The organism is Paenibacillus sp. 05T425 (assembly GCF_056396205.1).
Map to the genome: position 1 here is coordinate 1 of NZ_JBFTLA010000022.1, position 57671 is coordinate 57671.

General features: G+C 45.5%; 44 protein-coding genes and 2 pseudogenes (1 of these 46 running past the window's edge). 7 read left to right on the forward strand and 39 right to left on the reverse strand.

Features of this window, described 5'->3' with window-relative positions:
* From AC1DF0_RS29830 to AC1DF0_RS29950, 25 genes and pseudogenes are all read right to left on the reverse strand, one after another.
* Positions 1–248 (reverse strand): hypothetical protein (locus AC1DF0_RS29830; protein ID WP_477577072.1); only part of this gene is annotated, 248 nt, incomplete at its 3' end.
* A 564-nt stretch (positions 249–812) separates the two neighbouring features.
* Complete coding sequence (locus tag AC1DF0_RS29835; RefSeq protein WP_477577074.1) at positions 813–5291, reverse strand: LamG-like jellyroll fold domain-containing protein; 4479 nt, start codon at positions 5289–5291, stop codon at positions 813–815.
* A gap of 205 nt (positions 5292–5496) precedes the next feature.
* A pseudogene (locus AC1DF0_RS29840) lies at positions 5497–6078 on the reverse strand (chitinase N-terminal domain-containing protein); the annotation flags it as partial.
* 744 nt (positions 6079–6822) lie between these two features.
* A pseudogene (locus AC1DF0_RS29845) lies at positions 6823–11829 on the reverse strand (LamG-like jellyroll fold domain-containing protein); the annotation flags it as partial.
* A gap of 558 nt (positions 11830–12387) precedes the next feature.
* Complete coding sequence (locus AC1DF0_RS29850; RefSeq protein WP_477577076.1) at positions 12388–14778, reverse strand: alpha-L-arabinofuranosidase C-terminal domain-containing protein; 2391 nt, start codon at positions 14776–14778, stop codon at positions 12388–12390.
* A 30-nt stretch (positions 14779–14808) separates the two neighbouring features.
* Positions 14809–16248: a glycosyl hydrolase family 28 protein gene (locus AC1DF0_RS29855; protein WP_477577078.1), complete on the reverse strand. Its 1440-nt coding sequence runs from the start codon at positions 16246–16248 to the stop codon at positions 14809–14811.
* A gap of 216 nt (positions 16249–16464) precedes the next feature.
* Positions 16465–17313 carry a response regulator transcription factor gene (locus tag AC1DF0_RS29860; RefSeq protein WP_477577080.1) on the reverse strand — a complete coding sequence of 283 codons (849 nt, stop codon included), beginning with the start codon at positions 17311–17313 and terminating at the stop codon, positions 16465–16467.
* The gene (locus tag AC1DF0_RS29865) at positions 17306–19087 is read right to left on the reverse strand and encodes a sensor histidine kinase (RefSeq protein WP_477577082.1); all 1782 of its coding nucleotides are present in this window, start codon (positions 19085–19087) and stop codon (positions 17306–17308) included. Before AC1DF0_RS29865 ends, AC1DF0_RS29860 begins: the two co-directional genes overlap by 8 nt.
* A gap of 151 nt (positions 19088–19238) precedes the next feature.
* Entirely contained in the window at positions 19239–20168 is a 930-nt protein-coding gene (locus AC1DF0_RS29870; protein WP_477577084.1) for a glycoside hydrolase family 43 protein, read from the reverse strand.
* A 33-nt stretch (positions 20169–20201) separates the two neighbouring features.
* A complete protein-coding gene (locus AC1DF0_RS29875) occupies positions 20202–21122 on the reverse strand; it encodes a glycosyl hydrolase (protein ID WP_477577086.1) in 921 nt (306 codons plus the stop codon).
* A gap of 18 nt (positions 21123–21140) precedes the next feature.
* Entirely contained in the window at positions 21141–22562 is a 1422-nt protein-coding gene (locus AC1DF0_RS29880; RefSeq protein ID WP_477577088.1) for a family 43 glycosylhydrolase, read from the reverse strand.
* Between the two features lie 145 nt (positions 22563–22707).
* Positions 22708–24270 carry an extracellular solute-binding protein gene (locus tag AC1DF0_RS29885; protein WP_477577090.1) on the reverse strand — a complete coding sequence of 521 codons (1563 nt, stop codon included), beginning with the start codon at positions 24268–24270 and terminating at the stop codon, positions 22708–22710.
* Between the two features lie 76 nt (positions 24271–24346).
* Positions 24347–25216, reverse strand: a complete 870-nt coding sequence (locus AC1DF0_RS29890; RefSeq protein ID WP_442053379.1) for a carbohydrate ABC transporter permease — start codon at positions 25214–25216, stop codon at positions 24347–24349.
* A 25-nt stretch (positions 25217–25241) separates the two neighbouring features.
* Positions 25242–25931, reverse strand: coding sequence for an ABC transporter permease (locus AC1DF0_RS29895; protein ID WP_477577093.1), 690 nt, complete (start codon positions 25929–25931; stop codon positions 25242–25244).
* A gap of 421 nt (positions 25932–26352) precedes the next feature.
* Positions 26353–27267, reverse strand: a complete 915-nt coding sequence (locus AC1DF0_RS29900; protein WP_442053377.1) for an AraC family transcriptional regulator — start codon at positions 27265–27267, stop codon at positions 26353–26355.
* A 269-nt stretch (positions 27268–27536) separates the two neighbouring features.
* A complete protein-coding gene (locus AC1DF0_RS29905; RefSeq protein ID WP_477577096.1) occupies positions 27537–29411 on the reverse strand; it encodes a hypothetical protein in 1875 nt (624 codons plus the stop codon).
* 260 nt (positions 29412–29671) lie between these two features.
* On the reverse strand, positions 29672–30478 hold the full coding sequence (locus AC1DF0_RS29910) for a response regulator transcription factor (RefSeq protein ID WP_442053185.1): 807 nt from the start codon (positions 30476–30478) through the stop codon (positions 29672–29674).
* Positions 30478–32274 (reverse strand): sensor histidine kinase, encoded by a 1797-nt coding sequence (locus AC1DF0_RS29915; RefSeq protein ID WP_477577098.1) that lies wholly within the window; start codon positions 32272–32274, stop codon positions 30478–30480. The genes AC1DF0_RS29910 and AC1DF0_RS29915 overlap by 1 nt, the downstream gene beginning before the upstream one ends.
* Positions 32275–32367: 93 nt before the next feature.
* Complete coding sequence (locus AC1DF0_RS29920; protein ID WP_477577100.1) at positions 32368–33927, reverse strand: extracellular solute-binding protein; 1560 nt, start codon at positions 33925–33927, stop codon at positions 32368–32370.
* Between the two features lie 57 nt (positions 33928–33984).
* Entirely contained in the window at positions 33985–34884 is a 900-nt protein-coding gene (locus AC1DF0_RS29925; RefSeq protein ID WP_442053188.1) for a carbohydrate ABC transporter permease, read from the reverse strand.
* Positions 34884–35864, reverse strand: a complete 981-nt coding sequence (locus AC1DF0_RS29930; RefSeq protein WP_477577103.1) for an ABC transporter permease — start codon at positions 35862–35864, stop codon at positions 34884–34886. Before AC1DF0_RS29930 ends, AC1DF0_RS29925 begins: the two co-directional genes overlap by 1 nt.
* Before the next feature lie 559 nt (positions 35865–36423).
* Positions 36424–36798, reverse strand: a complete 375-nt coding sequence (locus AC1DF0_RS29935; RefSeq protein WP_477577105.1) for a transposase — start codon at positions 36796–36798, stop codon at positions 36424–36426.
* A gap of 511 nt (positions 36799–37309) precedes the next feature.
* Complete coding sequence (locus AC1DF0_RS29940) at positions 37310–38179, reverse strand: carbohydrate ABC transporter permease (RefSeq protein WP_442053191.1); 870 nt, start codon at positions 38177–38179, stop codon at positions 37310–37312.
* Positions 38180–38191: 12 nt separating this feature from the next.
* A complete protein-coding gene (locus AC1DF0_RS29945; protein ID WP_477577107.1) occupies positions 38192–39100 on the reverse strand; it encodes an ABC transporter permease in 909 nt (302 codons plus the stop codon).
* Positions 39097–40725: an extracellular solute-binding protein gene (locus AC1DF0_RS29950; protein WP_477577109.1), complete on the reverse strand. Its 1629-nt coding sequence runs from the start codon at positions 40723–40725 to the stop codon at positions 39097–39099. The genes AC1DF0_RS29945 and AC1DF0_RS29950 overlap by 4 nt, the downstream gene beginning before the upstream one ends.
* 121 nt (positions 40726–40846) lie before the next feature.
* On the opposite strand from AC1DF0_RS29950, the gene AC1DF0_RS29955 reads away from it, so the two are divergent.
* A complete protein-coding gene (locus tag AC1DF0_RS29955) occupies positions 40847–41221 on the forward strand; it encodes a winged helix-turn-helix transcriptional regulator (protein WP_477577110.1) in 375 nt (124 codons plus the stop codon).
* On the opposite strand, the gene AC1DF0_RS29960 is transcribed toward AC1DF0_RS29955, so the two are convergent.
* The 6 genes from AC1DF0_RS29960 to AC1DF0_RS29985 all read right to left on the reverse strand — a co-directional run bounded on the left by AC1DF0_RS29960 (position 41211) and on the right by AC1DF0_RS29985 (position 47793).
* Positions 41211–42632, reverse strand: coding sequence for a hypothetical protein (locus tag AC1DF0_RS29960; RefSeq protein WP_477577112.1), 1422 nt, complete (start codon positions 42630–42632; stop codon positions 41211–41213). The two genes, AC1DF0_RS29955 and AC1DF0_RS29960, sit on opposite strands and share 11 nt — an antisense overlap.
* A 1437-nt stretch (positions 42633–44069) precedes the next feature.
* A complete protein-coding gene (hisB, locus tag AC1DF0_RS29965) occupies positions 44070–44657 on the reverse strand; it encodes an imidazoleglycerol-phosphate dehydratase HisB (protein ID WP_477577114.1) in 588 nt (195 codons plus the stop codon).
* A 276-nt stretch (positions 44658–44933) separates the two neighbouring features.
* The gene (locus AC1DF0_RS29970; RefSeq protein ID WP_477577116.1) at positions 44934–45407 is read right to left on the reverse strand and encodes a DinB family protein; all 474 of its coding nucleotides are present in this window, start codon (positions 45405–45407) and stop codon (positions 44934–44936) included.
* A gap of 73 nt (positions 45408–45480) precedes the next feature.
* A complete protein-coding gene (locus tag AC1DF0_RS29975) occupies positions 45481–46548 on the reverse strand; it encodes an NAD(P)H-dependent flavin oxidoreductase (RefSeq protein ID WP_477577118.1) in 1068 nt (355 codons plus the stop codon).
* A gap of 38 nt (positions 46549–46586) precedes the next feature.
* The gene (locus AC1DF0_RS29980) at positions 46587–47330 is read right to left on the reverse strand and encodes a YbfB/YjiJ family MFS transporter (protein ID WP_477577152.1); all 744 of its coding nucleotides are present in this window, start codon (positions 47328–47330) and stop codon (positions 46587–46589) included.
* Positions 47212–47793, reverse strand: a complete 582-nt coding sequence (locus AC1DF0_RS29985) for a YbfB/YjiJ family MFS transporter (protein WP_477577120.1) — start codon at positions 47791–47793, stop codon at positions 47212–47214. Before AC1DF0_RS29985 ends, AC1DF0_RS29980 begins: the two co-directional genes overlap by 119 nt.
* Positions 47794–47989: 196 nt before the next feature.
* Here AC1DF0_RS29985 and AC1DF0_RS29990 point away from each other — a divergent pair, with 196 nt between their 5' ends.
* Together AC1DF0_RS29990 and AC1DF0_RS29995 are read left to right on the forward strand one after the other, a co-directional pair.
* Positions 47990–48247: a hypothetical protein gene (locus tag AC1DF0_RS29990; RefSeq protein ID WP_477577154.1), complete on the forward strand. Its 258-nt coding sequence runs from the start codon at positions 47990–47992 to the stop codon at positions 48245–48247.
* Positions 48248–48288: 41 nt separating this feature from the next.
* Complete coding sequence (locus tag AC1DF0_RS29995) at positions 48289–48756, forward strand: LysR substrate-binding domain-containing protein (protein WP_477577122.1); 468 nt, start codon at positions 48289–48291, stop codon at positions 48754–48756.
* Between the two features lie 543 nt (positions 48757–49299).
* Here AC1DF0_RS29995 and rarD read toward each other — a convergent pair.
* The 7 genes from rarD to AC1DF0_RS30030 form a co-directional block, all read right to left on the reverse strand.
* Entirely contained in the window at positions 49300–50178 is an 879-nt protein-coding gene (gene rarD, locus AC1DF0_RS30000) for an EamA family transporter RarD (protein ID WP_477577124.1), read from the reverse strand.
* Positions 50179–50272: 94 nt separating this feature from the next.
* Positions 50273–50791: a spermidine/spermine N(1)-acetyltransferase gene (gene paiA / locus AC1DF0_RS30005; RefSeq protein ID WP_477577126.1), complete on the reverse strand. Its 519-nt coding sequence runs from the start codon at positions 50789–50791 to the stop codon at positions 50273–50275.
* 25 nt (positions 50792–50816) lie between these two features.
* Positions 50817–51269 carry a MarR family winged helix-turn-helix transcriptional regulator gene (locus AC1DF0_RS30010; protein ID WP_477577128.1) on the reverse strand — a complete coding sequence of 151 codons (453 nt, stop codon included), beginning with the start codon at positions 51267–51269 and terminating at the stop codon, positions 50817–50819.
* Between the two features lie 227 nt (positions 51270–51496).
* Positions 51497–51988, reverse strand: coding sequence for a hypothetical protein (locus AC1DF0_RS30015; protein ID WP_477577130.1), 492 nt, complete (start codon positions 51986–51988; stop codon positions 51497–51499).
* Between the two features lie 765 nt (positions 51989–52753).
* The gene (locus AC1DF0_RS30020; RefSeq protein WP_477577132.1) at positions 52754–53161 is read right to left on the reverse strand and encodes a DUF5412 family protein; all 408 of its coding nucleotides are present in this window, start codon (positions 53159–53161) and stop codon (positions 52754–52756) included.
* A gap of 321 nt (positions 53162–53482) precedes the next feature.
* Positions 53483–53749 (reverse strand): DoxX family protein, encoded by a 267-nt coding sequence (locus tag AC1DF0_RS30025; protein ID WP_477577134.1) that lies wholly within the window; start codon positions 53747–53749, stop codon positions 53483–53485.
* Between the two features lie 98 nt (positions 53750–53847).
* Positions 53848–54201 carry a hypothetical protein gene (locus tag AC1DF0_RS30030; protein ID WP_477577136.1) on the reverse strand — a complete coding sequence of 118 codons (354 nt, stop codon included), beginning with the start codon at positions 54199–54201 and terminating at the stop codon, positions 53848–53850.
* 334 nt (positions 54202–54535) lie between these two features.
* On the opposite strand from AC1DF0_RS30030, the gene AC1DF0_RS30035 reads away from it, so the two are divergent.
* Together AC1DF0_RS30035 and AC1DF0_RS30040 are read left to right on the forward strand one after the other, a co-directional pair.
* Positions 54536–54931 carry a MerR family transcriptional regulator gene (locus AC1DF0_RS30035; protein ID WP_477577138.1) on the forward strand — a complete coding sequence of 132 codons (396 nt, stop codon included), beginning with the start codon at positions 54536–54538 and terminating at the stop codon, positions 54929–54931.
* Between the two features lie 18 nt (positions 54932–54949).
* Positions 54950–55945 carry an arsenic resistance protein gene (locus AC1DF0_RS30040; protein ID WP_477577140.1) on the forward strand — a complete coding sequence of 332 codons (996 nt, stop codon included), beginning with the start codon at positions 54950–54952 and terminating at the stop codon, positions 55943–55945.
* Between the two features lie 86 nt (positions 55946–56031).
* Here AC1DF0_RS30040 and AC1DF0_RS30045 read toward each other — a convergent pair whose 3' ends face one another.
* Positions 56032–56763 carry an NADPH-dependent F420 reductase gene (locus AC1DF0_RS30045; RefSeq protein WP_477577142.1) on the reverse strand — a complete coding sequence of 244 codons (732 nt, stop codon included), beginning with the start codon at positions 56761–56763 and terminating at the stop codon, positions 56032–56034.
* A gap of 153 nt (positions 56764–56916) precedes the next feature.
* Here AC1DF0_RS30045 and AC1DF0_RS30050 point away from each other — a divergent pair, with 153 nt between their 5' ends.
* Positions 56917–57276, forward strand: coding sequence for a winged helix-turn-helix transcriptional regulator (locus tag AC1DF0_RS30050; RefSeq protein WP_442053550.1), 360 nt, complete (start codon positions 56917–56919; stop codon positions 57274–57276).
* A gap of 212 nt (positions 57277–57488) precedes the next feature.
* Positions 57489–57671: the start of an IS110 family RNA-guided transposase gene (locus AC1DF0_RS30055; RefSeq protein ID WP_477577144.1), read on the forward strand. It continues 1083 nt past the right edge of the window; only the first 183 of its 1266 coding nucleotides appear in the window; its start codon is at positions 57489–57491; its stop codon lies off the right edge, out of view.

Consider the following 57671-nt stretch of genomic DNA (forward strand, 5'->3'; position numbering starts at 1 on the left):
ACAGGCAACGGTTCGCCTTCAAGTTCTACCGTTCCTCTAAACAGTCGCTGTCCGTTCAGCGCTCGACGAAAGGTTCCTTCGATTTGTACGGTGGCAGATTCGGCCTCTAAGGCATTCTCTGTGCCTAAACGGTATTTTACCCCTTCTAGTCTTATATCCACTTCACGCGGTAAGTACAGCCAAATACCAGCAGTTAAAGCAATTAGAAAGAGTCCTAGTCCGAGAAGCCAAACAACCTTCTTCTTCAACAAACTTCATCCCCTTCCAGCATATAGCGTTGATTGTTTGAATAAGGGTCTCTCATTAAATAATCAAGTTATTTGATAAACGTTTATAAAGGCGTGGAAGTTGCGTTATACTGCCCGTTGGCTTAAGAAATCGTGCATTTTTCGGGGATCACGGGGCTGTAAAGAAGTTCTTGTCCTATTACGGCTTTGTATAGAAGTTCTTGTCTTGAACTCACGACAAGAACTTCTATATAAAAAAAATAAAATAGCCGCTGATTAAGCGACTTCCAATGTATATATGTTCTTGTCGACCGACAAATTTGAAGCCCCGTCGGAGGTTCAACAACATATATCGTTGTAGGACAAGAACTTATATCTTTTCCCCTTTGGGGTTGATATCCATAAAAATAACCGTAGTCGATATAAATTACCGACCACGTTTATATGCCTGCAAAATTAAATTAGAAACTGTCCGCCTCTTGTTGCCCGGTCGCACTGCCAAGGCACATGGGGCCAAGATTTCCTCCTTGGCCCCATTTTTTGCACTTCCGCGCCGTGCTAAATACCGAAGAGCTTCTTGAAAATTTACTGAGCAAGCGCTGCAATCTCACCCGCAGTAAGAACTTTGTTATAAATACGGAAGTCATCCACTCGCCCATTGAGGTATGGATCATTGTACTGGGAGCGGCCGATCCAATTTTGCGTGGTAGAACCCATGTGGGATGGTTTAAAAGTCATAGCGTTATTGCTCCCTACATTGACGCCGTCAACGTAGAGGGTGCCTGTTGCGCCATTTAATGTGACGGCAACATGATGCCAACCTCCTGCTGCTAACCCCGACGTACCATCGATAATTTGCTCATTCGAGCCATTGTTCTTTATTGTAAAGCGGATTTTACCATTAGCTGCGTTTTTCGGTGTGAGGAACATATAGGTAGACGTTCCGGAACCGAAATCAAAAATCCTCATCCAGTTGCTCACGGCATCCAGATAAACCCAAGCCGCAATAGTGGCATTGTCAGCACTGGAGACAACGCCGGCAGGAAGAGTGACATAGTTGTTTGTCCCGTCCAGATCTACTGCGTTGCCGCTTTTTCCGGCAGCCCATGACGAGCCGCCCACAAGAGTGCCGTTCCAACCGCTGCCAGTGGCATCGGCTGCCGTTGTTCCGCTTGCTTCGTCAAATTGAAGCTGCACGATAGGCAAAGTTGCACCCGTTTCGGTAGAATTCGCGCTTTCATGACCTGGATTAACGGCGCTTACGACGTAATAATACGAGGCACCGGCAGTCAAGCCTGAATCCGTATAGCTTGTTCCAAGTACGCCCGTAGCTATGGTAGTATATGGCCCGCCGCTGGCAGTTGCACGCTTGACGTTATAACTGGTGGCATTCGTAGAAGCCGTCCAGTTCAAATTCGTTGTCAAACCGCTAAACGCCTTGGCTGACACGTCTGTCGGCACTGTCGGTACGGCTAATGTTTTCCCGTTCATCACACTCGTAACTTCTGATGGGCTAATAGCACGGTTATAGATTCTAAAGTCATCAACCTGCCCCTTCAAATATTTATCTCCTGTCCATTCCGATTTCCCTATAAAGTTTCCGCTGGCGGTTGGCGCCAAATCGGAAGGTTTTATCGTCATCCCCGTATTGGTTGCCGCTTGTACCCCGTCTATATACAAAATACCCGTGCTGCCGGATAGTGTAACTGCAATGTGCTTCCAAGTGTTAGCGGTTACATTACCGCCCGCTGAAATACTCTGTTCCGCCGTATTGCCATTAGCGGTAATCGTAAATCGGCTTCCATTAAGCAGCATCATCATATATTTCGATGGAGTCGCGGCAGCTGCCGGCCCGGCAGTAAATAAGCTGATCGGATTAGCCGTATTACTGGACTTCACCCATGCGGAAAATGTCATATTGCTCAAATCATCCGTAATATTACCCGGCAGCTCCACATAGGCCGCATCGGTATTTGCTCCTCCGAGGGTAATGGCATTCCCGTATTTGCCTGCTGTCCACGTTGCAAGAGTCCCGCCATTGATCGTACCACTATTCCCATATCCGGATGCGTCTACCGCTGCGGTCCCGCTAGTTTCGTCAAATTTATACCAGGCTATTAAGCTTGAATCCGGCATGGCATTTGAAGTCGTTGCCGAAGCAATAACCGATATGCCGGATTCCCCCAGCGCATTTACCGAAGTTACTTTAAAATAGTATGTTTTATACGATTTTAATCCTTTGCCGGCAAAGGATGTTCCTGTAATCACATCCGTATTTACCTTTGTATAAACAGCATTAACGGCGGTAGAGTCAGACATGTAGACATTGTACCCCGTTGCTCCCGTTACTGCCGACCAGCTTAGGTTGATCGAGTTGTAATCCGCTGTTGCTGCCGTTACGCCTGGCGGCGCTGCCGGTACGGTTGCCAATGTTTGCCCATTCATCACGCTTGTAACTTCAGATGAACTTAAAGCACGGTTATAGATTCTAAAATCGTCAACCTGCCCTTTCAGATATTTGTCTCCCATCCATTCCGATTTTCCGATAAAGTTTCCACTGGTCGCCGGTGCCAAATCGGAAGGTTTAAACGTCATACCCGTATTGGTTGCTACCTGTACCCCGTCTATATACAAAATACCCGTACTGCCGGATAGCGTAACTGCAATATGCTTCCACGTGTTAGCGGTTACATTCCCGCCCGGTGAAATACTCTGCTCCGCCGTATTACCATTAGCGGTAATCGTAAATCTGCTTCCCTTAAGGAGCATCATCATGTATTTCGTTGGCGTTGGAGCAGCCGCCGGCCCGGCCGTAAATAAGCTAATCTGATCAGCCGTATTACTGCTGTTCACCCAAGCCGCAACGGTCATACTAGTTAAATTATCCACAATATTTCCTGGCAGCGCCACATAAGCGGCAGTTGTATTCGTTCCGCTAAAGGTAATCGCATTTCCATATTTACCTGTTGACCACGTTGCATTCGTACCGCCATTGATTGTCCCGTTATTCCCGTATCCGGACGAGTCTGCGGCCGTAGTTCCGCTAGTTTCGTCAAATTTATACCAAGTGTTTAAGCTAATATCTGCTACTGCTTTTACTATGGCATTGTAAGTCTGTCCGTTGTAGGTAGCTGTAATCGTAGCTGTACCTATACTTGCCCCCGTAACTACACCTGCTGCATTCACTGCTGCCACGGCCGGGTTAGATGAAGAATAACTCGCTTGAGTTGTAAGGTCCTGCATGCTCCTATCAGGATACATGACCGTTAATGCCGTATTATGCGTATCATTCACCATAATGGTATAACTGCTTGCATCCAAAGCCGGAACGCCTGTTCCTCCCGTTGCCGCGGATACGACAGCTGACGTCGATCCCCCGGCTACGCCAACCTGATAATAGTAAATCGTATTAGGTGTCAATCCGGTGTCGCTATAAGATACTGCCGTAATTGGCGCGCTGTTAATCTTTGTATAAGTCCCATCCGGCGTTGTGGATCGATACACGTTATAGCCCAGTGCTCCCGAAACAGCCGTCCAACTTAAGTTGATCGTATCCGAGCCTGCCATCGTTGCCGTTAACCCTGTTATTCCGCCCAAAATTTTCTGATTGCTCAAGCCGACCGTCTTAGCGGCATCAGGCGTGTACAACAAAGTAGCAAGCGGATAATCTTTGCCTGCAACTTCCGGCATTCTCGTCTCATAGGCATAGGCCAAATATTTATATTTCTCCCCAGTCATATCCCGTTGTTCGATATATTTATAATAGTTATATAAAACACTGAAGTAAGCATCGATTCTGCCTCTGTAGTCTGCGTTGATCGTATTATAATATTGAATCGTACTGCTTTGGTTTGCCCATGCAGGCGTCCATAACACATCATAACCCAGATGATACTTCAGAGCATAGGTGGTTCCTGCGAGCAACCGGTCATCCAGGAAGTTGAATGGATTCACCGCGTTAGCAGCAGTAGACATCGTTCCATTTACCGGATCAACCTTCGTGCCTTGGGCATAGATGGTTTGCGCCAATGTAGACAGTCCGGCGATATCGGCGTAAGTATGCCCCACGTCACGCCCCATTTCGATTGCCTGCACGTGATAATCCGATGGGTCCATTGTCGCTCCCGTTACCTCGTTTTGCGTCATCATGCGCATCTGATACTTGATCGAACCGTTTCTTCCGCCTTGATCGCCTGCGGAATTCACGGTCGCTGCTTCTACGGCCTCTGCATAAAGCTGCAAGTCATTGGTGAAGATGGCTCTACCCATCGTTCCCATAACCGTAAACTGATGCTGATTCATAAAAAAGGTATGGGCGTTATAAGTAACGGAAAGGAGGCTCATAGCATTGGTAAGATTGGCGGTATCCGCAGCGGTCCATTTCAGACTCTCAGTCGGCGTATCGGAATAGCGTAAAATTTCTGCAGCTGCCGCTAATAGATAAGTCACCGTTGCGAAACGAAAGCTCGTATGCGTAACGACAGACTCTATCGCAGAATAAGATCTTATAATATACATGGCATTGGAACGGTACGCTTCATCGCCGGTAATATACCACATAATCGCCTGCATGAAAGCGGTTTGAGAATCCGTATTGGCACGGGTCCCTACATAATCGCTGGGATTGGACCAATAGACGCCGTTGGCGTCAGTAAACGCCCAAGGACCAAGAATATTGACGAATAAATCGTTCCCGACTTGATAATAGATGGCTGGAGTCTTGCTGGCTTGGGAGTCGCTGGAAAATGCATGAAATGCCGTATTCCAAGGCTCGTCGCCAGCTCTTACATGATCGCGCATATTGTCGAGATCGGCCAGGGACATGGCAATGCCCGGATGATGGATGGTTGCCGATATCGTGTTCCCGGAAGAATCCGTATACGAAGCATTGACATCGGCATTTACGACCTGAGGTTTATAAGAAGTGATCAGCGGCGAGATAGCCGCATTCGCCGTCTCGCCGCTCCCCAAAACGAAGAAGCTTGTTACTGCCAAAATAAAACAAAGCATAACGAAAATAATCCGATGATAGAGTTTTCTTTCCTTAAAGTTAGGGAGAACCATATATTTTCCTCCTTGGTTAGATGGATTCGAGAGAACGGCACAACAACCCCTGTCTGACTTGGCATTCGTTTGATCCGGCTTTCTTTTATAAAAAAAGGGATGCCCGGAAGCAAAAATCGCAATCGGAGCATCCCTTGAAGCCGTCAAGACATTAGATGCTTGGACGGCAGCGGAAATGGTTTCTTCTACTAGGATGTCAAATTTCTTAATTCACGGTAACAGTAATCGTCTCGCTAGACGTCTCGCCCGCTGCATTAAGCAATACGGCGCGGTATTCGAACACCCCCGGCGCCTTGGCGGTGATATTCGTGATCGCCTTCTGGGCGTTCGGCGACGCTTTGCTCAGCGTCTGCGTGTCGATCAGTACGCCGTTCTCGTACAAGCGGTATTCGGAACCGTTCGTCCCCCACCACAGGTTCATCGTGACGCCGTAATTTCCGTCGCCGTCCCAATTGTCATGGGACAGCACCGGCTTACCCGGAGCAGCGTCGGTGACTTTGACGACACGCGGGTCGCATTTCGTCGTGCCGAAGCTGTTCGTCAGCTCACACGTATACGTGTAAGTTCCGTTCGTTTTGCCCGTAATATCCTTCTTCACGGTTTGCGCCTCCGGCGAGCTGTCCGTCAGCGACTGTGTATGGATCAGCACGCCGTTCTCGTACAGCTTGAATTCGGTACCGTTGTTCCCCCACCACAGATTCATCGTGACGGAATAGTTGCCATCCTTCAGGCCCATGTGATGCCCATTGTTGTCGGACAGAACCGGTTTCCCCGGAGCACTGCCGGCAAGCGGCGTTATGTCGTGCAGCCACTGTGCCCAGCGGACCAGCGCCGCTGCTTGTTCGGCCTTAAACACTTTGCCGCTTTGCTTGTTCATTTCCGCGATATACGTTTTCAGCAGTTGGCGGGCTTCCGCGCCTTTGCGCTGCTCGGCTTTCGCTTTGGCGTTAGCCAGCCACTGCTGAAGCGATGCTGCAACTTGATGAGACCCCGCAGCGTCGGTCTCGGCCGCGAACGTACTGGTCAACGCAGACAGGCTGTCGAATGTCGCTACTACGCTATACGAATGTACGGCTGATCCCAGGTTTCCGGCGGCATCTTCCGCTTCCACCGATAGGGTATGAACGCCAGGCTCAAGCGTATAAGCTTTAATATTCATTAGCGGTGCATCGCACGGCGAGTAAGTCACGCCGGATACAATGTCCAGCGCACTGCACGTGATGCTGACCGTCTGATCGATCGTGTAAGTCTGCTCCCCGGCAATAGTTGCCTGTGGTGCCGTCTGATCTAACTTGATCTCGAGCGAACCCATCTCTCCCGTATTAACGGAACGGCGGTACTGTACAAGATGCGTTCCCTCTTGATCAAAGACCAATGGCACATTGTAGGCAGTCCATGAGCTCCCGCCATTCAAACTGTATTCCGCAAAATCCGCAGGAGACAAAGTCACCGTTACTGGAGACGTATACCAACCGTTCTTGCCGCTCGGCTCGACCGGATCAATCGTTACAGCTATTTCCTTATTGATCGTGACGTTGTACAGATTCTCCGTTCCATCTTCTGCCGTTACTAAAATCTGAAGTACGGTGCTTTCACCGGCAAGCTCAACATTGTGCGAGCTTCCGCTTTCCACCACAATACCGTTAATCTGAACTGTGGCCGCATCTTGGCTTGCAACCGCCGTGACATTGATGGTTGATATGCTTGCATGCACACTGGCAGAGTAGCTTGTTACGCCTTGTTGAAATGCCGGGATCAGCGATACTTCGTCTAGTGCCAAGCTGGACAGCGTGGCATCAGATTCTACTTTTTTTCTAAAGACGGCCTTCAGATTCCAGTCTCTTGCGACATTGTAGGTCTTGCCTCCCCCCAAATAACCGCCGGCATAGGTAGTCAGATTGAATACGGGATATTTTGTCCACAAATAATCCGCTGCAAGCCCGTAGCTTTCTGTCTGTTCCACCCATTTCACAAATTCGTAGCCTTCGTTCGGAATCGCTACGACCGTGACGGATGTCGCATCATCGTACAAGGTCAACGAGGTACCAGCATCCGCAGGCGGCTCCGGTGCAGGCGGCAAACCGTTCGTATTAATATACGCCAAGGTCGTACCGGCTGCCGGATCATTAACCGATGTCGTGATCGTGTGCTCCGGCAGGTAGACCTCCAGATTATCTCCAGCTTCCCCGAATACGCGCAGCTCCGAAATATTGCCGAACCAGTTGCCTCCATAAATACGCACATAACGGAAGCCTGCATCCTTATATCGTTCCAATACGTTGATCGGCTGCCAAATGTTAAAGCTGTAGCCTTTCGAAACCTCGGAAATCACGCTCCATGTTATCCCGTCAACAGAAGCGCTTACGCTAACTGCTCCCGCTCTTCCAGGAAAGCCGGGACGACCCAGAATCTCGATTCGGTCCAGCTTCATCAATTTATCCGCTCCGAAATCCATCTCATAATATCCCCAACCTCCGTTACTAAACCTTACATCAGAGAAGGTAGATACTTTGCCGTCGAACAAATAACTGACTTCATTCGCATCCAGCGTATTGTCCGAGCCTTTTAAGAACGGCTTTATTTGCCCGGAAATTTCATTGGATGTGTTGGAAACTAATATTTTCTGCGAAACAACCGTATTGGTCATCGGATCCGTAACCAGTGTCTCCCGATAGGAATAAATCGTATCGGCTGCTTTACCATCCTCATAGGTATAATCCAGCGTAATGGCGACATAACCGGACTTCGATCCCTCATGGACCGTATACTCCGCAGTATAAGAACCCTCTCCGTTCGGTATGACAGCAACGGGCTCGCCCTGAATCGTCGCTTTGATATCGGAAACAGGCTCGGTTTCCTTGAATGTGAGAATGACCTTGTCCCCCGTAACCGCTCTTGGGGCAACAACAAGAGTATCCTGATCGGGAACGGCGTTCTCCACTTTCATAGCTATATCCTTCAGCTTAATAACCGTTTCATATCGTTCTCCAAAAATGTGAAGATCTGCGATGGAGAACGGCTGATCCTCCGTGTAGTCATCTTTGTTCAATACGCCTGAGGTAAGATCCTTCAATCGGTAAAAACGAAAGCCGGTATCCTTGTATTCGTCTTTGATCGAATACGTGAACCAGTCTGTCGTGTAAAGCGACATATCGTCAGAGATGCGCACCCAGTTCGTATAGTCATTGGATGCCAGAATGATTGCTCCCTCTGACCGATCCGGGAAACCGCCGTCTGCCAATATCTTCATTTCGTGCGGTTTAACCTTGAAGCCCTCGCCAAAATCGATCGTAAACATCTTACTGTCAACAATCCACCTGATCGGAACACCAGAAGCATGGCCGTCTACCAGCGAAGCCCCGCTGACATTGGCGCTGTCCGGCGCCCCGACCGCGATGCCCGACAAATCCAGCGCTCCGTCCTCTATCAACGGATTCAACAAACGGAGTCCGCTAACAGCTGCCTTCAGAGCAAGCAACGCTTCATTCCTGTCCGCTTCGTATCCGGATTCGATCAAGGCGAGCGCCGCATCAAGCGCTTGCTTGAATACAGTAAAGCTTGCCGTTTCGTACACTTGAGCGGAGTCGTAAGACTCGATCGTTTGATCGATAGCCTCTGCATAGTCGCCTGCTAGTGTAACGGTAACGGCAAGCACATTAATGGATGTGCCATTGGCAGCCGTCATATGGAAGGTATAATCGCCTGCTGGCAAGGATTCCGGAATCGTTCCGGACAGTATGCCCGCGGAACTTACTTGAATATTGGCTTCGCTTGCAAACCCTGCTTCCTCCACGACAGCGTACGTAATGCTTTGGCCTGTATTGCTTGCGGAATTGGATAGGTCATATTGCAGTTGCCCCGACTGGTAAGTGTCGAAATGCAGAACGTTTACGCCTCCGCTGAAGAGCGGGTTTTTAACCGTTGTGCTATTCACCAGCATATGATCAAACTCCACATATTCACCTATCTCGCCGATGACATTGAAATAAATGATGGAGTCGGCCTGGAAGTCGGTGCCTTTCACTGTACTCAAGTTGACGATCACATATTTCCATTCCTCTCCGGTATCCGGAAGGATGACCGAAGCGAACGCATCCTTGCCATGATTGGCATGGAATTTCAAGGTCATCATGGCATTGCTTTTGATTCGGAAAGCCAGATTGCCGTTTCGCCAGACGCCTGCACCGAAAACAGCGAACCTGGAATCCGCATCTATCGCCTCGACACGGATTGCATCGTTATTCGCATCTTTTGTCCTTGTAATACCGTCGTTAAAAGGAGTAAACCTTGTCTCGAACTGATAAGGAACCGTACTGCCGTTCTCCGCAGTTGCAACCGCCGGAACAGGTTGGCCTAAAGCAGCATCGGGAATATAGAGCCACATATCGTTTACGGTCAGACCAAAGATTTCCCAAGTCCGATACATTTGTTCAGCTACATACTTAAAACCCGGATCTTCATCGCTATAGCCTTTGCCGTACTTATAAATGTAATAGTAGTCCTCGCGTCCGCCTATACGTCCGCGTCTGTCCGAGCTGATCGGATTATTGTTGCCGTCGTTGAACGGCACCTTATAGCCCATATTATATTTATAGTAGAAATTGGTTCCTTTAAGCAGCCTATCATCCATAAAGGAATAAACATCGACTCCATCCGCGTTCGTCGTTGCTGTACCGTCAACCGGATCAAGCAAGGTGCCTTGTGCGGCAATGGTTTGAGCCAGAATGGCCATTCCTTCAATGTTATCATAGGAATGCGGCTGATCCCGCACCATCTCCTTGACAGCCACTACCGGTTCGTCCAAAGCATTCCCTTCGTGGTCGACGATAAACTCGAACATGCCGTTGGCAAAAGAGCCGTCATGATATTTTTGGTCTGCAGGAGTTGCGGCATTTACGGTTGCATACTCCAACGAACGCTCGTACTCGGCCTTGTTATCCATGAATATATGGGAAGATAATTGAGCCATTATGGTCGTTTGGTGCTGGTTCATCCAATTCGTATTTCGATTCATCCAAAGCCGAAGCGGCGGTTCCAGAAAGTTTGTGCTGTAATTTTCGGAATACTCGTCCTTCCATTGCAAATTCTCGCGATTGGTGCTCGTATAACGCAGCAATTCGGCAGCCGCATTCATATAATACATTGGCGGCCCGTTGTGAATATGCGCATCGGTTACATACTTCGCCTTAGCTGGATCCAGACTGCCCCATAACAGGACGATCCGCATCGCTTTCTCCCGATAGTCGGGATCCCCTGTCATGAAATACATAATTGACTGATAGTACGCTGCAGTCGCATCCTGCGTCATTGCGCCATTAAAGAGGCTGGTGCTGTAGTTGTCGTAGGTGTAGTTCGCCTCAAGTGCGTCAAAACCAGCGGACGGATTTTTATCGATTCTGATCCCGTACGATTTGGACGCGAACGAACTGGCCGCAAAGTTTTCGAAATATCCGTACCACGGCTGTTCTTTATTGCGGATATGCTCCCGTATGCGAATCAGATCCGCTGGCGCCACACTGACGGCAGGATGAACAAGCGCTGTGCCTGTATTGTTAACGAGGGTCGGCAAAGGCTCGGACAAACCTTGTATAGCTGCAAGCAATTCAGCAGCCATTGCGTCCAACTGCTCCTGCGTCGCTTCAGGGTCCACTTTCAAGGACTCCGCGCGATCGTTAACTTCTAGCAATACAGCCCAAGTTTCGTCCGAGTAGTACTGCTGGCCAACCGCAATGATTTTGCCAGCTTGATTCAGCGCGGAATCGAAATTGGACTCTTTGTAAACCCTTTCAATCTCTTCCGCGCTTAAGGAATAGTCATAAATACGGAATTCGTCAACCAAGCCGTTGAACAATGCATCGGAAGCGAATTGGCTTTTCCCGATATAGTTCAAATTCGGCGCAAAATCGCTTGGCTTGATCGTGACATTATTATTCGTTGCCTTCAATTGACCGTTTACATAAAGCTTAACCGCTCCGCCTCCCAGTGTCAGAGCCACATGTGTCCATTGCCCGATTTGCAACTGAGCCGTATCGACAACTTGCTCGGCACCGCCGTTTTTAATGGCGAACCGCATAAGGCTCCCTCTTTTCGGGGTCAGGAACATATAGTTGTTTGTGCCTTTACCGAAGTCGAAAAGTCTCTGCCAGTCGGCTCCGCCTTTCCAGTTCACCCATGTCGATATCGAAATGGCCTCGTAGCCTGACATCGGATGGTCGGCAGGCAGCGACACATAAGAGCCATTCAGGCTTATCGCTTGCCCGACGACCCCGTCCACGTATGAGGCGGTACCGGTCACCGTGCCGTTAGCCGATCCGTCTGTGCTGTCGGTGTTCCCTTCAAACTCGTAAACAATCGGCTTCGGAGTACTTTCGTAAGTAGACTTCGTTACAGTCTGCGCGTAAGTAGACTCCGTAACAGACTCACCCGAACTTGTGGACTCTTCAGCATGCACAGGCAATGCCAGAGAGAACAGCATAATCAGGGAGAGCATCAGCGCTATCATCCTGCGCGATTGCGTATTAACATTTATGAATGTCATCTCGTTCCTCCAGATATAATATTTCTTCAAATTACTCTCTTGCCCTAATCAATTACAGAGAAAACCTCTATTGAAGCCTTTCGAAGATGTACCACCACGTTTAGAGGTAGGTTTTATCACCAAGTAATATTTATTGTGAAAAGAGAACGCTTACATAATATTGCTGTAATATATCTTCTCCGTTGCAGACTATGGGTATCGCGCAAATCGCTTACAACTCCATGCCAAAACCTCACCTCCCTATCTATTGCATTCGATTTGAAGCGCTTTCACTTGTAGATGTAATTTACTCCTTTCTTAAACTAGTCGCATGCGGAGGACTACCGTGTCCGGTAATTCAGTTTCATTCTAATTGCATCCCCTATTCAATAGTGTTGAAACATTGCTTGAAAATGTTTGACTATTGGCATGTCATTGAGTCATGCAGTACCATTTCCTCACATACCCAGATTCCAGTATCACAGCATGAAAAGGATGCCGTACTGAACAGCATCCTTCTCACAATTATTTATTCATTCGAATTCCTATGCGGATTCTGTCGGATAACAGAGAGAACGGTCATCCTTTCCTAACACGGAACACAGTAACTGAATGCTTAAGGAACTCGTAGCTTACTTGATTACCTGACGTTAGCAAGCTCTTATACTTTGGAGCAATCTTCTTCGGCTCTTCAAAGCTGTTCGTCTCATCCAGCTCGTAACCCGACATCTCGTATATATCGATCGAAAAGCGGTCCGCATCCAAGTCTGCAAACTGAAGCTGCGACTGTACGTCCGCGCCCTGTACGTTCACGACTTTGACTATGATCTCCCCGGTTACCGCGTCTATACTCGAAGAGCAGTACAGCGGCTCGATAACTGGTGCAAGGTGCTCGGTGTCATTGATCAGAACACCATCAATATACGTACGTATTCTACGTCCGTCTACTCGCACTTCCAGATCATACTCCACGCCGGTCTCTGCCGAGAATAAACTTTGTGTCAGACAACCTCTGTACCCGTTCGAGCCGGCGTGAATCATCGATTCCTGGTTTGAATGGCTGCCCGCTTCCCACATCACATAATTGGCGTCATCCTGATAACCGAAGTACATAATAAATCCTCTCGAACCATTTGTCCTTGTTGCCTTCATCCTCAGCGAGTAGGTTTTCAAATCCGTCTCGCCGACTACCGCTTTTCGGCCTAATTCAGAGCTGAGACGCCGGTCAGCTTCCGTTTCCCCAATTACGACTTTATCCGTCAGCGACTTCACTTCGCCAGTCTCGTGGTTGATCAAGCGAATATCGCGATAAACCGCTTCACAAAGATTCGCCCCTACCAACAGCTTTCCATCTAGTCGGTCTAAGTTGGATGACGGCTGGGCTGGAGAAGCGAATCCTTCGGTTTCAATGCGCAGCAAATGGTCGCCTTGATGATGCATGAACAATTGCTGAACATAGTAGTTGGCCGTGCCGAACACGTGATGATTATTGAACCAAATCAAATCCGGCTTCCAGTCTACATAATCCACGTTGCACAGCAGCGGAGCATAACATGCCAAACCGACAGCATGAGCGTTTTTCTCTAGTCCGGTCATGAAAGCCGCTTCAACAAGTGCATTGTAGTACGTATTTCCCCAGGAAGCATATTCGCCTAGAAACACTTTAGGATCATCGGCGCTGAAGGAATCGTACCGATGATAGTGAGCCAGTAACCAGTCCGGAGACTGATAATAATGTTCGTCTACGAAATCCGAGCCGTTGTCCCGCGCGGAACGCCATCCGCGTTCATATTCTCCGCCGGCAGCGAACGGTCCACTTGAATTAATGATCTTAATGTCGGGATACTTTGCTTTTATAGCTTGATGGAAATAGGTATACCGCTCAAAGAACGGCTCACCGATCTCTTCATTACCTATGCCGATATACTCCAGATTGAAGGGCTCAGGATGGCCGAGCAGCGCGCGCAAGCTCCCCCACTCGGTAGAAACATCTCCGTTCGCGAATTCAATGAGATCGAGCGCATCGTCGATCCATGGGCCCAGCTCGTCAATCGGAACATAACGCTGGCTATGCGGATCGCTTCCAGCCGGCAGAATCGGAATCGGCTTTGCTCCGATATCTTGGCACAATTGAAAATATTCCAAATATCCTAAACCCAGCGTCTGATGATATCGCCAGTTGTTCTTCCTCGGCGGTCTTTGCTCGACAGGCCCGATCGTATTTTTCCATCTGTACATGGAGTCGCGGTCCTGGTGATTTAGCGATCCGTCGTGAATAAGGCAACCGCCAGGGAAACGCATAAATTTCGGCTTCAGGTCGGCAAGCAACGTCGCGATGTCCTCACGCATTCCACCCGGTCTATTCCGAAATGTCTTGGTTGGAAAAAGCGAGATCATGTCCAAATACAAGGTTCCCGTTCCCTTGGTTACAACGGCCAACCTACCGCTGAAATCAGTAGCCGAAGAAGCAACGGCGACCTCGTATTTCTTCCACTCCGAAGTGACCGCAACCTTCGTTTCGCCGTATACCTTACCATCGATCCCCTCCAGCCTTACCGTTACCGGCTCATCGAAGCTTGAACTCCGTCTGGCGTACATGGAGAACGTATACGTTTCATCTTCGCGATAAGGCAATCCCGAATTGAAGCCCAAATTTTTAATGCCTACGCCATCCCCAGACTCTATAATCTCGACCGCTACGTAATGAGGGTTACGGGGATGGATTGGATGCGCCTGCTCTATGCGTATGCTGCTCTTTCCTCCGCCCAGCTCGACCATCTCCCATGCCGATAAGCCGTCATAATCAGGCCGATCAATCGGATCGAATTCGAATGAACGGTTTCTGACCATCTCTGCATAAAGCCCTCCATCCGCCGCATGATTAATGTCCTCAAAAAATATGCCGAACAGATCGCCCAAAGCGGCCCCTTGCTCTTTTGTATATATCGAAATTGTTCCTGTTGTACTCATTATCCTCTTCCCTCATCTCGCATATTCTTCTTATTCCTTGACGAAAACGATGTTGCGTACATAATCGTTCATAACAAGAGTCCGATGACCGTTTCCTTCCACGCGTTCATTCCCGATCCGCAAGTTATCGAATAGGATGCCATCTACGACGCGTTCATCGTCAAAGCCGTGAATACGGGAAGGGTGAGGCGTTCCGCCTGCGTAATGAATGTCCCGAAATACGACCTTTTCGATTCGATTGCCTGGCAAGGGATTATAATCTTCATTCTGAACGACGCGGATATCGAACAATTGCCCCTGCTCGATCGCTTCGACGCGAATGTTCTCGAATACGACGTTCCGGATCGTATTCCCGTCTCCCGCATTAATCGCCATAGCTCCCCAATAATTAGGTTGAAGCTCGTGGTGCTCAAGAATATCTATATTTTCGAATCGAAGTCCTTCGATGATATCGCCGTTGCGTCCATGATCACCATGCGTGCCAATCATGATCGGATGCGCAACATCCGCCCAAAGAATGGAATTTCGCACCGATACCTCTCTTGTATCACCGTAGAAATCCCAACGCGAGCCGTAGACTGCTATGCAATCGTCCGAATTCCGCATGAATATATCATCGATGTCAATCTGTTCGCTTGACATGATATCGATTCCATCCGACCAGCCTCTCGTACTGAACGACTTGAAGTTCCGGATCGATATCCCGCGCGACTTACCGATAAATACGCTGTAATGCGGAGGGTCGATGACCGTAATGCCTTCGATTGCAATATTCTCGGAGAAAATAATCCGAACGCCCCGGAATGCCGAAAATCGATGGAAATCGGCGAGGTACACAAAACCCCTTCCGCGTATGGTAACGTCTCGCACATGCTCGCATACGATCGAGCCGACAAGGATCGCCCCGCCTGCGAGATAGACCGTCTTGCATGACGAAACGGGAAGCACCATCTCTTCGATATAGTGCATGCCCGGTGCGAAATACAAAATATCGGGAGCTTGGCGTTCGTTGTTGCTGTCATTGAACTGCCGCAATATATCCGACAAGCGATGAATCCCTGGCTGAATCGCGAGCACATTCGGATCATCAGGATTTGGAGCATCCGCCTCAACAGGATTCGCAAATAAATGCAAATTGCCGAATCGTTCGCCATTGCATTCGATAACAAGCTTTCTCGGCCCATCCAGCGTCAATCGAATCGTGTCCTCTTCTACTTCGTAACCGATAGAATAGGACAGAGGTCGAATAACCGCCTCTTTCAATTTCCCGCGCCGAAACGTAATTTCCGTTTCTACAGTCCCTTCCATATCGAAACTGGCCATGGAGGCTTCCCGCACATCGTGCATATCAACCTTCACCTTATAGACAGGCACATGCTGCCAATCCCCGCCGGAAACCCGAACCTTTACTTTAAAATCATCGAGTAAAACCGCCCCCCTCGGGGCATCATACGTTACCACGCTGTTCACTTGCTAAACACCTCGTCCATTCTTTTTATTGAAAGCGCTTTACAATTATCATATATAAATTGTTTCCGATAGAGTATTTAGCCCAGTTAGGGAAATATGGACAATTTACAGTTTGATGCGCGGATTATCGAATGGCGCTAACGATCGTCCATGTTCTTCTAATCTATATCGATAGAAACAAAAGAAAAAAATCCCGTCGATGACGGGATTCGAAAATCAAATATAGGTTGATGTCCGATAGCTGCTTGGGGTCGTTCCCTTCGCCCGCTTGAAAATCCGGCTAAAATAAAAATAGTCGCTATATCCCGACTGCTCCGCAACCTCATTGATCGGCAGATCCGTTTCCGACAATAGGCGGCATGCGTATTCCATTCGCAGCGCGGTTACATATTGCGTAAAGGTTGTATTCGTTTCCTTCTTAAACAATTGACTGATGTAATTGGCATTGACATTAAAATGCTCCGATAAGAATGAAATCGTAAGCTCTTCGCGATAATGCTCATCAACATATTCTAATATGCCTTTAAATGATCTGTTCCTTACTTGCTGCGTTCCCACATTGTTCCGAACAGCCTCTTGACTCTCTGGGATGATCCCAGCGGCAAGCAGCATTTTCTTCAGCCGCTCCGTATGTTCCAGAGCTCCCGTTTCCAGATACTCCAGGATATCCGCATCTTTGTTCTTTTCATTATCCTTAATGAGCTTTGAGGCTTTTTTGAGAAATCCGGATATTTCGAATTCGTCGAACGGCTTCAAGCAATAACCGAAAGCGCCATAGTTGATTGCTTTTTGGGCGAGCGCAAACTCTGCATATCCGCTGAGCACGATGACCAGCGCTCTAGAAGAAACATCCTTTAACTGCTTGATAAGCTCCAATCCGCTAATCCCTGGCATTCGAATATCGGTAAAAACAAGGTGAGGTTCGATTGCCTGGATCTCATCGAATGCTTCCGACCCGGTTAATGCGTAACCGGATACTTGGAAACCGTACGCCTCCCAATCGACGCTTGCGATCAAGCTTTTAATAACAAGTTCCTCGTCGTCAACCAGAAACACTTTATACATCGTCATCTCTCCCAAGCGGTAGGCTAATGGTTGCCATCGTTCCGGCGTCGCGTTTGCTTGAAATCGTTATACCGTACGCTTCGCCATAGTTCAATTTGATTCGGTTATTGACGTTGACCAGACCGATATTCGTCCGCTGATTATCCGTCATATCCAGAATAACCGACAATTTGTACTTCAGTATCCGAAGCTGTTCCTCATCTATGCCCGCACCATTGTCGGCAACGGAAAGGATAAGCATCTCCTCGGATTGCTCGACAATAATCTCAAGAAGTCCTCCGTTATCGGTACGCGGTTCAATTCCGTGAAAGATAGCGTTCTCAACCAGCGGCTGCAGGATCATCTTGGGAACTTTGCAGGATAACAAGTCCTCTGGAATGCGATATTGGACATTAAGTCGGTTGCCGAAGCGGATTTGCTGAATGTGTATATGGCTTTTAACCAATGTTAACTCTTCCTGAAGCGTTACGAAATCTGTGCCTTTGATGCTGTATCGAAAAACGAAAGCGAGGGCCTTCGCCATATGAAAGATTTTATCCGAGCCTTCTTCAACTGCCATGCCTTTGATCGATTCCAACGTATTATATAGAAAATGCGGATTGATCTGGCTCTGCAAAAATGCCAATTCGGACTGCTTCTTCACAAGTTCCGCTCGATAAAGCTTCGTATTGCTGTCAACCAGCTGCCTGGTCAACATATCAATCTCATCCAGCATACGATTGAAATCGCTTGCCATGCTGCTAATTTCGGCATACCCCTGCAGGCTGATGCGATTGTTCAAGTTGCGAAGATGTCCAAGCTTGAAGTCATTCATGAATCGCATCAATTTTTTCAGCGGCATCAGTATATTATTAACGACAAGCAAGAATGGGAGAGACAGCACCAGCAAGGATATGAACAGAATCAGCAATGATTGCTTGCGGATATCTTCCAGTCCACGCAGCAATTCACTTTTCGGCAAATTGAACACGAGCTCTCCCCCAATATCGGGAATCTCCCCCCTCTGCATATAAAAGCTAGAATCCGAATTAACGGAACTGATCTGTGTATAAGGCGTGCCGGTCTTTACGCCATCCACATTGGAATAAAACACATTTCCGTTGCGGTCGAGCGCGTAAAGCTTGCTCCCTCCCATCTTATCCATGCTGGGCGGCGATCCCAATATTACCTTAGCATCCAGAACAATCATAATAACGCCGAATTTCTTATCGTTCCCGAAATCAATCGTCGAGTAGATGGGGCTTCCCACAATAAAAACATCCCTGGTGATGTTATTAATTCGCATCTTTTGCACGCCGGTAAAGTTAAAAAATTGATTTATTGGTATTTCATCCATAAACGGCTTCAAATTATTGACGTCTCCGTTCAAATTGAACGTCGTGCCGTCGACGCCGATCAAAGCAATATCCAGTATACCGTCTTTCATGTTCCTCATGTCTGCCATATAACTCATCAATTGCGTATATTGCGTATACTTTTTGACGGGATCCTTCTCATTCAAATACGGCTGCACGATCTTAGGATTGTAGGCTATGCTTAGAAGGATCCGCTTGACTGCGTCGCTATTGGCAGCGATGGTCCGATTAATTTGGGCAATCATTTCCTTATGGTATTCGCTGTTTTTCTTCTCGACGACTTCAGCCGCTTTCATATAATTGGTATATACGATGACCAAGACAATAACGATTATAATGGCTACTAGAACGGAAAGTTGAAACCCGATCGGCAAGCTCTTCAAAGCTTTCCTGCTTCTCACGAACTGCATGCTGAACATCTCACCACAACTCCTTATCAGTCATACCCTCCATGATGGCATTATGGATCAATAATTGCAAAAGTAAAAGTTTATGTCGTCGTTCAGGAGCTAACCGACAAAAAACAGGAATAGGCAGCGTCGCTGTCCATCCCTGTTCTATTAATCATGTCTAATACTCCGAAGGCTTCTTATGGAAACACTTCAGTCTTTCGTATTCCTCCATCGTAATGGTCAGAATGGTACCGTGCTTGAAGCCATACGGGAATCTAAAGGATTGATCCGACCGTACGAATTGCCCGCTTGCCAGATTGTCCGCGATAAACGGTACATATCCTTGTCCCTCAGCCGAGGCGCCATAGAAGTCCAGGAACAAGCACCATCTTCCGTCTTCCAATTTAACCGCTGTTGGAGCCTCGTATAGTCCGGCTTCGACATTCTCCATACTCTTGTCAAACGCATCTACTCTCTTGAAAGGACCCGTTATATCGTCCGACGCCATTAAAATAATTTTGCCGGGATTTTGTTCGCTCTTTAAAAACATATAATAGCTTCCGACTTCCTCGTACATCGCGGAGTCGATGATACCGCTGTCTTCTTTTTGATACAATAATTCCGCTTGCGTGAAAGTTTTAAAATCTTTGGTCCGGGAATAATAAATGCCTTTGAATCCATAATTATTGCCGCTATGGGCTGAAGACCAATGTGTAACGTAATCATCACTCTTATTATCATATATAATATCCGGTGCCCACAAACATCCGAAATCTTCATTGCCGAGCTTGATCAGCCTTTGCTCCGACCAATGAATCAAATCGTCGGACTCCCATAGAGACAGACATTTGCTCCCGTTTCGGGCGGCTTCGGACCAAGAATGGTTATATTGATTCAGCATCCCGTATGACAAACTTAAATCCGTTGCCAGAATAACAAACTTACCTTCCTTTGTTCTCGTTATCGTGAAATCTCTGACTCCCTTGTCTCCGTAATAACTCCATAACACGGGATTCCCATCATTTACTTTCTCCCAGTTAAAGCCGTCCTTACTGACACCAAAATAAACCTGCTCGCCATCCGGTGTTCTCTTTTCTTTAAAATGCACAAATAAATACGCCTGCAAAGTTAGTACCCCCTCTTATTCCGGTAATAGCTTCAGATCAAACGGCTTGTTCCGATCACAAACAAGGACGCCATCCACGACTTCCAATTCGGCTGCCTGTATCGATGAGCGCCTTGTGCCATAACTACTTGACTCCTCGTTGCCGTTCGTCCTTTCGGGATGCGTAAAATAAAAGATATACGCTTGTTCGCCCTGAACGACAACATCCGCATGAAGGCCGATCGTGCCGTCGTCTTCCCGCGTACCGGGTTGGTCCAGAATGAGCCCGTTGCGTTCCCAATGAACAAGATCCTCGGAGCGATATACGCCTTGTCCCCTCCACTCGTCCACGATTAACCAATAATAGTTTTTGAAACGGAATACATTCGGCCCTTCGTGGAAACGCCCCTCAATAACGAGGCCGACGCGTGTCCAGTCGTACAAATCACTGCTTTCGGCGGCATACGTATGATTGTTTTCCTTAAACCACATTCTGAACTTTCCGCCTGGCATCTGGTAAATACATGCATCGATAATCTTCGAGTCGCTAATATTCAATTTGGATCGGAACGTCCATGCAATTAGGTCCCGACTCGTGTAATGGAGCATGTCCGCTTGATGCCCCCAACGGTCGGGTACTCCTTGTATATAAGAGACATACATATGATAAGTGCCCTCGTGCCAATATATTTCCGGCGCCCAAAATGTATTTCTGCCCCACTCCGTGTTAAGTCCCTCTATCGTGCCTCTGTATACCCACTCCTTGCCGTCGATGGATGAAGCTATCCCGATATCCGTTCCATGCACCCAGGCGACATTGCGATCCTCGGCTGTCGCCCTGCGATTCGTATATAACATCCACCATTCCTTGGCTTCTCTGTTCCATATAAGGACAGGATCAGCCGCACCGTCATATATGGGATCCCTGAATAAGGGAGCCCTAGTCACGTTGCCCATATCTGCTCGTTTTCCTCCTTATAGTCGTTCTCTCTTCTCCAAAGCGTGGTAAATAAAATGACTAAACGAAACCTTTCCGACGCCAACGGCATCCAAAGCAATCCTTAAACTTAAAAATTTGCCTAACACATTGTTATGGAACCCTGACATTTCGAAACCGTGATCCAGCTTGATCCAACTAGAATCTGCCGTGCTGTAATACAGATCCACGTCATGGCAATCGTTCACGATGCGCAACTGGATAAGGCCGCCGTCAACTTTGGTATATTCGGAACGGTATTGATCGCGGAACGAAAAAACATGACTGCCGTTGAAGCCAATTCCGCATTGGAAGCCGGGCTTGTAAAACAAGCTTAAGCGGCCTTCCGTCGCCTCCTCGAGTTGCACCGATACAATAGCTTCATAGGCGTGATGATAGGGAATGCATAGCAAAGGCTCGATCGATTCCGCCGGAAGTGCTTGCAACACAAGGTTTCCACCGCCAACATCGTAACCGGTCAAGCTAGAACGTCCAAAGAAATGCCATTGCGGCGCAAGGCGCTCTTGCTCGAAATTATCGGATAAAGCAATGCCGCCGGATAACGGCAGATTGCTCGCCTTAGGTTCATTCGAAGCTCGGAACCAGCCATTGTCATCCCATTGAATAGGTTCCATAAGCGTATATCTTCCAAGCGTCAAAAAGTCTTTTTCATAGGCATGATAGATGACGTACCAAGATCCGTCAGGCGTATCCACTAACGTGCCATGACCTTTGGACCACCAACGCTCTGCGCGGCTTTCGGTTCTAATGATCGGATTGTTGGGCGAGTTCTCCCAAGGTCCGTCGAGCGATTCCGATCTGGCCGATACGATCATATGGCTGGTTGCAGGTCCTGCGGTTCCGCCCTGCGCGCTTGTCATGTAGTAATGGCCATTTCGATACGTAATCTTGGGCGACTCCAGATAAAAGCCCTCCGTCCTCCATTCGGTAGGATAACGCCAGCCTTCATAGACCTTCTCGAGCTCGCCGATCGTCGACAAGCCGTCAGGCGCCAAGCGAATTCTGCAACCTTCAGACAGGAAGAGATAACGGTTTCCTTCCGAATCTGCGGCATGTCCCGGATCGATCAAACCGACATTCAGGTTGATCGGCTCCGTCCACGGTCCCGCTGGCGATTCGGCCGTTACGACCCAATTCGTGCGATCTGCCGGATAGTAGATGTAGAACACGCCTTCATACCAGATTAATTCAGGAGCCATAATGCAGCCGACGCGTTGATGGACAGCATGCCCAATAGGTTCCCATTCCGCTAAATTCCGGGAGTGCCATACGAGAAGTCCCGGCATGTTATCGAATGAAGAATGGGTCATGTAGTAGTCTTCTCCGACTCGGACCACGGACGGATCCGGATAGTCGCCGGGCAATATCGCAATGGGAAATGTATCGTTTGTGTGGTTCACTTAAATACTCCTTTAACTTAATAAATTTATTGATATCATTGCATCTCAACGACAGAAGGGACTCTCGGACAAATGGTCATCCCTAAGGCTGACAATCATCCTCGAAGTCCGCTCTGCCTAACTCAGGCATGCTGTAATCCGTCAATTATTTGGCGGCTTGACGCTCCTGGTACACTTTAGTCGCTTCTTCCAGCAGATCTTTACCGCCGGATCTCAGCCAATTCTCTTTAAACTCTTCGAACGTTTTATCAATATTATCTGTACCGATAATGGCTTTTACATAATACTCATCTTGAAGCGGATTCAACGTTGCCGAATATTTGGACTTAGCTTCCAGCGGCGTTGGTCCAAGGATGTCCGTAATCAATTCATTGCCTTCGTTCAACGTATCTCTGAATGCCAGTTTTTCAGCCGAGAAGTGGTATTTCCACATCTTCAAACTGCGCTCGCCGAGCGGATTATAGTAACCGCCGTAGCCCAATTCGAGCATTTTGTTCGTATCGCTCTTATAAGGTTCTAATGCTTCCGCGGCGCCGTCCTTAAGCTCATACGAAACACCTTCGGTGCCAAACACTGTCTTCAGATAAGCATCGTCGCTACTCACCAAATCTTCAAGGATTTGCAAAATTTTAATTCTCTTCTTCTCGTCCTTTTCAACCTGCGCTCCGAACAGAAGAGGCACTTGCAAGGCGCCGTTCGACATCGCCAGCGATTTACCTGCAGGACCGACTAAACCTTTGCCATAAACGGCTTCGATACCGTTTGCCGCATTGGCCTCTTTTTGATTGAATAAATGGTGATACATCATATAGTCGAGAATGCCGATTTTTTTGTTGTTCCACTTCTGCGTAATCGTATCGTTATTGTCCGTTAGAAATTCCGGATCGAGAACGCCGTCTTTATACCACTTCTGCAAAAGCTTTAACGCTTCCTTAGCCTGATCCGAAAGTCCACCCCAAGTAACCGTTCCGTCAGCAGCTAACATAAATTGATAAGGATTTACGCCGTGTGCCGCATAAATCTCATTGAATTGCTGATTGCCTGTCCCGCGGGTCGTAAAGGCGTACGTATCCTTTTGACCGTTGCCATCCGGATCGTTATTACGGAATTTGTACACGACATCCTCGTATTCTTCAAGCGTTTTCGGCGGTTCATTGTAACCAATTGCTTTTAGCCACGCGCCGTTGTAAGCCGGAATGAATCCGTAAGAACCGTTCAACCATACCCTCGGAACGCCCCAGTTCTTCCCGTCGTATAAGCCGATATCCCACGCATTCGGATCAACAGCTTCTACGTCAGCCACATAAGACGGCATATATTGTTTGATTTCGTCTACCGAAATGCTTGCGATTACGCCTTGCCTTGCATAATTGACCATATCGCCTTCGCTAATATTTTGAGGGAAAATGTCCGGAATTTCTCCTGCTGACACTTTGACCTTAAAGTTCTCGTCTGTCGCCCTCATGTTCACGATTTTTACGTTGTACTTTTCCTCGATGTACTTCTGAACCTCGTTGCCGTCATTTGTCGGAATAAACCATGTGCTTGGGTTAATCGTGAGCTCGATCGGTGCTTCTTGTTCCTGTACATTCGTCTGCGAAGGCGCGTTCGTTTCACTGTTTACCCCGTTCGAACCGCCCGAACAAGCCGTTGCTAGTAAAGACATAGACAACATGGCCGCAACAATAAGTCTCTTTCTGTCTTTCATTTCTTTTCCTCCCTTTTATATGCCAATCAAATTTATTTAAACAGGGAATGGCTTAACCTTCCCCGGTTAAATCACTCTAACCTTTAAGCGAGCCGATCATTGTTCCTTTAACGAAATACTTTTGCAGGAACGGGTACACGACAAGGATCGGCAATACGGCGAACATAACGGTGGCGGCTTTAATCGAAGTTTCATACTTGAAATTCCCGACAACCGTGCTACCGAACGTTTCCTTGTCCGTATTAAGGACAACAATTTCCCTTAAGAAAAATTGCAACACTTGTTTGGACTGATCGGAAATGTACAATACCGCATCGAACCAGGCGTTCCAATGCCCGACTGCCGTCCATAACGCCAGTGTCGCCAATACGGGCTTCGATAACGGCAACACAATCGATAGCAACACGCGTATGTCATTCGCCCCATCGATCTTGGCCGATTCCTCGACTTCTTGCGGGATCGACATGAAGAAATTGCGCAAGACAAGCATGGAGAAAGTCGGTACTAACATAGGAACAATATAAACCCATCTGCTATCCATCAAATGCAGCTCTTTGATAAGCAAATAACTGGGAATGAGGCCTCCGCTGAAAAACATGGTGAACAAAATAATCATCGTATAGAAAGAACGGTGAGGCAAAGTTTTGCGCGATAACGGATAGGCGATCATGGACATGGCGACAAGCGTCAACAATGTGCCAACCACCGTCCGAAACGCCGAATTGCCAAAGCCCCACCAAATTTTCTTTTGACTCACAACCTGTTTCCAACTGAACAAGTCAATGTCTTTCGGGAAGAGATGGAATCCCATGCGAGTCGATTCCGCCGGGCCGCTTAACGATACGGACGCGATGTGAATAAACGGATAGAACATGGCCACGCACAGACCGGATATAAAGACAATGAGAATAAACTGGAATAGATTTTCGCCAACTGACGTTTTCATGATGCGCGTTCCCTCCTGACGGCTCTTACAGAACCCCTTCTTGTCCCATTTTTTTCACTACATAATTTGTGCCGAGCACAAGCGTGATGCCAATAATGTTCTTGAATAGCCCGACCGCTGTCGTTAATCCGAATTGACCGTTAACGATACCGGCTCGATACACATACGTGTCAATGATATCTGAAACATTGTAAACAGAAGGAGAATACAGATTGAATATTTGGTCGAATCCAGCGTTAAGAATGCCGCCTAGCGATAATATGAACATAATGGTGACAACCGGTAATATAGACGGGATTGAAATATGCCATACTTGTTTGAAACGATTGGCTCCATCTATCTTGGCTGCTTCGAACAATGTAGGATCGACACCCGTTAATGCCGCCAAATAAATGATCGTGCCCCAACCCACTTCTTTCCATATATTTGTTATTACTAAAGTCGGGCGAAAATAATTGGAGTCGGCCAGAAAGTAGATCGGTTCGATGTGTACGAGCGACAGTAGATAATTGATTGGTCCCTGACTTGGCGAGAGCATCATAATAATGATGCCGGAAAGAACAACCCATGAGAAGAAATGCGGAATGTAGGATATGGACTGGGCGATTCTTTTGAACAATCCGTATCGTACTTCATTCAGCAATAGGGCCAGCACAATCGGGGCTGGGAATCCGAATACGATGTTATAACAGCTAATGATCACTGTGTTCTTCAATATTCTTAGAAAATCCGGGGATTGAAAGAACAAAAATTTGAAATATTCCAATCCGACCCATTCGCTTCCCCATATTCCGCGAATCGGACTAAAATCTTTAAAAGCTAACTGGATACCGTATAGTGGTCCATAGCAAAAAATTGCGTACCAAACCAATATTGGAAAAAGCATGAAGAACATATATTTATTTTTTTTGTATTCTCTCCAGGTATTGGTCCATCTCGGTCTTTTATGACCGGGAACCTTAACAGAACGCTCCACATTTGCCCTATTCAAATTCCAACAATCCTTTCAAAATCATATTGACGTTATTACGACTATTACTATTTGCTACTGCTTTCAATTGTTTATATCGTAGCCATATCCATATTCCTGAGAACCTTGTTTCATTTACAAAGCAATTGTACCTTTATTCCAAATGCTATAATGACAAATCCATGTTATAAAATGTTGGTTTATTGGTATTAAAAACAGATCCAGTACGGTACTTCAATGGGGTCGTTCCGACTTCTTGCTTAAATACCCGAACAAAGTAAGAAGTATTGGGAATGCCAACCTCGCTGCCTAATATTTCGACCGATTTTGTCGTAGTCTCGAGCAGTCTGCAAGCATGCCTGATTCGAATGGCAGTAATATAAGCCTTCAAAGTGCTTCCGGTCTCTTCGTGGAACAGCTTAGATAAATAGAACTTGGATAAATGCATGGCAGCCGCTAAGTCATCCAAATAGAAGCTGTCCTGATAATGTTCATCAATCCATTTCATAGCTTGCTGCGCATATCCTATCGATTTGCGCTCCTCAGCCAGCTGAATTTGCTCTGACGGAGCTGTCTTACTGTGGAGCATACAATCCAAATTACGGAGGATCAGCATGGCTACTTCTTCAACATCCTCCCCCATTCCTTGGCTTCTTACTGATTGATAATTTTCATAGTTGCGCTCTATGCTCTCGCTGTACGAGGAGAGATCGAAAGCTTTCACTTTGTTCTGTCCTCGCCATAACGCCTTAAATAAGGCATGCCGCTTCGCAAATGGTTGGAGTTGCTCCTCCATAAGATGCGGATCAAAGAAAAAAATGGTGCGCGAGTATGGCTGTTCCTTACTCACGTTCGCAAAAACATGATGCAACTGATATGGACGGAAGAAGAAAAGCATCCCCTTGCGTATCGGATACGTTTCACCATCCAGCACAACACGACCGGCACCTTCGTGAACATACAACATCTCGCAGCATTGATGCCAATGATGATAGCCTTGATAATTCTCGGTGTTCTTCAACCTGTAATCCCAAAAAAGCTTCGTATTTCGAAACGCGACAGGCTCGAACATTCGTTTCATAACCAACCTCCTCATTAGTACTAATAAGGATGCCTCATCCTTCTATAAAAGAAAGCGCTTTACTATTACCATCATAGTTAAAATAGGCGTGCATGAGTATTCAACACAGTTAGGGAAACATGGACGATTCAGCGTCTTCTCTTGCGGGAATAGTTAACAACGCTATTATTTGTCCATATAGGTTTAAGATTTATCCATATGAGAAGAAACTACCGCAGAAAACGAATCCCCTCAAACTCCTTAATGGGGCTTGGGGGGATTCATACAAGCTATATTCCAAGATCTTCTTCATTCACGCGGCGCAGCACTTCAAGCCGGAAGGCGGTCGGCCATGCGACCAGCCATTGCGACACGTTGAATGGATCTCCCCAGCGGGTATGGAAAAATCCTTCATCCTGGCTGCCTTTTGGACGCGTTTTTCCCATGACCGTCAGACTGCCATCTGAGATGCCGAATGTTGCATTCGCCCATGCTGCACGAGCTCTTTCGCGCCATGCTTCGTTGCCTGTAAGCGACGCCAGCTCCACCCAATCCTCAATGAACGCAAGCGCGAATGGATCAATGTGGTGATGCTGCGTTGAGACGGACGTTCCTCCGAACGTATCGTAACCAATTTCTCCCAAGGCGCTTCCATCTTCATACTCAACTGAATGGTGCCACTGCCAAGTTGCCAAGTACCAGGCTGCAAGCTCAGCCCATTCAAGATATGTCCGATTGTCAGTGATACGAAACAGCGCGATACCTGCCTTCAATAAAGGAATCGCTGATTCCTTGTCCACGCAATACGTATCGAGCGCACCTGCCGTTGTATACCCGTTGTCGAGCAGCTCCCTGATATAATAGTGGTATCCAAGCTCGGCACCGCGCAAATAAGCCTTTTCTCCCGTTATTTCGTAAGCCTTGACGAATGGCGTTACAAGGAAACAGCCCACCGTACCCTCCGGATCATGTGGTTCGCCATCATTTGTCCAAGATTTACCTATTTTTCCGTCTCCCGACTGAGCCGACAAGGCAAAATCGCAAATGCCTAGTGCCGTTTCGCGGTAAATCGGGCGTTCGAAACCGCAGAGGAGAGCCAGCTCCTCGGCTTCGAACAAATTCATGGCCGCAGTCCCGAGGTTACAGGCATCCTGCACCTCCGGTTGGTCTTTCTTGAACAATACATAATCGTAGTGACAATGTATGAGGCCGTTCGAGAGTCTGCCGCCTTTCACCCATCCGTCCAGCACCGCCAAACCGCGTTGAAGCGAGTCCTCGTTACCGAATCGCAAGTAATCGGCTAGCATGGAATTGGCCAAAGAGGCATTTTGGCCGCACCATCCGATTTCGTAATGACGGGCCTGCGCCCATTCCTCGCCATCCCATTTCCTGCCGATTGCGAAACCACGGAAATCTCCGTCTTCAGCCCACAAACCTTCCTTCGCATAAGCCATGCCCAGATTCCACACGCTTTCAGCATTAAAACGAGGTTGCACCAACTGTTTTTGAATGTGCCATGCTTCATCTAGCATCTTGCGCCACGATACGCGCGGCTGGGTATATGCTTCTATCGTCAAATAAGCACAAGTCTCGAAGCTCTCGCCAGGTGTGAATATCCGTCCCGCTTCAAACGCATCGCAATACTTGTCGCGACTAATGTATACCTCTGGCGTTTCTTCTTCGGGCCAAATCAATCGATGAATAATACAGCCGGGTTCGGCCGCAAGCGAGCATGAATAATTCTGCATGTCAGTTGGAGGCTCGCTGAACATAGACACGGCAATACCTTCGCCCTCGGAGTAAGTTGCTCCTGCGACAGCAGTTCGGTGCCATGCGAATACCCAAGGCTGACCATCTCGTTGCAAGCCTTTGGGCTCCAAACCGCTGCCCCACCCGTTTCCGTTATAGGTAACGGAAGGAATCATATAGTACTGAGGTTCGTATGAGGTTGCAAAGTCCATTGTAATCTTGCCAGACTCCGATACAGGACCGAGATAAACAAACGTCCTCGTCCATTTGACTACCCCGTCCCGCACTGATTCGAATGTATCGTTTACTTCGAAACGATCATCCTCGAACGGTAACACGCGGCCGATTTCCTTTTCATCAAGCAAAAGAGTATATTCGCCATTCATTTGACGATGCTCCCAATTAACGATTCCCATTTATATCCTTCCTTTCTGCCAAATTCGCTTTATTCGTTTAACGGACTCCTCTCATCATGTAACGGTTGGTAAAGATGCGGTTCGCATGACCTGCTTTCGTCCGCTAACGCCCATCTGCTTTTGCAAAATTTGCAATATCGTCTTTTCGTCTTTTCGTCTTTTCGTCATTGGTAGCTTGTACGTGTGGTCGCTTGCTTGTAACTTGTTCTCAGCTGTGAACAAGTTGTCCGTACTACACGCTGCAAAATCCAGCGTGAAAATCACTCCTTTGGTTTGCCGTTCTCCCATAAATCAGATTCGCAATCTCGGTACTGGCCTGGCGTAAGTCCGGAATATTTCTTGAATACTTTAAAGAAATGCCTTGGATTTTCGTATCCCACCTGTATGGCCACTTTGTCCACGGGCAGCTTTGGCTGCTCGTTCATCAGTTGCTGCGCCTTGACCACTCGGCAAGTATGGAGATACGGGATGAAATTCATACCCGATTCCTTTTTGAACATGGCGCTTACATAGCTTGGGCTCAAACCGATGTGTTTGGCGACCTGCTCCAAGGATAGGTCTTGGGCGTAATGCCTATGAATATATTCCAATGTCTTATTCATTTGTTCCGTATAAGTGCAGCTATTAAGCAAGCCGGTGAATACCTGTGTGACTTCATCTGTCTTTGCCTTGGCGGTCAGCGGTTCAGTTTCCATCTCTATGGTCCGCGCGGCATCCTCTAAAATGACGAGAAGCTCTTCCTTATCTACGGGCTTCAACAAATAATCGAGTACTTGATAACGCAATGCCTGCCGAGCGTATGAAAAGTCATCATATCCCGTCAAGATGACGAACTGGTGGCAGAGATTGCTTTCCTTCACTAGCTTAATGAACTCAAGACCGCTCATCTCAGGCATATGAATGTCGGTAATAATCAAGTGAGGTTGGAACGATTGGAGCTTCTCCAATGCCTCAATTGCATCATTCGCAGTTTCAATCCGTTGGAAGGGAGTGTTGGCATTCCGAATAATCGCGCTAAGCCCTGCAAGGATAAGCGGCTCGTCATCGACCACTAATAAATTCAACATCACTGCCCACCGCCTTTATACATTCGAATAACGCATGTCGTACCTTCCAAACTTCGACTCGTAATTGTCAGACCGGAATCATGGCCGTAGAATTGTTTGATTCGCTCATGGACATTGTACACCCCAAGTCCGCCCAAAGTCGTCTGGAATCGGTTAAGGTCCCGCTTCCCTTCCAACATCTCCTGAATCACCAAGAGGCGGTCCTCTTCGATCCCAAGTCCGTTATCCGCGATATGAACCTCCATGTATCCCACCGTCTCCAACACCCGGATCTGAAGTAACCACTGTCTCCTCAGCTTGCTCAAGCCATGAATAATGCTGTTCTCCACCAAAGGCTGCAGGATAAAGCGTGGACAGACGAAGCTGGTAATCGGTGCGGCCACGTCAATCTCAAATTGCAATCGTTCGCCGACGCGGTTTTTATGAATAGTTAGAAAATTTCTTACATGCTCAAGCTCATCCCTAAGCGTCGTCTCGAATTGGTCATTCGATAAACTGTATCGGATCAGCTTGCCAAAGGTATGGGTGAAATCCGCCACCTCGGGTGCCTCTTTCACTTCGGCTAGCATTCGGATCGACTCTAGCGTGTTGTATAAGAAATGAGGTTTGATCTGCGCCTGCAGCACCTTGTAATCGGCTTCCTTCCGCATGAGCTCTGCACGATGAACCGTATTGACTAGATCATCGATCCGTTGAAGCATCGCGTTATAAGAGACAGCTAGGAAAGATATCTCGTCGCGGTCGTGGCTTGTGTCTTCATATTTGGAGAGATTGTCGGAGTCCACATTTCGCATATGTTTGGCCAACTTTAGAATTCTGTGCGTAAGCAATGTCGCAATCCAATAGTAAATAATAGAAAGCACGAGCAGACACAAGACGCCTCCCCATGCAAACCACTGCAGCTCGCGTTGAATATTGACTTCTCTTCCGTTCGTGAACGAAATGATCTTTATCGCCAAGGGATCGACATTAATGCTGTTCCCCAACAAATTGACGTCACGGAGATAAGCATATTTGGATGCTCCATCTGCCATGGCATCCGCCGCAGCTCTCTTTAGCGCGTTGAGTCTGCCCGTCTCTTCAATATCCGTGAATAACAACTGGTTATCCTGGGATAAAACAATAATCGAATCATCCGTCTTCGTCTTCACTTTGTCGATCATCCCGCTAATGACATTATCCGTAATTTTAACTTCCATGATGCCGATCTGCTTCGAGAATGACTCATTGTAGATGTTTTGGTAATAGCGCCATACAGGCATTGCTTTCTGTTCGGGTTGATCATAGAGCCATAGTCCTTTTCCCGGCGTAAGGTGCTTGACTTTCTCATACAAAGGATCGTTATTGACAAGCTCATGGATGTCCCCGAATTCTGGCCCTAATGCGTACACGTCCGAATTGGTGCTGTACAACCGGATAGCCACAATCTTTGGATTTCCGGTGTATACATAAGAGAATCTCGGCCGGATGTATTTAACAAGGCTGTATACGTGCTCAGCTGCCGTCTCATAAGCGCCGCTCAAGTATTCCAAAGCATACTGATCGTTTTGAAAAAGTTGATATACAGATTCGACCTGCGTTAGATCCACCTTCAGATTACTGTTTACCTGTTCAATTAAATCCTGCCGGTTGCGCATATATTCTTCCAGAAATCGTATATGTGCCTGGTGATATAACAAATAAGCGAAAATGAGAATAGGAAATAGAATAATGAGTACATAGCCCAAGAACAGCTTTCTGACGATTTTTGTCTTCGGGAGAAGCCTGAGCACTTTCTTCGCCAACCATTCGAACATATTATCACTTCTTCGTTTTTGTTGTATCTTAACACAAAAAGAAGGGAAGCCAGTGCCGAATGCGCTGACTCCACCTTGTAATGCTGCGTATCCCTACTTGAATGTATCCTTAACACTATTGTACTTTTCGTTCGCCCAAGCCTCATACTTGCTAAGTCCGATTTGCTCCGCTTTATCCATCAAGTCATGATAGTACTTAACCGCCTCTTCTTCAGAGTCAGCCATATAAATCCTGACCTCTTCGTTCTTAATCATTTCATCCAACTTCGTGCGAATGACTCCAATCTCCGAATCGGATTCGGGAACGAGCATGCCAAGCGCTGGGACAAAATCGGTGTATTGCTTTGACATCTTCTTGACTTCTGCCGACTCCGTTCCCGGCACGACCTGATCCAGAGCAGCGCTGTTAGACATCAAGCCCCAGAATCCAATCGCTTCTTTATTAATATAGTCCGCGTCTCCTTGCTTATACAGCAGCTCCGGATACTGAAGCTCTGTGTTCCATTTCCAGTGCTTCCCTTCGATGCCCCAGAAACCAAGCTTTTGTCCTTCTTCCGAGAACATATATTGCATGAATTTAATCGCAGCCTCGGGATTCTTGTTATTCTTCGTAATGTAAACGCCAGACCAGCCTACGCTCGCAAAATACTCTTTGGGATTGCTGCCAAGCGGTTTCGTAAGCTGTGTATAGCTGTATCCGCTGCCTTGATCGGATGCTTGACTGTTGAACGTGTCAAAAATATTCGTATTGTCCACCAGCGCGAACACTTTGCCCTTCAAGACATAATCATCGTCTCTCACGGTATCTTTGAAAGCAAAGTTCTCAGGGGTCATATAACCGTTTCGGTATAGACGATTAATATATTTGTATACCTCCAGCATGCCAGGATGTCTCAAATACTGCTGCACTTTGCCGTCCTGTTCATACAGATCCGTATAAGCCGAAGGCACCCCATTTTGCATTTTGAAATAACGGAGTCCCCAGTTGATATCGAGCATTAATGGAATAACATCCGGGTATTTGGCTTTCACTGTTCCGAGCAAATTCTCTAAGTCTTCGAAGTTATTCAATGCCGGATTGCCAAGCTCCTCCATAATATCTTTGCGTATACCTAGCGCGCTTGAATTGATGATCGCGTTCGGATAGGCATCCCACTCTTCCTTCGTAGCATAGTTATTGCGTACCGTATAAAACTTCCCATCGCTTGACGTGTTGATTGCAATGCGAGCCGGGTCAACCTTAAAATCCGGTGCGTACTGCTCAATCAAGTCATTCCAGGCGTAAGAGACTTTCGGATCGGCCAACCGATCCAAATTTGTTGCCGTAAAGACAAGATCGGGCAAATCACCGGATGCGATCATGAGTGGTAGCTGCTTATCATCTGCCGCAATCGTCACCTTTAATTTGACACCGGTCTTCTCTGTGATTAATTCTGGGACAGAGCCGGCCCAGTCATGTACCGGAAACCAAGGGTGGTTTACGAATATGCTCAGTTCTACCGGCTCAGTGCTCGTCCCTTCTGTATTGCTTGACGTGTTAGCTCCCTTGTTTTCCGGACTTTCGTCTTTGCCCGAACAGGCCGAAAGGGTAGTAAGAAGCATAAGTGCAGCAAACGTTAATTTGACCCATTTCTTTTTGCCCAATTGAATCATGGATGTACCCCCTAATAAAATTTATATCAAGACCTTGCGGTCGTAATATTATGATCACTAGCCTTTGACTGCTCCAATCATAACGCCTTTAACAAAATGCTTCTGCAAAAATGGGTATACGAGCATGATCGGGATAATGGCGACAACCATAGCCGTAACCTGAATGGAGAATGTTGTCACCGTATTCATCGATGCGAAATCCGCGCTCATCGCATCTGTCGGCATCGTGCTTTGATTGATGATCTCCATCATGCGGTACGTTAACGTACGCAGATTGTTACTTTGCACGAAATAGGCGGAATCGAGCCAAGAGTTCCACTGCCCAACGCCGAGGAACAACGACATCGTAGCTAGAAGCGGCCGCGAGATCGGGAGGATCATCTTGTAAAAGATCGTCAAATCATTGGCACCGTCGATACGGGCCGATTCTTGAAGTTCATCGGGGATTTCTTTGAAGAATGAAATCGCGATGAGCAAGAAGAACAGATTCAACATGGAAGGGATGACGTATACAGCGAAATGGTTAAGCAGTTGCAGCTCCCGTAGCACCACATAATAAGGAATCATACCACCGGAGAAATACATCGCGACGATGACGATCGCAAAATACGTTTTCTTGAACAAAAGCTGCTTATAAGCCAACCCGTAAGCAACTAAACTTGTAAACATTACTCCCAATAGCGTTCCAACAACCGTTCTCGCACATGATACGAGAAAGCTTACTCGCCACTTGGGATCCTGGAAAAACGTCGAGTAATTATCCAGTGTAAATTGTCTCGGCCAGAAGTAAATGCCTCCCTTTGCCGCGTCCAGTCCTTGATTGAATGATATAATCAACAAATAATAGAAAGGATAAAACGTCATTATGACGACAAACAAGATCAACACCATATTAATACTGTCAACGAGCCAATCCTCAAGGGTCCGCCGTTTCCACTTCTTCCGAATGCTCACCATTAAAATAACCCCTGTCCTGAAATTCGCTTGGCTATGAAATTACTTGTAAAGATGAGGAAAACCGATATGACGGATTGCACCAGATCGATCGCGGTAGCGTAGGCAAAACGTCCTTCTGCAAGCCCCATCTTGAAGGCATACGTCTGAACAATTTCTGACGTATCGCTGTTGACTGAGTTACCCAACAAGAAAGCTTGCTCAAAGTTGGAACCAACCAGTCCGCCGCCCAACAAACTTCCAATCGACAGGATCAGTACGACGACGACCGCTCCCTTAATGCCCGGTAGCGTAATGTGCCAAATTCGCTTCAACCGTCCAGCTCCATCAATTTCTGCCGCCTCATACAACGCAGGATTGATACCTACTACTGCAGCCAGGAAGATAATCGTCCACCAACCCGCTTCCTTCCATACCGCGCTCCCTACAGCAAGTCCCCAGAATGAATGAGGGTCCGTCAGTATTGTAAGAGGCTCGTCCACTACGTTTAATTTTAAGAGCAGTAAATTAACGAGGCCGCCTTCTGACGAGAAAAACACGAAAGCTAAACCCATCACAACGACCCAGGAGATGAAATGCGGGAAATAACTCACAGTCTGCACGAACCTTTTGAACCCGGCTCCCTTCAGCTCGTTAAGCATTAAAGCGAATAAAATCGGAATAGGAAAAGCAAATACAATTTTTAAGATACTAAGAATCAACGTATTCCGAACCAAATCGTTAAACCTGTAATCGCCTACAAATTCATTCAAATATTTTAGCCCTACCCATTCGCTCGTAAATATTCCCTGCACACCGTCTGTAATACGGTAGTCCTTGAATGCCATGAGGATCCCGAACATGGGAATGTAAGAAAAGATAATCAAAAACAATATGCCGAGCAGGACAAATGTTTGTGGCAAACTTTGTCTTTTAAACCGCTTCCATAATATCCGGTTTTGTCGAATCGCATTAATATCATTACCTGTTGTATCCGCTTGCATCTGTCTTCTCCTCCTTCATAACGTCATTGTAGCTTACTTTTTCTTGCCCCATCTACGGATCATTTTTTGACTGACACTGTCCATTTTTATGATGTTCGGACCAGTCGAGACGCATAGCTAAGAAAGGTGAACCTGCCGCCTCCCGTTGGCGGCGCAGCGCGTTTCATTTCGGAAATATAGCAAAAAACCTTTGTTTCGCAAGGGATTGAGTCTTGTTATATTTGGTTTAGCCTAGTGGATCTAAGACGACCAAGCAGTTCAGGTATTGCGAATTGGAGTCGATGTATGATCCCGACAACGAGTATTCGGAACTTGCGGAATAAGCATCATGTCGGGAATGTTGCAAAGTTCTTATCACACGACATCTCACTACTCGACACACATAACTCCGAAAAATTTTCGCATTCCTCGCTCGTCCCCACCGAGCAACAGCACGGTTCAGCAAATCGGCTAACGATATATGTTCTTGTCCTTTTCGGCTAAGGATATAAGTTCTTGTCCTCGAGTTTGGACAAGAACTTATATCCTTAAAACAAAAATACCGCGATTTACGCGGTTTCTAAAGAATATATGTTCTTGTCCTCTGACAATGCAAATTGCGTCGGAGGTTCAACAAGAGCTTCTCCTTTATTAGATTTGGATAACGCATTTTTAAGTAATCTACCTGAGCCTTCAGATAGTCTCTTTCTTCCTCAACGCTGTCAAAGACTGTTCGAGAACGCCCCTTCAGTGGATTCGAACCGCTACTTTTCCGCTCATCGAATGACTCCCCGTTTTGCCACTTCTTCACTAATACTTTCAGTTGTGAACAATTGCGGATCCCCTCTTGTTCAGCTACCACCTTATAGCTCGATGAACTCTCTAAAGAAGCTCTGACCGATTTCAATTTGAATTCATCTGTATACGTTTGAAATGCTTGTCCCTTTTTAGCCATAAAAATATCCCCCCAAGTTTACTCAAACCTCCATGATAACATGACGGTTTTTTTTGAGTGTCTACTTGAAGGGGATAATACCACTTTCGCGGTTTTTAATGCATATATGTTCTTGTCCTCTGACATTTGTTGTTTTTTCTTGTCCCTCTACACCGCTGTTTAGGATATTCTATTGCTTGTAGAATATATCCTCACATTCGATCCTTTCTCACTCTTCACTTAAGTTCTCGTCCTCGGCTCGGGACAAGAACTTGTGCCGATAAAACAAAACATTCGCTATTATAGCAAAACCGAGAGAATACTGCACAATCACAGTTTTCTCTCGGTTTATTATTTCGCTGTGGTACTTCATTCGTCGGATTGTTGATTTCGGTATAGGTGCTCCCAACCGTACAACGTGTCAATGTGATGCATTATGCTTTATGCATATTATTACGCCGCATCCTCTTCCGTATCTGCTGCAGCTGCTGTCGACTTATCAACGTCATATCCCTGCTGATTAATATGATCCCTATCCCTTGACCGCTCCTAAGAAAGCGCTATTCACAAAATACTTCTGGAGAAACGGATAAATACATAGAATGGGCATAGTCGCAATCACGATTGTAGCATATTTGATAGTTTCTCCGATGTTTCGAGCTTCTCCTACACCTGCTCCAAAAGAAATGTTATCCGTTCCGTTGTTGATCAAAATCTCGCGCAACACCAATTGTAGCGGATACAATGTACGATCTTGGATGAACAGCGATGGGATAAACCACATGTTCCATTTGTCTGCTGCCGTATATAACATAATTACGCTAATGACCGGCATGGACAACGGGATCACTATTCTTAGGAGCACGGTCAAGTGATTGGCACCGTCGATCTGGGCCGACTCCTCAAGTTCAACAGGCAACGACAAAAAGGCGGTTCGCAAAATAATTAGGTGAAACGTATTGACCGCAAACGGAAGGAGCAGAGCCCACATGGTGTTCATGATACCCATATTTTTCACTACAAGATAGAACGGTATGAGCCCTGCATTAAAGAACATTGTTACGACAATAAACAACATTAGGAACTTGTTCCATATGAAATTACGACGCGATAGCACGTATGCCGCCATAATCGCCATCGTTACATGTAGAATGAGACCTCCGCCAACCAGTCGAAGCGTATTCCAGTAGCCTGACCAAATCGCTGGATTACCAAGCGCTCTCTCGTAAGCCAGTGTACTAAAACCGGCCGGTTTCCAAAGCAGTCCCTTTCTAGCCATAAGTAGGTCGCCATCGCTGAACGAGGCGGACAAGACGTAGATCAATGGATAAAGCGTAACAGCAACCAACGTGGTCAGCAGAAAGTAAACGGCAATGTCAAGTATACGGTCGGATAAATGCATAGGTTCCCCTCCTTACCACAAACTGTTTTGGTTTGTTTTTCGGGTTAGCGAATTGGCGATTACAAGCATCAGGAGATTGATTGCAGAGTTAAACAATCCAATAGCCGAACTGAAACTCCAGTCATTGTCGAGTAATCCTTTACGATAGACGAACGTGGAAATAACATCCGCCGATTCATAGATCACTGGATTATAAAGCAATAATATTTTTTCGTACCCTACATCCATCAAATGACCTATCCGCAAAATAAACATGATTGTAATCGTCGGTAGAAGCCCTGGCAGCGTTATGCTTCGAATTTGGCGCAAGCGACTTGCGCCATCTATACGCGCTGCCTCGTATTGCGCCTGCGGGATCGTCGATAGCGCTGCTGCATAAATAATCGACTCCCAACCGACCCGTTGCCAGATTTCGGACATCACGTATATGCCGCGGAACAGCCCTGGCTGCTGCAACAAATCCCGTCCATCCCCCCTTGTCAAAAACGTAACGGCGAGATTCGCAATGCCGCCGCTCTGGGTTAGATCCTTGACCAAGCCGCAAACGACGATCAGCGAGATAAAATAAGGCATGAACGAAACCGTCTGCACGAATGATTTGACATATCGCGAGCGAACTTCATGAATCAAAAGAGCCAGTACAATCGGAGCTGTAAAATCGAACACCAGGGAGTAAATACTTAGCAGCACGGTGTTCCGAAACAAGCGCCAGAAATAGTGGCTGTCGATAAAAGACTCGAAGTGTTCCAATCCGACCCATTCGCTTCCCCAAATCCCTTGAATCGGTGAATAATTTTTAAATGCGATAACCGCGCCGTACATAGGCAAATACTGAAACAAAACATAATAGGCGACGATTGGAATAGCGAGCACAAAGAGCCATTTGTTACGCTTGAAATCTTTGGCGACTCTTCTGATCATCGGTTCAGGAAGCGGTCGTAAGCAGCCTGTTGAATTTCTAGCGCGCGTCTGATACCAAGAGACTCTAGCTTTTCCGTAAGCGAACGAAAAGCTTCATCCGCCGGTTCTGATCCCAGAATGACCTTTAGTGTGATCTCGTTGACTAGCGTGTCGACATCAGACATAATGCGCACAAATTCGTTCGATTCCTCAGATGTTATCGACACGGGCGGAAATACGTGCTTAAGGTTGTCCGTTTTCCAATTGTCGTAATTGTGGTCCTCATTCGTCACGGCCAATTTACCGATCAGCTCCTTAGATTCCACGTATGGACCTGGATTTACGGTATGGGTATAGAGCGTCAACGCTTCTAGGTAGGACAGATTGTCCGGGTTACTCGTGATTAATTCTGTCAGCTCCGGTTTGCCGTCTTTCCAGTTGAAAGACTGTCCTTCGATTCCATAATTGAAAAGCAGGTAGCCCTCTTCTCCGTAGGCGTAATCAAGCACTTGAACGGCAAGCTCTGGATGCTTGCTGCTGGCGGATATCGCAGCAGACGCTTCCGCCCCATACAACCACGCCTCCTGTCCAAATTTCGGAGCCTTCCCTTTTTGCAACACAGGATAAGGCGCGAACACGAATGTCGCTTGCGGATCTCCATCCCTAAGAGCAGCCTCCCATTTGTCGATATTGGCGCCCGAGGAGACGGTTGCTCCCGAAGCTCCTGTCATCATATTCGCATCCTGCGTTTTTCGGTCGTTCTGCGTAAAGTTCGGGTCGAGCAATCCTTCTTCATACCATTGATTCATTGTTTTCAAAAACTGCATATATCCGGGCTGCAGCGGACCATACAGCACTTTCCCGTCTTCGTGATAAAAATCACGGATGACGCCGAACGCCCCGATAAAAGCTCCATCCAGAAAACCTTGCAGCGCATGGGTTTGGCTGCTGAAAGTCAGTGGTGCACGTACGCCTTTTCGCTCCTTGAACGCTATCAACACTTGGTGCCATTCGTCGATCGTTGTGGGGACATCCAAATTTAGCTCCTGAAGCCAATCCTTGCGCAGCGCCGGCCCTGCCCACTGTGTGGTCATGCCGCCTTCTTTAAGAAACGGAAATGCATAATAGTCTCCGTTGTCCGTTTTCACCAATTTGTCGATATCGGGATGCTCCTGTAAATACTTTTTCAAGTTCGGCGCATGCCGGTCGATGAGTTCGTTCAGTCTTAAAATATATCCGTCTTTCAAGGCCTTTTCAGGTCCGCCTGACACACCATCCAGCCAATTATATTCGATAATGTCGGGTAAATTTCCTGAAGCAAGCATTACGCTGAACGATTCCTTTGCCTGTGTTGCAGACACCTCAGAAAACCGAATCGGTACCCCAATTCGTTTCTGCCATTCACGATAAAAAGGAATATCGTTAACGCTCGGTTTGAGCGTCGTCTGGCTTTGCAGCCAGTACGTCAGTTCGGCCCCATTTTGGATCGGGTAGACAGCCTGCGCGTCTACCGTTTCACCGTTCGAAGAGCTGCTTGCCGATCCGGTGATTTGATCGGAGACTTCATTCCGTGCCGAGCAAGCTGAGATAAGGATCAATATCACCAGCGCAAACGACAGAATGGCAACTTTTTTAATGATCAACATATATGGTTACTCCTTTTGAGCATGGGTTTCATACTTGAAACGATTGGCTCGGTTTGATAAAATTCATATTAAACAGGGTTGTTTAGTCGATATTAATAACAAAAAAAGAGGGGTATTGAATATGATCGAATACCGCAATAGCGTTTTTCTTTGTACCTCCGAAATCACTATCGGATTAATAAGCGGAAAATGGAAGCCTTTGATTTTAAGTCATTTATCGAAACAAACCTACCGGTTCAACGAACTTCAGAAGTTGATGCCCGGAACAACGCAAAAAATGCTGACGGTGCAGTTAAGAGACTTGGAAAACGACGGATTAATCGTCCGGAAAGTGTATGCGGTAGTCCCGCCAAAAGTCGAATATTCGCTAACCAAATTGGGAGAGGCGCTCATGGTTATATTAATCCAGCTTCGCGACTTTGGGACAGATTATATGCGGTTATTTCCGGACGACGAACTGCCATCCACAATACAAGAGCATGAGGTTAACGGGTAACAACTTGACGAGAATAGCTTTCATTCAATAGAATTAACCCTCTTAATTTACTACCTGCCAGATGCGGCGCCCCCACCTCATCGGCTTGTTCGTCAATGATTACAACCACATTTAGCGGAAACAGTTTGCCAAGCAGTGCCCACACAATGAGCGGATTGCCTCCAACCGAAATGTAGTGAACGCCATCTTCATCAAACGCCGCGAGTCCTGTCACCCCCAATATATCCGAAGCAGAGTGTTCGATCCATTCGGAACGGGCCGGCCAGGCTGTACTTTCTGCGGATACGTGGATTTGCTCAGGACGATACATATATCGGTGTCCTCGCATTGCCTGCCCAACGTCCACACGATACTCGTAAGTCCCATCCGACAATCTCAGATTTAATATAACCCGACCATGTTCATTTGCTTCGGGTACGATATCTATTTCGTTTTGGAAACTCGCTTCATTGTTATTCTCTTGCTTTAATGTACGGGAACCGATCCAACTGCGGGTGGCTGCGTAGTAATCGCCCTCAGCATAATCGAAGACAACGGAGTCTGCCCCCCCGGCCTTCTGATACGGCAATAGATGAGCGGGATGCCAGCAGAGTAAGCTTTTTGTGGCGGTAATCGGTTTCCCAATTGCCGCAGGCAGCACCATCCCGAGACGGTTTTGAAATCCGTATCCAACCCTGGAGAGCTCAGGGCTTAAGAAACTTTGCGCGAAGCGTACAACCTCTCTGTGCGGCATTTGTTTGACCATCAGTTCTGTGAGGAAACGATTCCGCGCCTGCTCGACAAAACGAAGTCCCTTCGCTTGATCCCCCTCCACGATCATAATAGGAACTTCCTCCCAGTTCTCAAAAGGCATCAACGCATCTCTCAGGAGGATAAGTTGGTGCAGATACTCATTAAACAACTGCATGATTTCGGGGCTACCCTTTGGCCCCATTAAAATGCTCACCACCTCTGGCGTCCATCGATGATTGTCACACTGGCTTCTATGAACAAGCTGGAGTAAGGCTTTTTCTCCGTACATCAGCCAAGCCGACTTCTCTAAATAATATTCTCGAGCCCAGATTGACAATGTGTTTCCGATTTTTTGCGCCTGATCGAGGAACGGGCGTTTCGTTTCATCTCCCGAGGCGATTAAGGCCAACGGCAGCACGGCTTCTCTTCCGGAAACTCCTAAGCTGGATTGGAGATTCCTTAGCAGCGACTCACCAGCTGCATATTCCCCAAGCTGTAAGCAAACCGCCTCGAGTAAGGCACTAGTTTCACGGACGATATCTTTTGCACGGTACACTCCAACAGGGAGTTCCCATTGCGATTTCTCTTGAGAGTCTACAGAACGAAACGTCGTAGTCTCGATATCAATTCGCGACCCAAGGCGCAGGCTGTAATCCTCAATTTTGATCCGATATTCCAACTTAATCTCTCCCTTTCATCATTTCTGACTCAGTATAAATTCAATTGACATACTTGAAAAGTACGCACTTTTTGGTATGTCAATTTCAATTAAGTGACTAAGTTTCATGAAGGAAACCTTAGATAACATTAGGGTAGAAGATACCTATAAATTAGATAGCTCGGGTTTACAGACCTATCATCATACCATCATATAATTGCAAATTGAGAGTCTACTACGTCATAGTTACCAAGTGGTACTACGATGCTTTGAATATGTAAAATAGACGGCGACTTGCTCTTCAGCTTGTCTTCGGAAAAAAACGTTACCCGAATACAATCTTCTACTGCACCTGACTTGTGCATGTAATCTTCATAGGTCGCAGGGGTTACCATTATAGGTAAACCTATTACGAGCGCTATGTCCCTGATGAAGTTGAAGCAGTATTAACAGAGGTAACTGATGGGGACAAGTCCAAATCAATGTCGGTGAATCGTAAACTAACTCGCGGCTGTAATCGAGAACTTGTTGAAGATATCGATCGGTATTTGTCCATTACGGCAATCGGTACAAGTTCGTGTCCTCGACTCTGATTTTCATGGGAAATAATGCAAACAAGAGCTTGCTGGAGTACATGCTTTTCTTGTTAGGCGTTCACGCCTCTTCAACTGGAATAGTAGGCGCTACGCTGTGGCCCAAACTTGATGCCCCGAGCCTAAAAATTCGCTCTACTTGTGATACGGTTCACCTCGCATGACCTAAAAGCATCCTGCCAGTTCGTATTATGAGATCAACCATTTCTTTCTGGTTGATTCTTTTTGCTTTAGCTTCGAGGATTAGAATAGCCGGGTCAAACGTACCTGCCCGTGGAATTTGATCATGAGAGCTATAATGTTTACCCCTACTTGTCATGATCATTGAGCGAAACTGCCGTTAGTTTTAACGACACCCATCATGCTTGGGTAATTGAAAAGCAGGATATCCTCTTCAAATCGGCTAAGGATATAGGTTGTTGTCCATTTCGGTTAAGGATATAAGTTCTTGTCCCCTAACATATGATGTGCCACATTATATAAGTTGTTTATGAGTTGTTTTCCTCGTTTGAAATACTAAGTTGTTTTTCTTATGAAGTTTATCCCACATTGGGTCTTCGTCGCAGCCAAGGATTCTTTTTCCTTTCCCTAAATGTAGAACACGGAGCAAGATCTCCGTGGATCTTGCTCCGTGTTTGTTGTGTTTTGGTGTTTTGGAATGTGTCTCGGGATTCGTGCCTTTCAACCTCATCCTAGATGATCACATGACCGGCTGCCATTAACGTAACAAAGCTGCCGGATAACGCTCGGCAGCTTCAGCAGTTTGGCTATTAAACTATCGTCTCCCGTTAACTTAATCATCAGATCTCCAATAAAACAAAATCCTACCCATAATTTTTTACACGTTAAGCTTCTACATATTTTTTCATAAAGATAACGTACCCTTCGTAGACGGAATAACATCGCTTGTTATCCTAATTGCTTTCTTCAATGCATCGCCGAATGCCACGAAAATCGCCTCATTAATATGGTGTGTATTTCTGCCGTATTCCAAATTGATGTGCAAGGTTATCCCGCTATTATGTGCCACAGCGACAAAAAACTCTTCGGTTAATTCGGTCTCAAAATCGCCTACTCGTGTTGACGGCATTTCCACGTTAAACACTAAAAAAGAGCGATTAGATATACTCATATCCACTAATGCTAAGCTCTCATCCATAGGTATACGCGAACTACCATAACGGTTTATTCCTTTTTTATCTCCTATAGCCTTTTTGATTGCTTGCCCCAAGCAAATTCCAATGTCCTCAACCGTATGATGCCCATCTATCTCTAAATCACCTTTACAATCCACATTTAGTTTTATTGCTGCCCTAAAAGCAAAAAGTGTGAGCATATGGTTAAAAAATTCAATTCCCGTGTTGATGTTGCCTTCACTGTATTCATCGAGATTAAGCTCCAGTTTAATTTCTGTTTCTTTTGTTTTTCTGTTAATTAATGCCTCTCGCGCCATAACAAACTCCCTTCTTAATTGAGGTATTGCTTTTTGGTATTGTTTGCCGAATGAAGTCGATTGAGACCACATTCTTTAACACTTTACTTCTCTAATATATTATCGCATTAAAGCGATGTTGTAAAGTTATGTGAATCGGCAAACCACATTAACCTGCCCTATACTCCAATAAAAGCGGCAGCTGATCCTCTGATCGGCTGCCGCTGTGTTGATTGAACTATTGTCTCCCGATAGCTTAATGACTTTGTGCCTACTCGTGCATTTTCAACTCAGGTTTCAAGATACTAAAATTTGCTGTTTAATGGCTTTAATCGTTGCATAATGCATGCCTTCGTGATACAAACAAAAACTAAGACATTCCTTTACTGTCAATAATTCAAGGCCAGCCGAAGTGACATATGGTTGCTCGAGAGATGATTCTAGGCGATGCTCCAAGGTTTGCTCTATCCGATCGATTTGCTTTGATAGCAATTGGAGAATTACATCTAAGCTAGGTATATTCGTTACCCAGTTCTCTGGTTTTGTGCCAGTAGTAAAATATTCTGCTAAATGCTTCGGTAACTCCATTTTTTCATTTGTTAGCCCAAGAGTGAATTTTTCATGAACAAGAAGAATGTGTCCAAGGTTCCATAAAACATTGTTGTTAAATCCTCGTGGTACAGTCCTTGTTTCTTCCTCACTCATATCTGTAACCTGTTTTATCGTATTGATTCGAACAAATCTTAATTGATTAATTAGGTAATTTACCATAACTAGTCCTCCATTGAAAAACTGAGGTTGCTGAACACCGAGGGTTCATTTCTTATGACAATTAACTACATTGTTAAAATCTCATTGTGATTATCTTTCTTGCTTTCTCGATTGTTTCATTGATAATTGTAGCGGCCGAATGGTCGTTAGCTAACCTCAAGCCTTGTCCAGCCCAGAGTGACATAAACTCTGGGTCATTCGCTATTGCTGCCGCCTGTCTAATATCCCGTGTCATCACGTGCTGAATAGGATAGGGGGGAACATTTCTGGGATACAACTGCATGTCGCGTATAAATTGTGTATTAATGCCTCGTGCCGCTTTACCCGAGTATGCATTTGTAATTATAGTAGCATCCTCGTTTGCAGAAAGTATTTTTTCTTTGTACGTTGGATGTGCACCACTTTCCGTGCAAGCCAAAAAGGCTGTGCCCATTTGAACGGCTGCTGCTCCTAAAGTTAGGCTCGCTACAAGCCCACGTCCGTCCATGATCCCTCCTGATGCAATCACAGGAATCGAAACATGATCAACAATTTGGGGAACTAGAGCTATGAGGCCAATTAAGGATTCGGAAGCGTTCTTTAGAAATGTCCCTCTGTGCCCTCCTGCCTCACTGCCTTGTGCCACAATTGCGTCTATATCCGACAATTCCAATTTTATAGCTTCATCTACTGTTGTAGCAGTACCAATTACAAATGCCCCACTTTTCTTCAAACTTTGAATAATATTGTTTGAAGGGATCCCAAATGTGAAACTAGAAACAGGAACGCGCTCTTCTAGCACAACTTGTACTTGTTCTTCAAACGATTCTGTGTATTTTGGAAGTGATGGATTTTGCGGAATACCAAGTTGATTCCGGTAGGAGTTAAGGTAATCGGACATTTTCTTAATTGTTTCTTCAGTTTCCTCCCGTTGCTCAAAGACAAATAAATTAACTCCGAAAGGCCGGTCGGTTAGCCCTCTTATCTTATTGATGGCAATACGAATTTGTTCAGGGGTTAAATACCCAGCCCCTAGGTTGCCAAGTCCACCTGCGTTTGAAACCGCTGCTACTAATTCGGGAGTCGTTGGGCCACCTGCCATCGGTGCCTGGAAGATCGGATAGCTAATGTTTAACTTTTGTGTTATCAGTGTTTCAAACAATTTTAAAGGCCCCCTGCTTATTATTGTTTAATGGTCTCTCATTGGGACTGTGGAATGTTATTTCGTTCAGTTTTGTTGGATATGATTGTCCCCAAAATCAATATAATAACTGCTATGGCGAGCACCAAAGCTGAAATTGTAAGTGCCAAACTGTAACTATGCGCTACATCCAAAATGAATCCAGCCCCAATAGGACCTATTATCTGCCCTATACCAAAAAATCCAGTCATTAGAGCAATAGCATAATTACTATTTGACTGTGTTACCATTCGAGCTGCGGCAAGTGAAAGCATAGATATTCCCATAAAAGTCCCTCCAAAAAGAATCGACCCTAGTACTACGCCAACTATATTAGGCATGATTACTCCAAGTGCTTGAAGAATAAGTGCAGTAATTAGAGGTTTAACATAACTTGTCTTACTTGCCCACCATGACCATAGTAAGGGTGATGGGATAGCTGCTAGCCCCACGACAATCCAGCTAAAATAGGCAAAAACTGAGATATTGGGCAATTGCTTCACCATTGCTACTAAGAAAGTCGCACTTACGATATAACCCAGTCCTTCAAGTCCATAAGCAACAAGAAGCCAGACGAAAATAGATTGAGGCAATTTCAATGAATGTTTAGATGCAGAATTCGTTAGTAACGGTTCGAACTTAGTGTCATGGATAGAAGACCAAATTGTTAGAACAAGAATAAAACTGACAACAAATAAACCTATCCAGGCTCCCCGCCAAGTGAAATGGCTGAGAATAGGTGTAGCTAGCCCCGTTAGGACAATACCGGTACCAACTCCGCCATAAGCCTACCCATTTTTCACGCTTTTTAGAAATCAGTGTTTCCATTACTAAACTTGATGATAAAACGTAAATAAGACCACTACATAATCCAGCTATAAAACGTAAAAACAGCCATCCAATAAAGGATGAAGTGATTCCCATAAGACCTATAGAAATGATGCATAGAATCAAATGAATCCGTAAGTAACGAGGTCGCCGATTTTCCCAGGTTATAAAACCTGCACCAAAAGCAGCGGCAAGGTAGCCCAAATTATTACTTCCCGCCAAATACCCAGTCTCCGTAACTGTAAGATGAGATTGCGACTGCATCAATGGAAGTATGGAAGTAAAGGAAAACCGCCCGATACCCATCGCAATGATAAGCATAACAAATCCAGCAATTATTGTCTGTGTGGATTCATTAACTTTATTCCTAATTAACTGCATGAGAATTGCCCCTTTCAAAAATCATTTTACCCACCTTTATATATCAAGTAAAATGAACGTAAATGATATTTATCATTAAAATTATCAATACCTATTACGGAGGTATCACAGTGGATATCCGGGACATGCAGATTTTTTTGACTGTTGCCAATGAGGGGAGCTTTACCAGGTTGCAGAGAAGTTAGACTACGTTCAATCGAGCATAAGTATAAGAATTCAGCAACTTGAATGCGAGTTAAAAACAGAGCTGTTCTATCGCGGACGTCAGGGAGTTCGGCTCACATCATCAGGAGAGGCGCTAAAATCGTACGCTGAAAAAATAATCTTCCTCACTCAAGAAACGGAACGCGTTGTATCTGATAGTACAATCCCTCGTGGACCTCTTCGAATCGGATCGCTTGAAACTACAACTGCTATTCGGCTTCCATTCATTCTCGCCGAATACCATAAGTCATACCAAAAGTCGATTTAATACTAAAAACAGGAACGACAGATGAACTCATTCACTCGGTTTTGAAGTACGAATTGGATGGAGCTTTTGTATCCTCGCTAGGGGAGCATGTAGAGTTTGAAACAGTAGAAGTTGGCACTGAGGAACTCGTACTCATATCAGGACGCCAAACAACGCCGATCCATCACCCGGAACAACTACGCCATTTGACCATTTTTGTTTTTCGAGTTGGATGCCATTACCGTCGAATACTTGAAGATTGGTTGCACTTAAAAGGCATTCCCGCAAAAATTATGGATCTCGGAACTTTAGAGGGGATTCTGGGATGTATTCATGCTGGCCTCGGAGTTTCACTTTTACCTCTTTCGGATATCGAAAGGGCCTTGATTAAATATGACTTACAATATCACAAAATCTCGGAAGAGCTCGTTAAAATACCCACTATATTCATCCGCAGTAAGGATACTTATAATACAGCAGCTATCTCCGAATTTATTAGGGTTTCGAGAGAGAGATTCAATGATATCTAATTGGAACTAATCTGCCAGTTAGTTCAATAAAACTTCCCTGCTGTTCACCGTCAACGAGATACCATACTCAATAATCTGTTTCCAGTGACATGCTCTCAAGGGCTGTATCGGGCATCGTACATATTGTCGGGAAAGTTACAAAGTTCTTGTCAGCTATCGGGAATGTTATCAAGTTCTTGTCATTTCATTTTGACAAGAACTTGATAACATAAAACAAAAAAGCCGCAATTTATGCGGCTCTCAATGTTTCTATGTTCTTGTCACCCGACACTTGTTGTCGGATGACAAGAACTTGATAACTGTTGGATGACAAGAACTTGATAACATTCTCTCCCTCCATCACCATCATGTGCTTGGAATAAATAAAAGCATCATTCAATGTTGAATGATGCTTTTATTTATCCTACTCCTAAAGTTGGAACCTGGATACATACTTTTTTACATAATCTCTGAGTAACTATTTTTTCTGTTGGATTTTCAAATACTTTCATTGCAACCATTGATGGTGTAAACGAATATGGTGGTGCCAGAGCGAGTTTTCCGTTAACTCGCTTTGGCGAGTCTCGTGCCGCGAACAGATGCCACAGCGTACACGATGAGCGATGTCCAGATTAGCGCGAAGCCGACGAGCAGCACCGGGGAGATCGATTCCTTGAATACGAATACGCTCAATAGCAACATAATCGTCGGCCCAATGTATTGTACGAATCCAAGTGTGGACAGCGCCATCCGGGCGGCAGCCCGCGCAAAGAAGATCAGCGGTAACGCCGTAACCACGCCTGACAGAAGCAGTTCGACGAAAGTGGACGCAGGCAGCGTCCATGCCGTCGTCTTTCCCGCGGCGGCCAAGTAAATCCAGTAGCCGAGCGCGACAGGCAGGACGACAGCCGTCTCAGACAGCAAGCCTACTGAAGCATCTTGCACGATCTTTTTCTTCGCGAAGCCGTACAAGCCGAACGACGCGGCCAGCGAGATCGCGACCCACGGGAACCGCCCGTAGTCGATAGCGATGATGAGCACTGCGGAGCCAGCGATGGCAATCGCGAGCCATTGGCCACGGTTTGGCTTCTCGCGAAGGAAGACGACCGCCAGCAGCACGTTCAGCAACGGGTTCAAATAATAGCCGAGACTTGTCTCTACGACATGGTCGTTGTTCACCGCCCAGATGAAGATGAGCCAATTCGCCGCGATCAGCAGTCCGCTGGCAGCGAGTGGCAGCAGGAGCGCGCGGCTAGCCGCAATCCGCTTTATGTCGCCCCAGCGGCGCTGGACGGCAACAAGAATACCCATGAAGACGAACGACCAGACGACCCGATGCGACAAAATCTCTCCTGCCGGCACGTCGTTAAACAGCTTCCAATATAGCGGGAGAACCCCCCACATGATATACGCAATTATGGCGTTGACCAACCCGTTGTTCATAACCAATTCCCCACTTCTCTCTCCGATGTCTGAACGGATTATACACCTTTAAACAAAGGAAAAAATTAGTCCACTGTTGTTAAATATCCTGATCTTATATGAGCGCTTTGGTCATAATAAAATCAATTTGTTCTTCATCACCCATATAAAAAGAGTGGGCTCCAGTTTGAACAAAACCCATTTTTTTATAAAAGGCAATTGCGTGCTCATTCTTTTCCCAAACGCCTAGCCAGATCATCTTTTTGTTTTGTTTAATGGCTATTTCATCCACTTTGTTTAGTAGGTGTTTTCCAAGCCCTTTTCCTTGAAATTCAGATCTAATATAAATCCTCTCAATTTCAATTGACTTACCATCTATTTTTTCAGTTTGAGCATCATTAACATTGACCTTTAAATATCCGGCAAGGTCCTCATCGAAACAGATGAAATAAAATTCGGAAGAGTTATCGGATAGTTCCGTTTTCAATTGTTTAGAGTTAAATGCTCTTTCCAAATAGGCTTTCATATTCTCGTGAGAGTTCTGATCTCTAAATGTCTCGTTGAATGTTTCAGTACTTATTTGTTGAAGTATTTGTAAATCTTCTAGGTGGCATTTCTTTATTTTCACTGACATTTAAATATAGCTCCTTTAAAAAAAATCAATAAATTCTCTTGTTTCCCTTTTTCACAAATTCCCAGTCAACTTCTACATTTTTTCTAACTCTTTGAAGCAGATGAAAAATGGTTTCTGTTTCACTTTCAGAAAATCCCACTAATGCGACACTATTCGAATAATCATTTTCTCTCTTTATAAATGGAAAAACTCTTAACCCTTCTTCTGTTGGAAACAGTCTTTTTATTTTCTTATTATGTTCATCATCTCTCTTTTCAATAAAACCATTCATTTCAAGGTTTTTTATTGCACGAGCAGCGGTTGTTCGGTCTACTTTAATCATTTCAGCTAGCTTTTCTTGAATAATTCCTGGATTTTCACATATTCTGACAAGGTACAAATACTGCCCTTTTGTAAGGTCAAATTCTTTAAATTCTATATTACTTATAGAATCAAGAGCTCTGGCAATCATTCCAATTTCACGTAGGATTTCCTCCATATATGCAACTCCTCTGATATATGTCACATGAAGACAGTACAACATTTTTGTTGTACTTGCAACAAATAGAACATCAGACTATTCCAATTAACCTGCCCGTTAGCTCAACGAGGCTGCCGTTTTATGCCGGCAGCCTCATTCTGATGGTTATTGAACTATTGTTTCCCGATAGTTCAATCGTAACGCGAGAGAAACGATAATGTGCAAGAAGTTGGGTGCGTAAACGTTTATCTTCTCGTAAACTCCATAATCCAATTGGTATCCCAGTTGTTGCCGCCATCAAACGAAAAGGACTGTTGCCAGCGAGCCGTATTCTCCGTGATCTCATCCCATGTGAATCTCATATGCAGCGGCTTTCCGTCTGGCGTATCCACCACTTGATTAAACACACCAATTCCATTTTCAAACTTTCCGATCAGTGGTCTAAAATCATTAGGGTTGCAATTATCCAGCCATACCAACGACCACAGCTGCGTTTCCTCGTCATAAGCGCGTATCGTCATCCCTTTTCTTACTTCGCCATCCGGGAATATTCCTTCAAAATGATCGATGATGACCTTCCCATCGAGATATTTCTCACCTGTATGACTAGCCTCAAACTCTTGCCAAACACCTTCCTTTTCTGGATACATCGCATTCGTCCGACGTCTATTGCGATTTATCATCGGTTTAAGCGTAAAATCAAAATCATGCATACCAGAACGGATAATATTCTCCATATGTCGTCACTCCTAGTGGGGATGTATTTTCTATTCCCAAAATAACACAAGAACATACGTTTGTATATCGTTCTTGTAATTATGAAGCAATTCTTCTGATACTTCACCACATTAAACTGCCCGTTAGCTCAACAAAAAGGCAGCCGATCGTATTTGGCCCGGCTGCCGCGGTGTTGTTATTCAGCTATCGTCTCCCGTTAGTTTAGCGAAGAACTTATCTACCAATTAAGAACAACCTTTCACCAAGATATAGCTGGTACTGCTCAAAGGTTGATGAATCTGCAAACAAATCAAAATAATAGTTGCCCATAAATTCAATAATTAAGTCGCCACTCTCAAAGTAGTGAATGTTTGTTATTGGTCTGGACAATAGATGAGCTTTCAAGATAGACGTAAAGTCAGTTTCCTTACGTTCATTAATGCCCACCAGTATATCGGTTGAAAGGCGCAATCTCCAAGAACACTCCACGTTTATGATTCCACTTTCAAATTTTAGATTTACCAGTTCAAGTCCCACTGAATTATTTCTGCTACTTTTTGTCCGATAAAACCAGAAAAATCAATGCAATCCGAGCTGTTCGAGTAGTCCACGCAACTCACCTCAATAACATGATTCTACGGCTATTTAGGAATCCCTTTTATTATACTAATCTGCCCGTTACTTCAACGAACAACGGCAGCCGATTGTGAAGCCTGCTGCCGTAACGTCATGTTGAGCTATAGTCTCCCGTTAGCGTAACGCTTCATTTTAATTTTTTGGCTCTGTTAATGTTGATTGTTTATTATCCTCCAAACCAAACCTCCATCGAAATAAGTCTCTTTTTCAACGTTCAATTTAACACTTTTGTTTGAACTGGAGTACCCTGGTTCTTCATTTACAATAGATAGAATATTTTCATTTTTCCACTCCATAGAAAAGTTTCTATTCGCATCACTATGATAAACAGTCTTCATTTTGTTATCATCATGATAAGTAATTTCTACCCATAAGTTAACTCCACCAGCGGCACCGCCATAAGTTTTATAGTAAGCATTAGCAGAATACTTACCGGTTGGGGATTCCATAGGTCCTTTATAAAATTCACCTTCAAGGTTATCGAACGTAAAAAAGTATGTATTGTATATCACTTGAGTTGAAACGATACCAATTCCTAGGAGAGTTACAATTATCATTTTTTTAGGAAATGGCTTCTTCTTGATAAAGAAAACAAATAGTTTAAAACAAAATATTATAAATAACAGAACTGTAATGAGAGAAAAGATGAAGAAACCTAATAAGTATAAATAATTAATAGAAATTCCTCCAGTCGACGTGTTCTCATATTCCTTACAGTTTAAGTAACGGAACCAAGTGGGATAATGTTTCGAATATTTGGAAGGTGCCGAGTTATAGCGATGTTAGTTCCGGTCTACTTAGCAAAGACGTCAGCCGGTCGTTCTGGCCAGCTCACGTCGTGTCATCATCGAGCTATCGTTCCCAGTTAGTTCAATACACTACTGAGCTTTTAGTTTACGACTTGGTGGACGTAGTGCCCAAGTTACGCTGATCAGTACAAGAAATATTAATGGTGATGCGATCTGAACGAAGCTGTCCCCTGCGTAGGCATGAGATGCTGAAGCTGCCATAAGGTCAATGACAAAGCCCGCATAAGCCCATTCTTTCATGCGTGGAAAGCGCGGTATGACGATTGCGACAGAACCCAGGACTCTTCCAATTCCAAGAAACGTTAAAATGTATACCGGATACCCAAGATGTTTCATTTCCTATATTTGGTGCTCTCCCTGCATGATGAAAAGAATGCCGCCGATAAATAAAAGTCCTGCAGCTAATATGGTGCTTATCCAGTATGTGGTTGGTTTCATTGTTTCTCCTGTGATTTACCGATTATGATGTTTATATTTGATTCAATATCGGTTCTCAAGAATGCTTTTGCTTCTTCATTTCCTGTTAGCTGAAGCAAAACTAGCTCGTCTGTGTTACTTGCAATGACTGTAAACGTTAGAAATGGGCAGCATTTGCGCTCCATGCTTACCCATTCATTGATAAGCCCCAGCGTTTCCGCATCCCCTGGGAAGCCATATTGGTACCCGTTTTCAAGCTCTGTGATGCCTAGCCTTCTTGTTTCAAGCTCTCCCCAAATGCTTTTATACTCCACGCGCTGTTCAGTCGTAATAACGCTGTGACAGCAAGCCACTGGTATTTCCTTTTCCATTTCTTATCGTGCTCCTTTCGTTTTACAGGAATTGCATCCGCATCCTGATTTCATGCAAGAGGATCCGTTTGTATTTCGTTTCTGGTAAATCACAATGCCTGCTATTACGAATAGAAGCGCAATACCCGTAATGACAAATGGATTTAAAAAGAACGAGGATACCCCTAAAACAGCTAGACCTCCAATAAGCGGAAGCGCGCAACACAAAGCGCATGCCCCTAATAGTCCAAGGCCGGCGAGCCAACTCCCTTTTTTCATTTACATCACCTTCCCAATCAAGTTACAATTCAATCATAAAACTTAAAGCTAACTTGAAGTCAAGGGGGTAGTTATTATGGCTGGAATGAGTATTGGTCAGCTCGCGGCAAAGGCAAGTATTAACGCATCTACGCTGCGTTATTATGAATCCGTGGGGCTTCTACCTGCTCCTGAGCGTAAAAATGGTCAACGTCGATATGATGAGGGATTTTTAGATCGCATCCATTTTATTAAAGTCGCACAGCAAACGGGATTTAGCATTCAGGAAATAACGATTCTGCTAGAAGGCTTTGAACCAAGCGACTCATTATCGGATCGTTGGGAGCAGATGGCAATGCAAAAACGCTCCGAACTCGAAGAGCGAAAAAGACAGTTGAATTCGATGATACAGATCCTAGACAGCGGCTTGAGCTGCAAATGCCTTACTTGGTCGGAATGCAAGGATAAAATAGAAAACGAAGGCGTGTGTTAGAGGAGTGAAGGCAACGGAATGATCACCCGGGAGAAACTTGAGCAAAATCAAATTTGGCTTTATGTCGCGATATTAGTGCTAGCAGCCATGCTTGGCTTATTAGCTCCTAATCTAATGGCGACATTAGATAATCACATATTAATTTCTGTCGTCATCGCTATTCTAATGTTTGGCATGTTTACACAGATTCCTTTTACATCTATAAAGGAATCACTTGGGAATCGACGATTTATCTTGGCCATTCTAACCGCCAATTATATTGCTGTACCGATTGTCGTCTGGCTGTTATCTCAGTTGCTGCCTCAACAGTCTCCTGTATTACTAGGTGTGTATCTTGTTTTATTAGCACCGTGTATCGATTATGTCATTGTATTTACTCACCTAGGCCGTGGAAATGAAAAAGCTATGCTCCTTTCAACACCTATACTTTTTGTGACGCAAATGATTTTATTACCCATTTATCTGTGGATTTTCATGGGTAAAAAGGCTTCTGAAGTTGTGAGTCCAGGTCCTTTTATTGAAGCCTTTCTGATCATCATCGTATTGCCACTTCTGCTGGCTATAGGATTACAACTGTTTACTAATAAAACTCGTCGTGGTGGTCAACTCCTTTTAGATGCCTCGGCATGGATTCCTGTACCGTTGATGGCGCTAACGCTTTTAATTGTTGTATCATCGCAAATTAGCAAGCTATCTGCCTACTGGGATCTAATTATCAAAGTTATTCCTATTTATATCGCATTCATGCTCATCATGCCGTTCATTACTCGCTTTATCGTAAAATGGTTTAGACTAGATGTTAGGTCAGGACGAGCTGTTATATTTAGTTCGGGAACACGTAATTCCCTTGTGGTTCTTCCCCTTGCTCTAGCTTTACCTGAAAACTGGAGCACACTAGTCGCTGCAATTATTGTGACCCAAACCATTGTCGAGCTTGCTGGAGAACTTATCTATGTTCGACTTGTTCCTAATGTGGTTCTACGTGAAAAAGCTAATCAGGCGAGGTCTGAATAAGCAAAGGAGCCCCCAACTTGAGTGGAGGCTCCTTTGATTTTCCACGCTATCCTGCCCTTTTAGTTGAAGGTACAGGGATTTGTAATTTATGAATTGAATACTTCTCTATTTGCTTTAACAACATCATGAATGGAAAATGTTCCACCTGAAGCTATCAGCTTTTCCATGACCTTTTCGCGCAGAAGTGGCGCCTTTTCTTTATTCGCTTTCGTTAGGGCTATGGCTAGTTCCTCTTTTGTAAGTTCGGTGCAGTACGCTGGGGTTCCTGGCTGTTGTCTCCACGAATCGCTTAAAGAACCGCTATCTACGGCATCGAAGCCTAGATCGTTTCCTACACCCATGATGATTTGTTTATGGGATAGGTTATCGCCAGCAACCGCTATAGCAATGCGTCCATCCGTCCCTTCGGGAGTTCCATGATGCTCTAGCGTATAGGCTAAGAAATTGTTGAACGCTTTAATGATGGGTCTTCCCAAATGATAGGACACCCAAACACTTTCAACCATTCCGTTCTCCACGTCTTCGATTTTACCGCTGATTTGAGGATAATAATTTGAAGTGTCTACAACGACGACCTCCTCCCCAACTTTATCTATAATGTTGCGAATGCTTGGCAATGCATAGAAAGGGATCGACGTTATAAGAACATCGATATTATTAATGACATCTTCTACGATCACAGGTGTTCCTGTAAGATTTTTCCCTTCCAAGCGTTCAATCCCACGAGCGTCTGCAATCTTGACATCATGTCCATTATCAACCAATTTTTTCGCTATATTAGATCCAATTGGGCCTGCACCTATAATTCCAAATCTCATTTCCATTCCTCCAATATCCTATTTCATGGTCCCTTGATTGAGTAATCTGTATACATGTACTAATATATATACGTTGCTTGGAAATTTGAAGTAGGCAATAAAAATTGACATAGTACACTTTTTCGTACCTAACAGCAGAAATGAGTGATTAAGGTGTCTAGAATAAATGAGGATGAATTTAGTGAAGAATGTATGAAAGATCATAGAGAGTTATATGGCATCGCCTATACTCAAAACATACTTTCGGGACGTTGGAAGTATCTAATTCTTTGGTTTTTAAAGTTTAACCCGCATCGATATAATGAAATTAAGACTCGTTTAGGGGGAATTTCACAAGGATCCCTAACAAAACAACTTCGAGAATTAGAAGCGGATGGCTTAATTAATCGCAAAATTTATCCAGAGGTACCTCCGCGTGTTGAATATTCATTAACATTGAAAGCAGAGGAACTAATCCCCATTATTGATTTAATGGAACATTTCGGGAAGAAGTTTGGGGATAAAATAGATTAAAAATTGGACTTCTTAAATTAATCTCCCGTTAGCGCAACGACGACAGCCGATCTTTCTGGCGGCTGCCGTCGTTGGTTGTTGAGCTATCGTTTCCCGTTAGAATTCCTGTAAAACGAATAATTTGGCGTTTGAACAAAAAGGAGCGCCTCCAGTACGATGGGGTTACGCACGAGGTCATTGCCTCAAAAAGCCCATCAGGAGGTCGCTCTACTATGAAGTTTAAGGCACAAGACAAGCAAAATCAACTCATTGAAAACATTACCGTTCACCATCTAGTTATTGGCGTCGACATCGCTCAGGAAACCCATGTTGCCCGGGCTGTCAGCTTTCGAGGGATTGCTTTAGGCGCTCCGCTCGAGTTCGGCAACCATCGCGAAGGGTTCAAGTTGTTCGAG

Coding starts and splice junctions, on each gene's coding strand:
- AC1DF0_RS29835 (WP_477577074.1), bottom strand. CDS start 5,291: ATGGTTCTCCCTAACTTTAAGGAAAGAAAACTCTATCATCGGATTATT.
- AC1DF0_RS29850 (WP_477577076.1), bottom strand. CDS start 14,778: ATGAGTACAACAGGAACAATTTCGATATATACAAAAGAGCAAGGGGCC.
- AC1DF0_RS29860 (WP_477577080.1), bottom strand. CDS start 17,313: ATGTATAAAGTGTTTCTGGTTGACGACGAGGAACTTGTTATTAAAAGC.
- AC1DF0_RS29865 (WP_477577082.1), bottom strand. CDS start 19,087: ATGTTCAGCATGCAGTTCGTGAGAAGCAGGAAAGCTTTGAAGAGCTTG.
- AC1DF0_RS29875 (WP_477577086.1), bottom strand. CDS start 21,122: ATGGGCAACGTGACTAGGGCTCCCTTATTCAGGGATCCCATATATGAC.
- AC1DF0_RS29885 (WP_477577090.1), bottom strand. CDS start 24,270: ATGAAAGACAGAAAGAGACTTATTGTTGCGGCCATGTTGTCTATGTCT.
- AC1DF0_RS29890 (WP_442053379.1), bottom strand. CDS start 25,216: ATGAAAACGTCAGTTGGCGAAAATCTATTCCAGTTTATTCTCATTGTC.
- AC1DF0_RS29900 (WP_442053377.1), bottom strand. CDS start 27,267: ATGAAACGAATGTTCGAGCCTGTCGCGTTTCGAAATACGAAGCTTTTT.
- AC1DF0_RS29905 (WP_477577096.1), bottom strand. CDS start 29,411: ATGGGAATCGTTAATTGGGAGCATCGTCAAATGAATGGCGAATATACT.
- AC1DF0_RS29910 (WP_442053185.1), bottom strand. CDS start 30,478: ATGTTGAATTTATTAGTGGTCGATGACGAGCCGCTTATCCTTGCAGGG.
- AC1DF0_RS29915 (WP_477577098.1), bottom strand. CDS start 32,274: ATGTTCGAATGGTTGGCGAAGAAAGTGCTCAGGCTTCTCCCGAAGACA.
- AC1DF0_RS29920 (WP_477577100.1), bottom strand. CDS start 33,927: ATGATTCAATTGGGCAAAAAGAAATGGGTCAAATTAACGTTTGCTGCA.
- AC1DF0_RS29925 (WP_442053188.1), bottom strand. CDS start 34,884: ATGGTGAGCATTCGGAAGAAGTGGAAACGGCGGACCCTTGAGGATTGG.
- AC1DF0_RS29930 (WP_477577103.1), bottom strand. CDS start 35,864: ATGCAAGCGGATACAACAGGTAATGATATTAATGCGATTCGACAAAAC.
- AC1DF0_RS29935 (WP_477577105.1), bottom strand. CDS start 36,798: ATGGCTAAAAAGGGACAAGCATTTCAAACGTATACAGATGAATTCAAA.
- AC1DF0_RS29940 (WP_442053191.1), bottom strand. CDS start 38,179: ATGCATTTATCCGACCGTATACTTGACATTGCCGTTTACTTTCTGCTG.
- AC1DF0_RS29945 (WP_477577107.1), bottom strand. CDS start 39,100: ATGATCAGAAGAGTCGCCAAAGATTTCAAGCGTAACAAATGGCTCTTT.
- AC1DF0_RS29950 (WP_477577109.1), bottom strand. CDS start 40,725: ATGTTGATCATTAAAAAAGTTGCCATTCTGTCGTTTGCGCTGGTGATA.
- AC1DF0_RS29955 (WP_477577110.1), top strand. CDS start 40,847: ATGATCGAATACCGCAATAGCGTTTTTCTTTGTACCTCCGAAATCACT.
- hisB (WP_477577114.1), bottom strand. CDS start 44,657: ATGGCGCGAGAGGCATTAATTAACAGAAAAACAAAAGAAACAGAAATT.
- AC1DF0_RS29970 (WP_477577116.1), bottom strand. CDS start 45,407: ATGGTAAATTACCTAATTAATCAATTAAGATTTGTTCGAATCAATACG.
- rarD (WP_477577124.1), bottom strand. CDS start 50,178: ATGAACAACGGGTTGGTCAACGCCATAATTGCGTATATCATGTGGGGG.
- paiA (WP_477577126.1), bottom strand. CDS start 50,791: ATGTCAGTGAAAATAAAGAAATGCCACCTAGAAGATTTACAAATACTT.
- AC1DF0_RS30010 (WP_477577128.1), bottom strand. CDS start 51,269: ATGGAGGAAATCCTACGTGAAATTGGAATGATTGCCAGAGCTCTTGAT.
- AC1DF0_RS30015 (WP_477577130.1), bottom strand. CDS start 51,988: ATGGAGAATATTATCCGTTCTGGTATGCATGATTTTGATTTTACGCTT.
- AC1DF0_RS30020 (WP_477577132.1), bottom strand. CDS start 53,161: ATGATAATTGTAACTCTCCTAGGAATTGGTATCGTTTCAACTCAAGTG.
- AC1DF0_RS30025 (WP_477577134.1), bottom strand. CDS start 53,749: ATGAAACATCTTGGGTATCCGGTATACATTTTAACGTTTCTTGGAATT.
- AC1DF0_RS30030 (WP_477577136.1), bottom strand. CDS start 54,201: ATGGAAAAGGAAATACCAGTGGCTTGCTGTCACAGCGTTATTACGACT.
- AC1DF0_RS30035 (WP_477577138.1), top strand. CDS start 54,536: ATGGCTGGAATGAGTATTGGTCAGCTCGCGGCAAAGGCAAGTATTAAC.
- AC1DF0_RS30040 (WP_477577140.1), top strand. CDS start 54,950: ATGATCACCCGGGAGAAACTTGAGCAAAATCAAATTTGGCTTTATGTC.
- AC1DF0_RS30045 (WP_477577142.1), bottom strand. CDS start 56,763: ATGAGATTTGGAATTATAGGTGCAGGCCCAATTGGATCTAATATAGCG.